This is a genomic window from Streptomyces justiciae (genome assembly GCF_015163075.1).
Taxonomy (GTDB): Bacteria; Actinomycetota; Actinomycetes; order Streptomycetales; family Streptomycetaceae; genus Streptomyces; species Streptomyces justiciae.
The window spans coordinates 1-57,671 of sequence record NZ_JADDXU010000035.1; the positions used below are offsets into that span (position 1 = coordinate 1).

Annotated in this window: 47 protein-coding genes and 3 pseudogenes (1 of these 50 running past the window's edge); 33 read left to right on the top strand and 17 right to left on the bottom strand. The window is 70.6% G+C overall.

Annotation, left to right across the window (positions count from 1 at the left end; all coding sequences use genetic code 11):
- Positions 1-175 precede the first annotated feature (175 nt).
- Positions 176-883 (top strand): alpha/beta fold hydrolase, encoded by a 708-nt coding sequence (locus IQ210_RS46210; protein WP_194085264.1) that lies wholly within the window; start codon positions 176-178, stop codon positions 881-883.
- Positions 884-1,008: 125 nt separating this feature from the next.
- Here the strand turns inward: IQ210_RS46210 and IQ210_RS46215 are convergent, their stop codons facing one another.
- Entirely contained in the window at positions 1,009-1,296 is a 288-nt protein-coding gene (locus tag IQ210_RS46215; RefSeq protein WP_194085265.1) for a hypothetical protein, read from the bottom strand.
- A 476-nt stretch (positions 1,297-1,772) separates the two neighbouring features.
- Between IQ210_RS46215 and IQ210_RS46220 the strand changes: the two are divergent.
- Positions 1,773-2,054, top strand: a pseudogene (locus IQ210_RS46220) (MFS transporter); the annotation flags it as partial.
- Between the two features lie 7 nt (positions 2,055-2,061).
- The gene (locus IQ210_RS46225; protein ID WP_322658614.1) at positions 2,062-2,379 is read left to right on the top strand and encodes a 3-hydroxyacyl-CoA dehydrogenase family protein; all 318 of its coding nucleotides are present in this window, start codon (positions 2,062-2,064) and stop codon (positions 2,377-2,379) included.
- Positions 2,380-2,465: 86 nt separating this feature from the next.
- Here IQ210_RS46225 and IQ210_RS46230 read toward each other — a convergent pair whose 3' ends face one another.
- A complete protein-coding gene (locus IQ210_RS46230) occupies positions 2,466-4,052 on the bottom strand; it encodes an FAD-dependent monooxygenase (protein ID WP_194085267.1) in 1,587 nt (528 codons plus the stop codon).
- Between the two features lie 187 nt (positions 4,053-4,239).
- On the opposite strand from IQ210_RS46230, the gene IQ210_RS46235 reads away from it, so the two are divergent.
- From IQ210_RS46235 to IQ210_RS46245, 3 genes are all read left to right on the top strand, one after another.
- Positions 4,240-4,998, top strand: coding sequence for an alpha/beta fold hydrolase (locus IQ210_RS46235; RefSeq protein ID WP_256786121.1), 759 nt, complete (start codon positions 4,240-4,242; stop codon positions 4,996-4,998).
- 323 nt (positions 4,999-5,321) lie between these two features.
- Complete coding sequence (locus IQ210_RS46240; protein WP_194085269.1) at positions 5,322-5,993, top strand: response regulator; 672 nt, start codon at positions 5,322-5,324, stop codon at positions 5,991-5,993.
- The gene (locus IQ210_RS46245) at positions 5,990-7,108 is read left to right on the top strand and encodes a sensor histidine kinase (protein ID WP_194085270.1); all 1,119 of its coding nucleotides are present in this window, start codon (positions 5,990-5,992) and stop codon (positions 7,106-7,108) included. The genes IQ210_RS46240 and IQ210_RS46245 overlap by 4 nt, the downstream gene beginning before the upstream one ends.
- 2 nt (positions 7,109-7,110) lie before the next feature.
- Here IQ210_RS46245 and IQ210_RS46250 read toward each other — a convergent pair whose 3' ends face one another.
- Positions 7,111-8,826, bottom strand: a complete 1,716-nt coding sequence (locus IQ210_RS46250; RefSeq protein ID WP_228049643.1) for an ABC transporter ATP-binding protein — start codon at positions 8,824-8,826, stop codon at positions 7,111-7,113.
- 80 nt (positions 8,827-8,906) lie between these two features.
- Positions 8,907-9,077 carry a hypothetical protein gene (locus IQ210_RS46255; RefSeq protein ID WP_194085272.1) on the bottom strand — a complete coding sequence of 57 codons (171 nt, stop codon included), beginning with the start codon at positions 9,075-9,077 and terminating at the stop codon, positions 8,907-8,909.
- A 214-nt stretch (positions 9,078-9,291) separates the two neighbouring features.
- Here IQ210_RS46255 and IQ210_RS46260 point away from each other — a divergent pair, with 214 nt between their 5' ends.
- The 9 genes and pseudogenes from IQ210_RS46260 to IQ210_RS46295 all read left to right on the top strand — a co-directional run bounded on the left by IQ210_RS46260 (position 9,292) and on the right by IQ210_RS46295 (position 23,531).
- Positions 9,292-10,515, top strand: a complete 1,224-nt coding sequence (locus IQ210_RS46260) for a DUF418 domain-containing protein (RefSeq protein ID WP_194085273.1) — start codon at positions 9,292-9,294, stop codon at positions 10,513-10,515.
- 144 nt (positions 10,516-10,659) lie between these two features.
- Positions 10,660-10,884, top strand: a pseudogene (locus IQ210_RS48660) (hypothetical protein); the annotation flags it as partial.
- A gap of 299 nt (positions 10,885-11,183) precedes the next feature.
- Positions 11,184-12,182: a hypothetical protein gene (locus tag IQ210_RS46265; protein WP_194085274.1), complete on the top strand. Its 999-nt coding sequence runs from the start codon at positions 11,184-11,186 to the stop codon at positions 12,180-12,182.
- An 88-nt stretch (positions 12,183-12,270) separates the two neighbouring features.
- Entirely contained in the window at positions 12,271-12,681 is a 411-nt protein-coding gene (locus IQ210_RS46270) for a hypothetical protein (protein WP_194085275.1), read from the top strand.
- A 239-nt stretch (positions 12,682-12,920) separates the two neighbouring features.
- Positions 12,921-15,704, top strand: a complete 2,784-nt coding sequence (locus IQ210_RS46275; RefSeq protein ID WP_194085276.1) for an AAA family ATPase — start codon at positions 12,921-12,923, stop codon at positions 15,702-15,704.
- 255 nt (positions 15,705-15,959) lie between these two features.
- Positions 15,960-18,896, top strand: a complete 2,937-nt coding sequence (locus IQ210_RS46280; protein WP_194085277.1) for a helix-turn-helix transcriptional regulator — start codon at positions 15,960-15,962, stop codon at positions 18,894-18,896.
- A gap of 109 nt (positions 18,897-19,005) precedes the next feature.
- Positions 19,006-19,173 carry a hypothetical protein gene (locus IQ210_RS46285; protein WP_194085278.1) on the top strand — a complete coding sequence of 56 codons (168 nt, stop codon included), beginning with the start codon at positions 19,006-19,008 and terminating at the stop codon, positions 19,171-19,173.
- A 51-nt stretch (positions 19,174-19,224) separates the two neighbouring features.
- Positions 19,225-22,887, top strand: coding sequence for a S8 family peptidase (locus IQ210_RS46290; RefSeq protein ID WP_194085279.1), 3,663 nt, complete (start codon positions 19,225-19,227; stop codon positions 22,885-22,887).
- Positions 22,887-23,531, top strand: a complete 645-nt coding sequence (locus IQ210_RS46295; RefSeq protein ID WP_194085280.1) for a hypothetical protein — start codon at positions 22,887-22,889, stop codon at positions 23,529-23,531. The genes IQ210_RS46290 and IQ210_RS46295 overlap by 1 nt, the downstream gene beginning before the upstream one ends.
- A 299-nt stretch (positions 23,532-23,830) precedes the next feature.
- On the opposite strand, the gene IQ210_RS46300 is transcribed toward IQ210_RS46295, so the two are convergent.
- Both IQ210_RS46300 and IQ210_RS46305 read right to left on the bottom strand, forming a co-directional pair.
- Complete coding sequence (locus IQ210_RS46300) at positions 23,831-24,202, bottom strand: DUF2255 family protein (protein ID WP_194085281.1); 372 nt, start codon at positions 24,200-24,202, stop codon at positions 23,831-23,833.
- A complete protein-coding gene (locus tag IQ210_RS46305) occupies positions 24,199-25,062 on the bottom strand; it encodes a helix-turn-helix transcriptional regulator (protein WP_194085282.1) in 864 nt (287 codons plus the stop codon). The genes IQ210_RS46300 and IQ210_RS46305 overlap by 4 nt, the downstream gene beginning before the upstream one ends.
- Before the next feature lie 176 nt (positions 25,063-25,238).
- Between IQ210_RS46305 and IQ210_RS46310 the strand changes: the two genes are divergently transcribed.
- A complete protein-coding gene (locus tag IQ210_RS46310) occupies positions 25,239-26,159 on the top strand; it encodes an alpha/beta hydrolase (RefSeq protein ID WP_194085283.1) in 921 nt (306 codons plus the stop codon).
- 68 nt (positions 26,160-26,227) lie between these two features.
- On the opposite strand, the gene budA is transcribed toward IQ210_RS46310, so the two are convergent.
- Both budA and alsS read right to left on the bottom strand, forming a co-directional pair.
- Entirely contained in the window at positions 26,228-27,010 is a 783-nt protein-coding gene (budA, locus tag IQ210_RS46315; protein ID WP_194085284.1) for an acetolactate decarboxylase, read from the bottom strand.
- A 22-nt stretch (positions 27,011-27,032) separates the two neighbouring features.
- Positions 27,033-28,751: an acetolactate synthase AlsS gene (gene alsS / locus IQ210_RS46320; protein WP_322658597.1), complete on the bottom strand. Its 1,719-nt coding sequence runs from the start codon at positions 28,749-28,751 to the stop codon at positions 27,033-27,035.
- A 336-nt stretch (positions 28,752-29,087) separates the two neighbouring features.
- Here alsS and IQ210_RS46325 point away from each other — a divergent pair, with 336 nt between their 5' ends.
- Positions 29,088-29,387 carry a hypothetical protein gene (locus tag IQ210_RS46325; RefSeq protein WP_194085285.1) on the top strand — a complete coding sequence of 100 codons (300 nt, stop codon included), beginning with the start codon at positions 29,088-29,090 and terminating at the stop codon, positions 29,385-29,387.
- Here IQ210_RS46325 and IQ210_RS46330 read toward each other — a convergent pair.
- On the bottom strand, positions 29,373-29,987 hold the full coding sequence (locus IQ210_RS46330) for a TetR family transcriptional regulator (RefSeq protein ID WP_194085286.1): 615 nt from the start codon (positions 29,985-29,987) through the stop codon (positions 29,373-29,375). The two genes, IQ210_RS46325 and IQ210_RS46330, sit on opposite strands and share 15 nt — an antisense overlap.
- A gap of 130 nt (positions 29,988-30,117) precedes the next feature.
- Here IQ210_RS46330 and IQ210_RS46335 point away from each other — a divergent pair, with 130 nt between their 5' ends.
- The 6 genes and pseudogenes from IQ210_RS46335 to IQ210_RS48610 all read left to right on the top strand — a co-directional run.
- Complete coding sequence (locus IQ210_RS46335; protein ID WP_194085287.1) at positions 30,118-30,822, top strand: GNAT family N-acetyltransferase; 705 nt, start codon at positions 30,118-30,120, stop codon at positions 30,820-30,822.
- Between the two features lie 112 nt (positions 30,823-30,934).
- The gene (locus tag IQ210_RS46340) at positions 30,935-31,858 is read left to right on the top strand and encodes a pyridoxamine 5'-phosphate oxidase family protein (RefSeq protein ID WP_194085288.1); all 924 of its coding nucleotides are present in this window, start codon (positions 30,935-30,937) and stop codon (positions 31,856-31,858) included.
- Positions 31,859-32,265: 407 nt separating this feature from the next.
- Positions 32,266-32,841: an RNA polymerase sigma factor gene (locus tag IQ210_RS46345; protein WP_194085289.1), complete on the top strand. Its 576-nt coding sequence runs from the start codon at positions 32,266-32,268 to the stop codon at positions 32,839-32,841.
- Positions 32,838-34,046: a CU044_5270 family protein gene (locus tag IQ210_RS46350; RefSeq protein WP_194085290.1), complete on the top strand. Its 1,209-nt coding sequence runs from the start codon at positions 32,838-32,840 to the stop codon at positions 34,044-34,046. The genes IQ210_RS46345 and IQ210_RS46350 overlap by 4 nt, the downstream gene beginning before the upstream one ends.
- Positions 34,047-34,251: 205 nt before the next feature.
- A complete protein-coding gene (locus IQ210_RS46355) occupies positions 34,252-35,058 on the top strand; it encodes a L,D-transpeptidase family protein (protein WP_194085291.1) in 807 nt (268 codons plus the stop codon).
- A gap of 391 nt (positions 35,059-35,449) precedes the next feature.
- Positions 35,450-35,662 (top strand): annotated as a pseudogene (locus IQ210_RS48610) (hypothetical protein); the annotation flags it as partial.
- 5 nt (positions 35,663-35,667) lie between these two features.
- Here the strand turns inward: IQ210_RS48610 and IQ210_RS46365 are convergent.
- The 6 genes from IQ210_RS46365 to IQ210_RS46390 all read right to left on the bottom strand — a co-directional run bounded on the left by IQ210_RS46365 (position 35,668) and on the right by IQ210_RS46390 (position 41,381).
- Positions 35,668-35,892: a hypothetical protein gene (locus IQ210_RS46365; protein ID WP_194085293.1), complete on the bottom strand. Its 225-nt coding sequence runs from the start codon at positions 35,890-35,892 to the stop codon at positions 35,668-35,670.
- A 70-nt stretch (positions 35,893-35,962) separates the two neighbouring features.
- Complete coding sequence (locus tag IQ210_RS46370; RefSeq protein ID WP_194085294.1) at positions 35,963-36,970, bottom strand: ABC transporter ATP-binding protein; 1,008 nt, start codon at positions 36,968-36,970, stop codon at positions 35,963-35,965.
- Positions 36,963-37,937, bottom strand: a complete 975-nt coding sequence (locus IQ210_RS46375) for an ABC transporter ATP-binding protein (RefSeq protein WP_194085295.1) — start codon at positions 37,935-37,937, stop codon at positions 36,963-36,965. The genes IQ210_RS46370 and IQ210_RS46375 overlap by 8 nt, the downstream gene beginning before the upstream one ends.
- A 6-nt stretch (positions 37,938-37,943) precedes the next feature.
- On the bottom strand, positions 37,944-38,825 hold the full coding sequence (locus tag IQ210_RS46380; RefSeq protein WP_228049644.1) for an ABC transporter permease: 882 nt from the start codon (positions 38,823-38,825) through the stop codon (positions 37,944-37,946).
- Positions 38,818-39,741 carry an ABC transporter permease gene (locus tag IQ210_RS46385; protein WP_194085296.1) on the bottom strand — a complete coding sequence of 308 codons (924 nt, stop codon included), beginning with the start codon at positions 39,739-39,741 and terminating at the stop codon, positions 38,818-38,820. Before IQ210_RS46385 ends, IQ210_RS46380 begins: the two co-directional genes overlap by 8 nt.
- Positions 39,742-39,746: 5 nt before the next feature.
- A complete protein-coding gene (locus IQ210_RS46390) occupies positions 39,747-41,381 on the bottom strand; it encodes a peptide ABC transporter substrate-binding protein (protein ID WP_194085297.1) in 1,635 nt (544 codons plus the stop codon).
- A gap of 133 nt (positions 41,382-41,514) precedes the next feature.
- On the opposite strand from IQ210_RS46390, the gene IQ210_RS46395 reads away from it, so the two are divergent.
- The 3 genes from IQ210_RS46395 to IQ210_RS46405 all read left to right on the top strand — a co-directional run bounded on the left by IQ210_RS46395 (position 41,515) and on the right by IQ210_RS46405 (position 45,989).
- Positions 41,515-42,432 carry a phosphatase PAP2 family protein gene (locus IQ210_RS46395; RefSeq protein ID WP_322658605.1) on the top strand — a complete coding sequence of 306 codons (918 nt, stop codon included), beginning with the start codon at positions 41,515-41,517 and terminating at the stop codon, positions 42,430-42,432.
- Between the two features lie 234 nt (positions 42,433-42,666).
- On the top strand, positions 42,667-43,110 hold the full coding sequence (locus IQ210_RS46400) for a hypothetical protein (protein WP_194085299.1): 444 nt from the start codon (positions 42,667-42,669) through the stop codon (positions 43,108-43,110).
- 89 nt (positions 43,111-43,199) lie between these two features.
- Positions 43,200-45,989, top strand: a complete 2,790-nt coding sequence (locus IQ210_RS46405) for a helix-turn-helix transcriptional regulator (protein WP_322658607.1) — start codon at positions 43,200-43,202, stop codon at positions 45,987-45,989.
- A 10-nt stretch (positions 45,990-45,999) separates the two neighbouring features.
- Here the strand turns inward: IQ210_RS46405 and IQ210_RS46410 are convergent, their stop codons facing one another.
- Complete coding sequence (locus IQ210_RS46410) at positions 46,000-49,302, bottom strand: AAA family ATPase (protein ID WP_194085300.1); 3,303 nt, start codon at positions 49,300-49,302, stop codon at positions 46,000-46,002.
- Between the two features lie 114 nt (positions 49,303-49,416).
- Between IQ210_RS46410 and IQ210_RS46415 the strand changes: the two genes are divergently transcribed.
- Entirely contained in the window at positions 49,417-50,064 is a 648-nt protein-coding gene (locus IQ210_RS46415; RefSeq protein ID WP_194085301.1) for an HAD family hydrolase, read from the top strand.
- 10 nt (positions 50,065-50,074) lie between these two features.
- On the opposite strand, the gene IQ210_RS46420 is transcribed toward IQ210_RS46415, so the two are convergent.
- On the bottom strand, positions 50,075-50,965 hold the full coding sequence (locus IQ210_RS46420; RefSeq protein ID WP_194085302.1) for a LysR substrate-binding domain-containing protein: 891 nt from the start codon (positions 50,963-50,965) through the stop codon (positions 50,075-50,077).
- A gap of 127 nt (positions 50,966-51,092) precedes the next feature.
- Here IQ210_RS46420 and IQ210_RS46425 point away from each other — a divergent pair, with 127 nt between their 5' ends.
- The 6 genes from IQ210_RS46425 to IQ210_RS46450 form a co-directional block, all read left to right on the top strand.
- A complete protein-coding gene (locus tag IQ210_RS46425) occupies positions 51,093-52,259 on the top strand; it encodes an L-talarate/galactarate dehydratase (protein ID WP_194085316.1) in 1,167 nt (388 codons plus the stop codon).
- Between the two features lie 100 nt (positions 52,260-52,359).
- Entirely contained in the window at positions 52,360-53,307 is a 948-nt protein-coding gene (locus tag IQ210_RS46430) for a 5-dehydro-4-deoxyglucarate dehydratase (protein WP_194085303.1), read from the top strand.
- A gap of 249 nt (positions 53,308-53,556) precedes the next feature.
- The gene (locus IQ210_RS46435) at positions 53,557-54,897 is read left to right on the top strand and encodes a gluconate:H+ symporter (protein WP_194085304.1); all 1,341 of its coding nucleotides are present in this window, start codon (positions 53,557-53,559) and stop codon (positions 54,895-54,897) included.
- Between the two features lie 37 nt (positions 54,898-54,934).
- Positions 54,935-56,272, top strand: coding sequence for an enolase C-terminal domain-like protein (locus IQ210_RS46440; protein WP_194085305.1), 1,338 nt, complete (start codon positions 54,935-54,937; stop codon positions 56,270-56,272).
- A 309-nt stretch (positions 56,273-56,581) separates the two neighbouring features.
- Entirely contained in the window at positions 56,582-56,959 is a 378-nt protein-coding gene (locus IQ210_RS46445; protein WP_194085306.1) for a hypothetical protein, read from the top strand.
- Positions 56,960-57,071: 112 nt separating this feature from the next.
- Positions 57,072-57,671, top strand: partial view of a TVP38/TMEM64 family protein gene (locus IQ210_RS46450; RefSeq protein WP_194085307.1) — the 5' portion only. 60 nt of this gene lie beyond the right edge of the window; only the first 600 of its 660 coding nucleotides appear in the window; the start codon lies at positions 57,072-57,074; its stop codon lies off the right edge, out of view.

The following is a 57,671-nucleotide window of genomic DNA, read 5'->3' on the forward strand; positions in this document are numbered from 1 at the left end:
TCACACGCTCGTGCGAATACCGCGAAGCGACAGTCAGCCACGATCCTTTTCGGCGCGTCTGCTGAATTGCTCCGGGGTCGCGGGACGTTCCGGCTGTGCCTGCGTCTGAACCGAATCCTCAAGAGTGCCCGTGTATAGGGTGGGGAACGGATCGATCTGTCCTAGGGAATCAAGTATGAACTCTACATACGTTTTCATTCCGGGTGCCTGGCATGGTGGGTGGGCCTGGCGTCCGGTTGCCGAGCGGCTGCGTGCTGCTGGGCACCAAGCGGTTTGTCTCACTCTCCCGGGTCTGGGAGATGGTGACGACCCAGCGGGCCACACCCTTCAGGACGCAGTGGATCATGTCGTGTCCGAGGTCGAGAGGCGAGGGCTGACAGACGTGACGCTCGTGGGGCACAGCTGGGCTGGGTATCCGATGGCCGGGGCCGCCTACCGTCTGTCGGACAAGGTCTCCAAGGTTGTCTACTACGGTGCGCAGGTGCCGGTGCGGGGCAGGTCGATGGTGGAGGACAACCCTCCGGAGGCCGCGGCGATGCTGCGAGGCATGATCGATGCCTCGCCGACACGTTCAATCCCGCCGACGCTGCAGTTCGTGCAGGGCATCTTCATGCAGGATGTCGAGGTCAGCACACAGCGACTGGTCGCGGATCTGCTGACACCGCAGCCCGGCAACTACTTCCTGGACGCCCTGGACGTTCCCAGCGTTTCAGAGCTCGGGATACCTGCGCTGTACATCCTCAGTGAGGACGATCACGCGCTTCCGCGGCCAGGCGCTGAGTTCGCGGCGCGACTTGGGTTGCAGCCCGTCATGGTTCCTGGAACGCACGAAGGTATGCTGACGCACCCCGATGAGGTTGCCAAGGCCATCCTGAACGGCTGAGTGCTGGCCCCAGGTGTTTCCGTCCGGCGCCCGGTGCGTGTGATCCCTGACCGCCGACGGCGGCGCTCAGCATCTTGATTCCGGCAGGGGCAGGGCCGATATGATGCTCCTGCCCCTGAGAACCATTACTCGCGTGCTTGGGCTTCGCGGCCGGCCGCTCGTCCCATCCCCGACTGCGGTTCCAACTGCTCGCTCGGTGCCGGGCGGTCCGGGCCACCGTCGGTCGGGCCGTCACGCTGTACGGCCGTCTCGACAGCGCCTTCGACGATGGCGCCGTGGGCCAGCCGCCCGGCCCGGTGGACCAGTTGGCGGTGGCCGCGATGGGCGCCGCCGCCGGGGGCGAATGCGGTCGTCGACAACTTCAGTGTCGGCAGTCTGCCGCCCGCCCCCGCGCCGCCCGCGTCCGGTGCCACGATGGCCGTGCTCGACCACCTCACCGCCACGGCCGCCGCGATCTAGGCCCGGAACGCATCATCGACCATCTCGGCACCCGAAGCGCGCTGCGTCGTGCCGCAGAACAGGCCCACTGTGAAGCAGTTGAGCTGCCCCGGGAAGCACAAGACACCGAGCCCGGAGAGCTGATCCCCAACACGGGCGACATCCTGCGCAGCGCCATTACGTCGAGGGCCACGGCCCCGCTCCGGGGCACCTGCCGCCGCCAAAGGTGGATGCAGGCTGGTGTGGGGCACTACCGCGCCCGCACAGCCCAACCGGTAGTGCCTCCCTTGAGTGGCTGGCAACGTATCCCCCTCGGACCATCGCCTTCGCCCTACGTGTTGGGATCCAGTGCAACTCGATTTCAATATAGGCACCCTATGATGAAATACGTGTCGGTCTCGCTCCGGCACACCTACTTGCCCTCACCCACGACGTTGGGACTGTGACACACATGTCTTCCCCTGCCACGGCGGCCGCCGCCCCCGGTTCGGCACCGGCTGCCGGCCCCGTGCCGCACCGCTGGTTGATCCTCACCTTCATCAGCGTGGCACAGCTGATGGTGGTCCTCGATGCCACCATCGTGAACATCGCGCTTCCCACCGCCCAGGCGGACCTGCACTTCTCCAACGCCGACCGCCAGTGGGTGATCACCGCCTATGCGCTGGCTTTCGGCTCGCTGCTTCTACTGGGTGGCCGACTTGCGGACCTGTGCGGCCGGAGGAACGCCTTCCTTGGTCCCGATCGAGATGAAGAAGGAGAAACCGGGCTATGTCCTCAACTCGCTCCTTGTACCGCTGCTCAAAGCCGCCGGTGAATTGCTGGCGGACGACATCGCGGACCCGGCCGCGGTCGACGATGTGTGGCGTATCGGGACGGGAGCCGCATACGGGCCCTTCGAAATGCTCGACATCATCGGCCTTATGACCGCTCACCACATCGCCTCGCACGGTGACGCGAAGCAACGCGAGTTCGCCAGGCTCATCAAGGAACGCTACCTGGACAAAGGCCAGACTGGCGTCGAAAGCGGGCAAGGTTTCTACACGTATCCCCCGACGTAGCCACGGGCATGAGTGCCCCGTGCCGACGGTGATCGGTCTGCTGAAGGCCCCGCGGTGCTTCACAGCGGGGCCTTCTCGACCGAAGATCAGCGGCCGCTGCGCTGGTCGGGGAGGAATCGACGGAGGTAGTCCAGGACGTCGGTCTCGCTCGGGTCTGTGGCGCGGAGGCCGACGTACCCGTCCGGGCGGATGACGAGCAGGGTGTCGCCGGCTATGCCGTAGTCCTGATGAGCGCTGCCTTCTCGGTCGGTGAAGTGGGGGGTCGTGGGTTCGGCGGTGGGGAGCAGGGTGGCGGACTTGAGGTGTTCCGGGAAGCGTCGGACGAGTGCGTCCGCGGTGTGCGAGCTGTGGGATCCGAAGGCCAACACCGTGGTGTGCGGGCCACGGAAGAGATCGAAGAGCCGGACCGCCGTCCCGTCTGGGTTGAACACCTGCGAGTCGGGGGCGCGGTCACCCGCCTGCACGTGTGCGTGCTCGCTGCGGGGGGATCCGTTGAGTGCGCTGACGGGGTAGCGCACCTTGAGCTGCAGCGTGTCGTTGCCGTGAGCCCCGTCGGGTACGACGCCGCGGACGCGCTGGGCGATGAGCTCGGAGGAAAGGTTCAGGACGTCGGCTGCGATCGGCAGTCGCTCCTGTTCGTAGGTGTCGAGGAGCGCCTCGGGGGCGCCTTCCAGCACGTGTGCGATCTTCCAGCCCAGGTTGTAGGCGTCCTGGATGCCGGTGTTCATGCCCAGACCGCCTGCAGGCGCGTGGACATGGGCAGCATCGCCCGCCAGGAACACGCGCCCGGCGCGGTAGCTGTCCACCATCCTGACGTTGAAGCGCCAGACCGACTGCCACGCGACTCGGCGGACGCGGATGTCGCTCCGGCCGCTGCGTTCCTCGACCAGCTTCTGGATCTGCTCGATCGGCAGTTCTCCCACGGTGTCGGCGTCCACGCCGACCTGCATCTGGAAGGCGTCGGTCGCCGCCAGCGGGCACAGGGCCAGCAGTCTTCCGTCAGCGCTGGGCCACCAGTGCCAGAAGTCGCGGTCGAGGCCGCTCACCTCGACATCGGCGGTCAGCATCCGGACGGTCTCGTCGGTCTGCCCCAGGAAACCTGTCTCCAGCAGGTTCCGTACCGTGCTGTACGCACCGTCACAGCCCACGACATAGGAGAACGAACCGCTCTCGGAACCGCTTGCGGTGTGCAGCAGGGCCTGTACGCCGCCGTCGTGCTGTGTGAGGCCGACCAGTTCCGATCCGTATTCCACCGTCACACCCAGATCAGCGAGCCGTTCACGCAAGATCTCTTCCACCCGCCATTGCGGGAGCAGCACGGTGCGGGGGTACGGGGTCGAAGGCGTGGGTTCCGGCGCGCCGGGGACCACGTCACTGGTCCCCAGTACCACCCGGCCCCGGTACTTGCGGATGGCCAGTCGAGAACGGCTCGTCGCCAGAACGCGCCCGGCAACTCCCAGGTCGTCAAAGACCTCGACGCTGCGAGGCTGCAGCCCCTTCCCGCGGGAGCCCGGGCGGGGACCGGCCGCCTTGTCCACCAGACGTACGTCGACACCTCGGCGCGCCAGCTCGATCCCGGCCACCAGCCCTACCGGGCCGGCCCCCACGACGAGTACCGGCTCCTGCGGGCCTGTTGCGCCCGAGCTTCCCTGACCACTGTCGACTTCACGCATCACACTGCACCGTTCCGTTGAGAGGCAAATGCGCGCACATATGCATGACCTTGTGACATACATGTGTACACGTGGTTCGCTCTCAGTCGCGTGTGGAGGCATGCTGTTGTCAGGCACGCCCAACAATTCTTGACGACATCTGACGCATCAGCGATACAGGGTAGATATGACACAAATAGATACACGCGTGTTCGGTGATCTGGCCGGTGATCTTTACGGGGCCCCCGACGACGTACGACCGCCTCTGCTCCTTCTGCACGGTCTGACGTTCGACCGGCGGCACTGGGGCCCTTTCCTCGCCGAGTTGCCCGCGGGACGCCGGGTGCTGGCCGTCGACCTGCCCGGCCACGGCGGCTCGCCCGCGAGCACCTCCTACGCCCCGGACACCGTGGCCGCGGCGGTGCACCGGGCCGTCACCGCCGCGCGCCTTGACTCACCCGTAGTGGTCGGGCACTCGGTCGGCGGCCTGCTGGCCACCGTCTACGCCGCCGGACACCCGGTGCGCGGCGTCGTCAACGTCGACCAGCCGCTGCTGCCCGGACCGTTCGGCGAACTGCTGCGCCAGAACGAAGAACTGCTCCGCGGCCCTGACTATCTGCGCCTGTGGGAGCGTCTGACCGCCGGCATGGGGATCGACAGCCTGCCACCCGCGGCTCGGGACCTGGTGCGCACCGTCACCACGCCCCGGCAGGACCTGTTCCTCGGCTACTGGCACGATCTGCTGTCCAAGTCGGCGGACGAGATCCGCGCGCGTCGCGAACGGGACCTGACCGCCCTGCGCGAACAGGGCGTCTCCTACCGGCATGTGAGCGCGAGCGAGCTGCCCGAGCCGTATCGGGCATGGCTCCACTCCTGCCTGCCGGACGCCGTCTTCAGCGTCGTCCCGGCCGCCAGTCACTTTCCGCATCTCTCGCACCCCCGAGAGCTGGCGGACCTCGTGGCATAGCTGCCGCGATGCCCCGCGCGGGCGGCAACGGCCGGGGCCCCCGGGCCCCCGGACTCTGGCCCGCCGTCCGCGGCCCGGCGCACCTCGGTCCTCGGTCGCCGAGTGAGGACAGGAATGCATCGCGGCAGGACGAGGCACCAACCGGACGGGGCAGTGTCGTACACCGACTCCGCGTCAGGCGCCGTGATGCCCTCCCGACTGGTGGGTGTCACCCCGCCGTGTGGCGGGAGCTGCCGCTCGTCGGGCGGGCGCGGGAGCTGCCTGGCCTTAGGGTCGAGGCGGCATGGGCTGGACGGCGGGAACGAAGACGAGGCGGAGCGCGCGTGATCCGGGTAGTGGTGGTGGACGACGAGGCGTTGGTCCGCTCGGGCTTCCAACTCATTCTGGGCGCGTCCGAGGACATCGAGGTCGTCGCGACCGCGAGCGGTGGCGAGGCCGTGGAGACCGTCCTGCGGGTACGGCCGGACGTGGTGCTGCTCGACATCCGGATGCCGGACGTCGACGGGCTCACCGTCCTGCGCGAGCTGCGGACCAGGCCGGACGCCCCGGTGGTGGCGATGCTGACGACGTTCGACGCCGACGAGTACATCCTGACCGCGCTGCAGTGCGGTGCGGCCGGTTTCCTGCTCAAGGACACCGAGCCGGACCAGCTCGCCCACCTGGTGCGCACCCTCGCCGCGGGCGGGGTGGTGCTCTCCCCCAAGGCCTCGCGGGCGCTGCTGCACAGTCATCCTGGCGCCGAGGCCGCCGTCGACGAGGACGCCGCCCGGGTTCGGCTGCTCACCGCGCGGGAGCGTGACGTGCTCGTCCTGGTGGCCGAGGGGCTGTCGAACGCCGACATCGGGGCGCGCATCCATCTCAGCGCCGGCACGGTAAAGGATCATGTCAGTGCGATCCTCACGAAGCTGCGGGTGACGAGCCGGGTGCAGGCCGCGTTGTTGGCGCAGCGGGCCGGGCTGCTGGACGCACGCCCACAGCCGGAGGCGGGGCGGTGAAACGCGTCCGCGCGTTGTGGGCACGTGTGCCCGCGCCGGTCGTCGACGGCCTTCTGGTGGTGGCGGCGGCCGTGGACGTGTGGGCGAACCTGTGGGACGACACCCCCCTCGGTATCACGCTGGCCACGCTCGGCTGCGCCGCGCTGGCCTTCCGGCGCCGGTTTCCGCTGGGTGTGTTCGCGCTCACCCTGCCCATCGCGCTGACGCAGCCGGTCGCCGTTGCTCCGCTCGTGGCGCTGTTCACGCTGGCCGAGCGGTCCCGTAACCGGCCTCTTCTTGCGGTGTGCGTCGCCCTGACCGCCGTCGCGAACAGCACTCCGTGGCCGTTGGCCAGCCTCACCGAGGTCGGGCGGACCATGACGCTGGTCACCTTCGTGTACAGCCTGGCGACGGCCGCCGCGCCGGTCCTCATCGCCCAACTTCTGCAGACGCGCCGGGACTTGGCGCGGCGCCTCGTCGAGATCGAGGAAGCCAGGGAACACGAGCGGGCATTGCACGCGCAGGCCGTGCTCGCCCGTGAACGCGCCCAACTGGCCCGTGAGATGCACGACGTGGTCTCCCATCAGGTGAGCCTGATCGCCGTACGGGCGGGGGCTCTCCAGATCGCCGCCAAAGACGCGGACGCCAAGGAGGCCGCCCGCACGATCCGTTCGCTGAGCGTCACCACGCTCGACGAACTGCGCACCATGGTCACGCTGCTGCGCGCCTCCGGCGGCCACGCCACCGAGCTGACACCCCAGCCCACCCTGGCCGACCTGCGCAAACTGGTGGAGTCCAGCGGCACACACGCGGAGCTCACCGGTGAGCTGCCGCCGACCGTGGGCACACCCGCACAACGGGCCCTCTACCGCACGGTCCAGGAGGCGCTGACCAACGTCCGCAAGCACGCCCCCGGCGCCACCGCGTGTGTCCAGCTGTGGCAGGACGGCGACAGCATCGGAGTGACCGTCACCAACACCCCGCCCACACGACCCTCCCTTCCCCTGCCCGGTTCGCAGCAGGGGCTGGTCGGGTTGCGGGAACGGGCCGAGATCCTGCACGGCACCCTGGAGGCCGGCCCGACCGCGGAGGGCGGCTACCGGGTGCGGCTGCGGATTCCGCTCGGCGCGGACTGACCTCAGCGTGTGGGGGCCAGCAGCTGGGTGGCCGCCAACTGCGCGTACAGCCGGTCCGTGTCCACCAGTTCCTCATGGGTGCCCACCGCGCGGACCCGGCCGGCGTCCATCACGACGATCCGGTCGGCGCCGGTCACCGTCGACAGGCGGTGGGCCACCACCAGCACGGTGGTCTCACCGGCCACCTCCGCGACGACTTCGCGCAGCGCCAGCTCGTTGACCGCGTCGAGGTGTGAGGTCGCCTCGTCCAGGAGCAGCAGCCGGGGTCTGCGCAGCAGGGCGCGGGCGATGGCTACGCGCTGCCGCTCGCCGCCCGACAGCTTCGAGCCTCGGTGGCCGACCGGCGTGTCCAGGCCGTGGGGCAGGCGCTCGACGAGGGTGTCGAGTCTGGTCCGGGACAGGACATCGCGGATGGCGTCGTCGGTCGCTCCGGGGGCCGCGAAGAGCAGGTTCTCCCGCAGGGTGCCGGCCAGGACCGGGGCGTCCTGCTCGACGTATCCGATGGCGGATCGCAGTTCGGGCAGCGGCCAGTCCCGTACGTCCTTGCCGTCGACCAGGACCCGGCCGCCGGTGGCCTCGTAGAACCGCTCGATGAGGGCGAACACCGTCGACTTGCCCGCACCGGAAGGTCCGACGAAGGCGGTCATCCCGGTGGGCGGTACTTCGAAGCTCACCTGGTGGTGGATGTGGGGCAGGCCGGGGCGGTAGCGGAAGGAGACGTCCTCGAAGCGGACCGACGCCGGTGCCGACAACGCTGTGCGCCGCCCGGGGTGGGCGGACGGTTCCGTCGCCAGGCGTTCCACGGCTGCGATCCGGGAGATCGCGGCCGCGCCCTCCTGATACGAGGTCACGGCGTCGACCAGCTTGGCCACCGGCTCGATCAGGTAGAAGAGGTACAGCAGGAAGGCGATGAGGGTGGACACGGGGATGTCCCCGGAGCCCACGCGTGCCCCGCCGACCGCGAGGACGGCGAGAAAGGCCAGTTGTACGGCGAGTTCGTCGGCCGAGCCCGCCGCGGCCTCCCACTGCGCGCTCTTCACGCCGTGCCGCCATGCCCGCCGCGCCGCGGCCTCCACCCGGGCGGTCTCCCGCTCCTCGGCGCCGGACGCCTTCACCGTGCGAAACGCCCCGAGAGCCCGCTCCAGCGCGACGGAGATCTCCCCGACCGCCTCCTGCGCCCGCTCGGTGGCGCGGGCGACCCTCGGCATCACCAGGGCGACGGCCCCGCCGACCAGCACGACCACGCCGAGCGTCACGCCCAGCAGGACGATGTCCAGGTACGCCATCATCACGACCGCTGCCACGAAGGCCACCGCGCCGGTGGCGGCGGAGACGACCGCCTGGGTGCTGACGGCCCGCAGCAGCGTGGTGTCCGAGGTGACCCGGGACATCAGGTCGCCTGGCGGGACCCGCTCCCACTCCGCGAGCCGCAACCGCAGCAACCGCCCCACCAGGGTGCGCCGCGCGGCCAGCACCACCGACTCCGCCGTCCGCTCCAGCACATACGTGCCGAACGCCTCGATGGCCGTGCCCAGCACCACCAGCACGGTGAGCGCGATCAGGATCCCGGCGATGGTCCCACCGGAGGCGAGCCGGTCGACCAGGGCCTTCGTGGCCAGCGGTTGCAGCAGGCCTCCGGCGGCCCCGACCAGGGCGCACAGCAGGCCGAGGGCGACGGGCCAGTGGTGCGGGCGGACGTAGGCGTGCAGTGCCTTCATTGTTTCTCGGGCGGGCAGAGGCGTTTCATCCGTCGTCGGGGCGGATGCGGTGTTCACGGCGTTCCCTTCAGGGATTCGGGTCAGTCGACGAGCCCTGCTGTGGTCGTGGCGAAGGTGTGCACCAGCGCCTGGCCGACCTCGGGACGGACGACGAACAGGACGAAGACGCCCACCGCCAGCGTCAAACCGAGGAGTTCGAGAAACTCGCCTCTGGAGTCCTCGCGCTTGGTGTGTCGCGCACGGTGTGTCATGCCTCCAGCCTGGAAGCCCGTCCGCCTCGCTCCCATCCGGCAACCGTCGGGGCTACCCCCGCCGGGTGGCGGAAGTCGATCGGTCTCAGGTCGCACGGGAACCGGCCGGGGACGCGGCTCCGCCGGTCGGCAGGGTGGTACCCGCCGGTCGGCGGGGGCGGTACCGAGGACTGCCGGATATCCCGCCGGGTGACGCCCGCGCGAGGTTCTTCGTATGACACAGGCACGGCCGCCGCAGGAGAAGCCGGCTCCCCAGGAGAACTCGCCGCCCCGCACCTCCCCCGGCCCGTCATTGGGACGCCTCGTCGGTGTGGACCTGGCCCGCGCGCTGGCGGTGTTCGGCATGTATGTCGTGCACATCGGCCCCCCGCTGTCGGCCACGCACGGCGTCGCCAGCTGGGTGCGGTACATGGCGGAGGGGCATTCGTCCGTCCTGTTCGCCACGCTCGCCGGGTTCTCGCTGATGCTGATCGCCGGGCGCCGGGAGCCCAAGACCGGTCTGGCCGGCCGGCAGGCGCGGGCGCGGATCGCGATCCGCGCCGCGGTGCTGCTGGCGCTGGGCACCGTGATGGCGATGGAGTACGGCGGGGTGATCATCCTTGGCTTCTACGGGGTCTACTTCCTGCTGGCCCTGCCGCTGGTGCGGCTGCGCGCCCGGACGCTCGCGATCATCGCGGCGGCGCTCGCGCTCGTCACACCGCAACTGGCGTACGTCCTGACCACGGGGCTGAGCGAGTCGGTCCAGCAGAGCATCAACACGTACGACCCCCTCCACCGGCTCAGTGAGGTGGGAGTGCTCGATCTGCTGCTCACCGGCTTCTACCCGGCGCTCACGTGGCTGCCGTTCGTGATCTCGGGCATGGCGCTGGGCCGCCTCGATCTGTCCTCCGGAGCTGTCCAGCGGCGTCTGGCCGCGGTCGGGGCCGCCCTCACCGTCGCCGCGTACGGCATGTCCTTGCTGCTGGCCGGGAAGGGCGCGTTGCGGAGCATGGCGGAGGACGGGTCGTCGTCGTCCGGGGGCTCGGGCTCGGGTTCGATGCCTCTCGACGGGTCGTTCCCCGAGATGCCGGCGTCGACGCTGCTGACGGCCGGGCCGCACAGTGGCACCACGTTCGACATCATCGGCAGCGTCGGCGTCGCGATCCTCGTGATCGTGGGCGCGACGGTGGCGATGGAACGCCTGCCGCGGCTGCGCCGCCTGGCCAAGCCGGTCATCGCCGTGGGCACCATGTCCCTGACCGCCTACGTCGGCCACTTCCTCGCCCAGTCGGTGCTGTCCACGCCCGCCGGGACAGGCACCCAGCAGTCCTGGGTGCCGCTGCTCATGTACGTCCTCGGGGCGATCGTGTTCGCCACCGTCTGGTCCCGCTTCTTCCGGCGCGGGCCGCTGGAGTACCTGCTCAACGCCGCGACCAAGCCGGTGAAGCACATCCGGTGAGATGCAGCCGGGGTGGGACGGCGCCGCGCTTCACTCCGGCCTGCTCATCAGAAGGGCAGCGCCGCGCCGGTGGCCCTGTCCAGATGCCGGCTTCCGGTCGGCGGCCGCATACCCCGGTGTGGGCGGAGGGGCCATGATCGGGGCATGGCTCTGGCTTCGGCTCCTGCGCCCAACCCGTCGGCACGCGAGGTACTGCGTGCCCGGTACGCGAGCCAGCTGCCGGCGCGCCTGGACGAGCTGACGGGGCGCACGCACGGCACCGTCGACCTGCCGCTGCACGTGGTGTGGTCCGGGCTCTCCTCTTTCGATCTGAACCGCCCCAAACTGCGGATGAGCCTGTACCGCACGGTGCTCACCGAAGGCCTGCACGAGTGCACATCGACCAACCCGACGACGAGTAGTCCATCCTCAGCCCGGCTCCCGGTCTCCCGGCATCTCAGCACGGGTTCCGGGCGTCGACGGGGGTGGATCAGCCGACGCGGTCCGGGGCTGCTTTCGGTGCGGGTCGTGAGATGGACAGGACAACCTTGTGGGCGAGTCGTGAGTCTTCTCAGCGATCACGTTGTGATCGGAGCCACGAGGAGAACATCATCAACGCCATTCGTAAGACCCTGACCGCCACCGCCGTCGTCGGTGCCGTCCTCGCGGGTTCCGCCGCCTGTGGAACGGTGGAGCAGCTGTCCGCCGGCAGGAAGCTCGAGCAGGCCTTCGAGGAGCTCGGCAAGGAGAAGACGCTCTCCTTCGAGGTCGACCTGGACACCGATGCCGCGTCCCTGAAGGCGCTGGACGCGTCGTCCGACCCTGAGCCCGGTGAGGAGATCCCGGACGAGGTCGCCGAGTTGCTCAGCGGCGCGAAGATCACGGTGACCGTGCAGTCGAAGAAGCCGCTCGAGAAGTCCGGTGAGAAGGATCTTGTCGGTACGGCGATGAAGCTCAGTACCCCGGACGGCGACCTTTTCGAGTACCGGGTGATCGGCGACTACACCTACCTCCGTGCCGACATGGACGCCATGGGCAAGACCATGGGCAGCCCCCTACCGGACCCTGACGACCTGCCCCCGGAGGCCGGGGCGATGAAGGACGTTCTCCAGGGCAAGTGGGTGAAGTTCAACACCGAGGAGATGAACAAGGCCGCCGCCGAGGAGCAGGACACGGAGGGTGGTGCCGCGCCGTCCCTCGACGCCCAGACGCAGAAGAAGCTTGTGAAGGCCCTGCGCAAGGTCGTCGCCCGGGAGGTGGAGTTCAAGACCACCGGGGGCGAGGACGGCACTGAGCACGTCACCGCCACGGCCCCCTTCCGCACGCTGGTCACCGAGTTGCTCGGCGAGATCCGTCCCGTGGTGAAGGACCTGCCGCCGGGCATGGAGCTGCCGACCGCCAAGGACATGAAGGACGCCCCCGACGCCAAGGTGACCGCGGACTTCACCCTCAAGAACGGCGAGCTGTCCCAGGTGCACATCGACCTCGCCAAGCTCGCCGAGAACGCCAAGGTGAAGAAGCTCGGCCTCACCCTGCGGATGCGCGAGGGCACCCTGCCCGGTGCTCCGGCCGGTGCCACGACGCTCGACCTTCCCGAGCTCATGAACGGCTTCCTCGGCGGGCCCGCGATGAGCGACGCCGAGATCGACACGACCGGTCTCGACACCATCCCGCAGGACGCGTACTGATCACATCGAGCGCGGGTGACCGCCTCGACAGCCGAGGACGTCGCCCGGTACGCGGTGACCGCGAAGGAAAGCACCTACAGGCTGAACCTTGGATTCCTCCCGTGACCACGCGCTCACACCGGTCAGCACCCGTGTCAGGCCGGTGTGGACCTTCCGCTCCGCCGAGACGCCGCAGGGCGCGTGGTCCGCGCTGCCGCTGTCCGTCGTCCGCTTCACGCCCCGTCTGACGCCGGCCAGCACCGCCACGGCGGGCCAGAGGTTCGCCGTGCCCTTCCACATCGAGGGCGCAGCCGCGGGACAGCGGATCAGGAAGCTCGCCTTCGCCGTCTCGTACGACAACGGGAGCACCTGGCAGTCCGCCGAGGCCGTCGGCGGTACGCATCTGTCCCTGCGGCGCCCGGCCGGGGCGGGGTCGGTCTCCTTGCGGGCCGAGCTGACCGACGCCCAGGGCAACACGCTGGTCCAGGCGATCGAACGCGCCTCCCTCACCACCTCGTGAGCCGTAGCGTTTCAAAGGTGACTAGCCGTGGGAACACCTGTCCGCATCTCACATGCCTCAGGTCCGGGGCGTCGGTGCCGAGCAGGTGTGCGCCTCGTATCCTGAATTCGTGATGTCGGGATCTGGACATGTGTGCGCGGGGGCGGTCGCGTACGGTGCGGGGGGCGGGCGTTGACGCGGGGTACAACGGTTTGCAGCACTTGTCCTTCGGTACCGCGGCTCTTGGAGACAGCAACTCGATGAACGACCTGGCCCTGTCCCCGGGTCCCGCTTCCAGGCAGCTGATCGGGCGGGACGAGGATCTGGAGTTCGTACGATCCCACTTCGGCGGCCCCGGCCACGGCGCGGCCCTGTTGCTGTCGGGCGAGGCGGGCATCGGGAAGACCGCGATCCTCGACGCCGTGGCGGCGCAGGCCACGCTGAGCGGCGCGCGCGTGCTGCGGGTGAGCGGTGTGCAGTTCGAGACGGACATCAGCTACGCCGGCCTCAACCAGCTGCTCGTCCCCCTGTTCGAATCATTCGACCTGCTGGACCCGGGCCACCGGGACGCCCTCAAAGTCGCGGTCGGTATCGGCGGCGGGCCGCCTCCCAACCGGCTGCTGACCGCCACCGCGGCCTTGCTGCTGCTGCGCAGGACCGCCCAAGCGGCCCCGCTCCTGATCGTCGTCGACGACCTGCCGTGGCTGGACCGGCCCACCACCTTCGTCCTCGGCTTCATCGCGCGGCGGCTCGTCGGCAGCCGTATCAGCTTCCTGGCCGCCTCACGCGTCACCACCGAGGGCTTCTTCGAGGCGAGCGGCCTCACCGAGCACCGCCTCCGGCCCCTTGACGACGCGGCGTCCGCCGAGCTCCTCGCCCGGGCGCACCCGGGCCTGTCCCATGAGATACGGCGGCGTATCGCCGCGGAGGCGCACGGCAACCCGCTCGCGTTGATGGAGTTGCCCACCGCCCTCGACCGTGAGCAGCGCACGGCGCCGGGGGCGGTGCCCTCGGTCCTGCCGCTCAGTGAACGACTTCAGGCGCTGTTCGCCGCGCGCGTGGCCGACCTGCCCGACCGCGACCGTGAGCTGTTGTTGATCGCGGCGCTCGAAGGCACCGGTGACCTCACGGTCATCGAGGCGGCCGCCGGCGGCCGCGACGCCGTCGACGTTCTGGAGTCGGCGGAACGCGACCGGCTGGTGACCGTCTCGGCGGCCTCCCGGAGGATGTCCTTCCGCCACCCCTTGATCGGTTCCGCGGTGGTGGCGCAGGCCACGGCCGCCGGCCGCCGCAAGGCACACCGAGCGCTCGCCGACGTCCTCGTCGGCCAGCCCGAGCGCCGCGCCGGCCATCTCGGTGAGGCGACGACCGGCCGGGACGAGGACGTCGCCGCACTGCTGGAGCAGGCTGCCCGTCTACGCCTCGGACGAGGTGACGCGCTGGGTGCGGTGGCGGCCCTCACCCGTGCCGCGGGGCTCAGCCCGTCGCCGGCCGACGAGAGCCGCCGGCTGGCGGAGGCCGCCTACATCGGCACCGACGCCGGGGGCGACCTGGCGGACGCCTCGCGGCTGCTCGTCGGTGCGCGCCGCGCCGACCCCGCCGTCCGGGAGGGGTCCCTGCACGCGGCGGCCGCCTCCGCGCTCCTGCTGATCAACAAGGACGGGGACGTCAACACCGCCCACCGGCTGCTGGTCGGCGCGATCGAAGCGGGCGGACACGGCTACGACGCCTCGGACGAGGCTCTCGTCGAAGCCCTGTTCACCCTGATCACGCTGTGCTGGTACAGCGGTGATCCGGAAAAGTGGGCGCCGTTGTTCCGGGCCCTGAACCGGATGACGCCCGCACCCCCCGACCTGCTGTGGGCGTGCGCCCAGACCTTCGCCGACCCCGCCCGCACCGGCTACCGCGGCTTGCGGGTCCTCGACGAGCAGCTCGCCGACCTCGGCGACGCGACGCACGTGGTGCGGGTCAGCACTTGCGCCGTCTACCCGGACCGGCTGGCGGACGTGAGAGAGGCGTCCCTGCGTCTGGTCGAGCAGGCCCGCGCGGGTGCCGCGCCCGTCCGCCGACACCTCTCGGCACTGATCCACCTGGGCCTGGACGACTACTACAAGGGCCGCTGGGACGAGGCCGTGCGCCTGACCGGCGAAGGGCTCGAGCTGTGCAAGCAGTACGGCTACCCGTTCTTCGCCTGCAAGTTCCAGTTCGTGCAGGCGCTGGTGGCCGGCGCACGCGGTGACGTGGAAGCCTGCGAGGCGCTGTGCGAGGAGATCACCGCCTGGGCCGTTCCCCGTGGCGCCCATGGCGCCCGCGCACTGGCCTTCCACGCGCGGAGCCTGGCCTCGCTCGGCAGTGGGGACTTCGAGACCGCCTACCGCCAGGCCACCGCCGTCAGCCCGCTCACCCCCCTCGCCCCGTACCTGCCCCATGCCATGGCCGGCGCCCTGGACCTGGTGGAGGCCGCGGTCAAGTCAGGACGGTCGACCGAGGCCGCCACCCACGCGGCGGCCCTGCGGGAGTCCGAGATGGCGCGGCTCTCCCCGCGCCTGCACGTGCTCGTGCTGGCCTGCGAGGCACTGACGACGCCGGACGAGCACGCCCTGCCCCTGTTCCAGCGGGCCTTGTCCCTGCTCGACCCCGACGAATGGCCCTTTGACGTCGCACGGGTACGTCTCCTCCACGGCGAACGCCTCCGGCGTCGGCGGGCGACCAAGGAAGCGCGGGAGCAACTGGTCCTCGCGCGCGCTGTGTTCGAGAAGCTGGGGGCGGCACCCTGGGTGGTGCGCGCCAAGGCCGAACTGCGCGCGAGCGGTGTCACGGCGTCGGCCGGCGCGGCAGGCAAGGGAGTGCTGACGGCCCAGGAGCTCGAGATCGCGACGCTGGCCGCGACCGGGCTGACCAACAAGCAGATCGCGGAGCGTCTCTTCCTGTCACATCGCACGATCGGCGCGCACCTGTATCAGATCTACCCCAAGCTTCACATCAGCTCCCGGGCCGCCTTGCGGGACGCCCTCGTCGCCCTCGACCTGGAAGAGGTCGACTGAGGCCGCCTGCCTCCGCAGTTGGGCGACAGCTAAACACGTATGCGGTGACGGCTCGCACAGGGGCCGCTGCCCCGAAGCCGGCCGTGCACCGCGCCGGATCCGGAAGTGTCGCGCAACGTTGTCCGGCGTCACACCGATGTCGTCACATGTGGTTTACAGTCTTGCAGCCGTCCCCAGGTATCGCGCCCGTGCACGTCGCGGCGCCGCCCCGAGAGGCCGGCGGGTGTGAGGGCAGTGGGCAAGGGGGATGTGGCGGTGGTGGAAGGAACCCTGCACAACGGCTGTCGGCTTCCGGCGCTGTCCGCGCCGCGCTTCGTCGGCCGGGACGGCGAGCTGGACGCACTCGGGTCAGCGCTCGACGGGGAGCCTGCCGTCGTCCTGATCGAGGGCGAGGCGGGCATCGGCAAGACCCGGTTGCTGCGTGAGTTCCTCGCGTCCGAGGCGCGGCGGGGGCGGCACGCCCTCGTGGGTGCCTGCCTGGAGCTGCGGGTGCCATACACGCTCGGCGCGGTGGTCGACGCGGTGCGCGAGGGCAGTGACGACATCGCGCGGTTGGAGCTGAGCGGGCTCGCGGGGGCGCTCAGGCCGCTGTTTCCCGAGTGGGCCGACGCACTGCCCGCGGCGCCGGAGCCGTTGGAGGACGCCACCGCCGCCCGGCACCGGCTGTTCCGGGCGTTCGTCGAGGTCCTTGACCGGCTCGACGTCGCGATCCTCGCCCTGGAGGACGTCCACTGGGCCGACGAGGCCACGCTCGAGTTCCTGCTGTTCCTGGTCTCGCGCCGGCCGCAACCCGTCGATGTGGTTTTGACCTACCGGCGCGACGAAGTGCCCCCGTCGTCCCTGTTGCTGCGGCTGCCTTCGCGGCTGTCCCCCGATTCCCGTCCGGTCCGGCTGACGCCGCGCCCGCTGGATGTCGAGCAGACGGCCTCGTTCGTCTCCTCGATGCTGGCCGGTGGGCACGTGTCGACCGAGTTCGCGGCCTTTGTGCACGCGCGCACCGAGGGGGTGCCCCTGGCCGTGGAGGAGTCGGTGCGGCTGATGCACGACCGGGCGGATCTGATACGCCGGGACGGCGGTTGGGCACGCCGTCGGCTGGACCGCATCGAGGTACCGCCGACCATCCGTGACGCCATGCTGGAGCGCGTCCAGCGGCTCGGCCCGGACACCCGTACCGTGCTGCACGCGGCGGCGGTGCTCTCCGGCCCGGCCGATCCCGCGACGCTGCTCGCGGTCACCGGTCTGTCTCCCGAGCGGTTCGCGGCGCAGTCGGTCGACGCGCTCGGCAGTGGCCTGCTGCGTGAGGAGAGCAGGTCCGGGCAGTGGTCGTTCCGGCACCCGCTGGCGAGCTATGCCGTGTACGACGCCATTCCGGCCGTGGACCGGCGTGCCCTGCATCTGCGGGCGGGCCGGGCGCTGGAGCGGTGGCCGGTGCCGCCCGTGGCGCAGTTGGCGCGGCACTTCCGGCTGGCGGGCGAGGTCGAGGCCGCCTGCCGGTACACCGAGGAAGCGGCCGATCTGAGCACCCAGTCCGGGGACGTGGCCACCGCGGCGCTGCTGATCCACAGTCTGGTCGTCACCGTCGCTCTGCCCGCCGAGGTGTTGGTGCGTCTGGTGACGAAGATTCAGTTCCAGGCGTTGTCCGGCTCCGATCCGTATTCGGCGGTCGTCGAGGCGCTGCGTTCCGCTCTTGCCGGGCAGGGCCTCACGCCGGCGGCGGGGGCGTCGGTCCGTTTCCAGATCGGCCGGGTTCTGATGGGGGCGGGTGAGATCGAGGCGGGCCGCGAGGAGATCCTCGCCGCGATACCCCATCTGCCGCCGGGGTCGGCGGAGATGGCGCGTGCCCGCATCCTGCTGTCTCTGCCTCTGGGGAACGCCCGGCCGGTCGCGGAGCATCTGCGGTGGCTTCAGCAGGCGCCGCCGCTCGCGGGGTCGATGGCTTCCCTGGACCGGCTGCATCTGGCCGCGGATCGCGCTTTCGCGCTGCTGACGCTGGGTGAGGAGGCCGGGTGGGAGGCGGCGCGCGAGATCCCGGACGACGTCGTCGATCCGCGTGCGGCGTCCATCGTCACCGTGGGACATTCGAACGTCGGCGAAGAGGCGACGCGTTGGGGGCGGTACGCGGAGGCCAGGGCGCGGCTCGCCAAGGCCCAGGCGCTCGCCGAGCGCCATCAGCTGCTGCACTACCTGGACAGCATCGCCTCCTCACGGGCCCACCTGGACTGGTTCACCGGCGCCTGGTCGGGGCTGGCCGAGCGGACGGCGCGGCTCATCGACGACGACGGCGGGGTCCGGCTGAAGGATCGGTGTGAGGCGGCGCTGGTGGCGGGCCTGTTGCAGGCCGCAAAGGGAGATCGGGAGGCGGCCGGAAAGAGGCTGCGGTTCGCCGCCCGCGACGACCAGCAGCGTATCGAGGCCACCGCCGCGCTGGCTCAACTGTGCCTGGACGACGGTGACATCGAGGAGGCGGTCCGACTGACCGATCGGCTCGCCCAGGTCGCCGTCGGCGGCGGATTGTGGTCACGTGCCGTGGAGTTCGCTCCCGTGCGCACCGCCGCCCTGGTCGCGGCCGGGCGGCTCGGCCCCGCCGCGGACGTGGTGGACGCCCTGCAAGGGGCCGTGGGCGAGCGGGACGCACCGGCTCCCCAGGCGTCCTTGGTCCTGTGCCGAGCGATGCTGGCGGAGGCCGACGGCCGGCCGGCGGACGCCGCCGCGCTGTATCAGCGTGCGGCCGCCGCGTGGGAGGCGCTGCCACGTCCCTACGACGCCTTGCTCGCCCGGGAGCGCTCCGCGCTGTGCCTGCTCGCCACCGGACAGGACGAGGAGGCGCTGCCGATGCTGTCGCAGGTCGCTCAGACGCTGTCGGAGCTCGGCGCCCGCAAGGACGTTGCCCGGATCGGCCGCTTCCTGGCCGGGCGGGGAGGGAACGCTCTCGCGGTGGCACGCGGCCGAGGGCGCCCCGGGTACGGTAATCAGCTTTCGCCGCGCGAGCTGGAGGTGGCGCAGCTGCTGGTTGAGGGGCTGACCAACCGTCAGATCGCGGACGCGCTGACGGTGTCGGCGCAGACCGTTGCCAGCCAAGTGCGATCGGCGATGCGCAAGTTGGACGTGACCTCGCGTACGGCACTTGCCGTCAGGGTCGTCGAGTCGGGTCTCGTCGGGGACCTGGACCGGCGGGCGCTGAAGGGCGAGTGAATTCCGCCCGCCTCAGGAACGACGAAAAAAGGTCGAGGACCGAACGGGACGATTAAATCCCGCATCTGATCGATCGTGCCGCCCGCGGGTGTGATCGCACACTCTTGCCATGCCATCCGCTCCATCACCGGCGCCGGACCCGCAGGACGACCGGTCCGCGTCGGACGTCCGTTCCCAGGACTTACCCGCGCCGGCCGGCGAGTCGCCCGACCCTCAGGACATCGCCGACATCCGCGAGGTCAGCGCCGACGAGGACGCCGAGTACGAACCGCTCTGACGTACAGGCCTGTTCACGTTCCACGTCAATGCTCTCAAGGGAGACTCATCGATGAGGTCAAACGCAAGAAGGGGCATCAGCAGACGCTGGGGCGCGGTGACCGTCGGCCTGACCGTCCTCGGCATGCTCGTGCCGACGACGACGGCCGTCGCCACCGAGCCGCCGCGGCAGACACCGTCGTCCGATGCCGCGATAGCCGACGGCCCGAGCGCGGCCGACGACGAGCTGACGCGGTTCGTCGCCGCGGCAGGCGGGTCCGTGCCGGTCACCCTGGTCACCGGCGACACCCTGCGTGTCGGCGTCGACGACCACGGCACGCCGGTCGTCCGCGCGACCGACAGCGCGCCCCGGGCCGACGGCCTGCCGGTCGTGTTCCACACCCTCACCCGCCAGGGCAACGTGTACGTCGTGCCCGACGACGCCCTCGTCCTGGTCAGCCAGGGGCTGCTCGACTGGTCGCTTTTCGACCTGCGGGAGTTGGTGAGGCTCGCCGCGGCGGGCAGGTCCGGCAGCGTGCCGGTGCTCGTCACCTACACGGGCAGCACCGAGGCCGCCAAGAAACGCAAGGTCGACGGGGCGTCCGGCGGGCGGGCGCTGCCGAGCATCAACGGCCGCTCACTTAAGATCGCCGAGGGCGGTCGGTGGTGGCAGGGGGTGCGGGGCAAGAAGGCGGCCACACCGGCGCCCGCCCGTTCCGCCGGTTCCCTCGCCGGGGTGAAGAGGGTGTGGCTCAACGGCCTGTCCCACGTCGACCTCGAGCGGTCGGTGCCCCAGATCGGTGCGCCGGTCGCCTGGGAGCGCGGCTACGACGGCACCGGTGTGACCGTGGCGGTGCTGGACACCGGTATCGACGCCACCCACCCGGATGTGTCCGCGGCCGTCGTCGGCAAGGCCGACTTCACGGGTACGTCCGCGGAGGCGAGGGACGGGCACGGGCACGGCACACATGTGGCCTCCACGGTCCTGGGCAGCGGCGCCGCGTCGAAGGGACTGCGCAAGGGGGTCGCACCCGGCGCCAAGTTGCTGGTGGGCAAGGTCTGCACCGACAACGGCGAGTGTCCCGACGACGCGATCATCGCGGGCATGGACTGGGCCGCCCACTCGGGCGCCAAGGTCGTCAACCTGAGCCTGGGCGGTGAGCCCACCGACGGCACCGACCCGACGAGCCAGGCGCTCAATGAACTCAGCCGCACCACGGGCACCCTGTTCGTGGTGGCCGCCGGCAACCACAGCTTCGGCACCCAGAAGGTCACCTCCCCCGGGTCCGCCGACGAGGCGCTGACCGTGGCCGCTGTCGACAGCAACGACGAGATGGCCCTGTTCTCCAACACCGGGCCGCGTTTCGGGGACGGCGCCGCCAAACCCGACATCTCGGGGCCGGGGGTCGACATCGTCGCGGCTCGCGCCGCGGGCACGACCATGGGTACGCCGGTGGACCAGTACTACACCTCGTCCAGCGGCACCTCGATGGCCACACCTCATGTGGTGGGAGCCGCGGCCATCGTCGCCCAGCAGCACCCGGACATGAACGCCCAGCAGATCAAGGCACTGCTGATGGACACCGCCACCGACCTGGGGCACGACTTGTACGCCCAGGGCACGGGCCTGGTGAACCTGGAGACCGCCACCAATCCGAAGGTGCTGCCGAAGGGCACCCTCAACTTCGGACGCCAGCCCTATCCGCAGTCGGCGCAGACCAAGAAGATCGTGTACACCAACCGCACCGACCAGGCGGTCACGTTGCACCTGTCGCTGACGGCGACCTCCGGCGACGGCAAGCCGGCCAAGGCAGGGCTGTTCGCCCTCGGCACGGACCAGGTGGTCATCCCCGCGGGCGGTACCGCGGACGTACCGGTGACGGTCGACGGCAGCGTGCTCGAGGCCGACGACCCGCACGGGAGCTACACCGCGCTCATGACCGCCCATGACGACTCGGGCGGGATCCGACTGAACTCCCGGATCCACGCCTTCATCGAGGCCCAGCGATTCCCGCTCACTTTGAAGATCATCGCTCCGGAGGGCGCGACCGACGTCCGCTACGGCACGGTCGACTTCACGCCGGTCGACGACCAGGTGTACCTCCACTCGGGCCCGACCTACCTGCCCGGCTCGGACACCACGACCGCACAGCTCTTCCGCGGCACCTACGCCGCGGACGTGGCGGTGAGCTGGCGCGACCAGGCCGGCGACCTTCAGCAGGCGGCCCCGATCGCGGCGCAGGTGAGTCTCACCAGGGCCACCACGGTCACGCTGGACCTGCGCAAGGCCAAGCCGCTGACCGTGCGGTACCCGGAGGCCACCGAGACGTACAGCATGACGGACGCCGTCAGCCGGGTGTCGCAGACCGGGGCGTGGTCGACCGGCACGTCGATCGCCTTCGACTACCGGGCCACCGAGCCGAACTGGTGGGTGCTGCCCACCGGCAAGGTGACCAAGGGCACCCTCACACACGACCTCTACCAGTCCGGTACGACGCCCGTGATCACCCTGCGCGCCACCGGCGGCGGCGCACCGGCCCGCCTCTTTGCCCGCTACGTGACCCCGGACACCGCGTTGTCCCAGACGCAGATGTGGCTCCGGGACACCGGTGACGGCGCCACACAGCAGGCCTCGATCAAGGTTCCCCGGCTCCCGGTGAAGGGGGAACTGCCGGTCGTCTACGCCGGTTCCGGGTCCGCCGCGGAACTCGCGGGCGTCGACGTACGGGGCAAGCTCGTCCTGCTGACGCCGACCGACATCTGCCAGGGCACCTGCGACTACACCAAGCTCCAGGGCGAGCGGGTGAGCGCGGCCGCTTCCGCGGGCGCGGTCGGTGTGCTCGTCGCGGCACCCGGCCTCACCTCGCTGGGCCGCTCCTCCGAGGCCGACCTGTGCCCCGACGGGCCGAAGAGCTGCCCGGCGATCCAGCCGTACGCGGCGCTGCCCGTCGTGAGCCTGCCGTATGCCCAGGCCCAGGCGCTGGTCGAGCGGATCAAGGCGCACGGCTCGAAGGTCCGCATCGGACTCGGCGGCACCAGCGTGCCGCGGGTGTACGCCGCCGCGTTCCATGAGGTCGGACAGTCCGGCGCGACCACCTTCCGGCTCGGGACGCAGGACCTCGACCGAGTCGACCTCGCCTTCCACTCGGCCCGCCCCGGAGACGTGCACCAACTGAGCTGGAACCAGATCGCGGCGGGCGTCCCGGCCTCCTCGCAGGTGAACCTGACTCACCCCGCCACACAGCGGACGATGACCGTCTTCGTCAACCGGGCAAGGAACGCCATCAACCGGTTCACGGCCTCCTGGGCGGAGACCGGAGCGGGTCACCTCATCACCCACAACCGCACCGAGATCAACGACCTGGTCCTGACCGGCCGGGACGAGATCCACTGGAACGCGGGGCCGTCCGTGCCCGGCGCCATAGCGACGGTACGCACCGAGTCCGGCTTCTCCGTCCGGCAAGGGCCGTGCGCGGGCTGCCGACAGGGCGACAGCTTCTATCCCACCGTCTACCTGACGAGTGCCGCCGGCGGTCGCCAGGCCCTGATCGGCATCCTCAACGACGAGACCATCACGCACGAGTTCATCGAACTGCCCTCCTGCAGCACCACTCCGTCGCCCACCATCCCGAACCTCGACTCCGTCTGCGACTTCCGGCTCAAGGACGCCTCCGGCAAGGAAATGGAGCGTCAGACGGTGCATCTGCCCGATCAGAACCTGGACCTGATCTTCTGATGGCACTCGGCACCGACAAGGAGACCACCACCATGAAGTGCATCCGCGTGCCATCGCCGCGCCGCCGCAGAAGTGCCCTCGTGCTGCTCGCGGCAGCGGCCACCCTGCTGCTCTCCGGCTGCAAGGGCGGGGACCTCGTGTCGTACGAACTTCCCGAGAAGTCGGCCCCGTACACGTTCGAGACGGAGACCAACGGCGTCAAGACGGTGTGGCGGTACAGCTCCGCCAAGGCGACCAAGGACGACACCTCGACCCTGAGCCCGTGCATCGGCGAACTGGTCGGCAGCGACCAGGCGGCCTGCCGCCCCGAACCGCTGATCTTCCTGCGCTACGACTTCGGCCTGGCCCTGGACAACACGGTCAGGGCCGGGGAGGCCCACGAGGTCACCGTCGTCGGCTACTACCAGGAACGGCTGTCCGACCTCCCCGAGGTCACCTCCCTGAAAGCGGAGACCACGTTCGACGGGGGCAGCACCTGGCGTCCGGCCCCCAGCAAGGCGACCGGTGAGAACACCTTCACCACGACCATCAGGAATCCGCGGCGGGACCAGGCCCCCGCGGGCGTCGGACTGAGGATCCGCGCAACGGACAGCCAGGGCAACACGGTCACGCAGACAATCCCCGTGGCGTACACGCTGCGCTGATCCGGCCTGCGCCTGTTCGGCGGGGTGGGGTGAGTCTCCGGCTCACCCCACCCGGCACATACGGAGGGTTCTGCCACCCGCTGCGGAACCGCGGTCAGTGAGGCGAAAGCGACACCGTCCAGGACGGACGTCTCGATGCGGCCCTCGAAGACCGCGCCGGGCTCGGGACGCACCGCGACTCCGACAAACGTGTCACAGACGACGTCGGCCCAGTAGCTGAGGGCGTCGGAGGCCGCGACCTCGGTGCTGGACCACTGCATGTGTGCGGGCTCGCTCATACGTCCATGATGCGGGGTGTGTCAGGGGGCCGGAACAGGCGCCGGGTCGATGCGGATCGTCGCGGCCCGGGCCTGCGGGCTCGCCACCAGGGCGTCGGCGACCGCGCCGTACTTGTCGCGGAAGGCGGCGTCGAGCCCGGTGGGCGGCTCGAGGCCGCCGGTCGTGAGCAGCACGTCGCGGCTGACGTCGCCCACCTGGACCGTTCCGTAGCCGTGTTCGCGTGCCGCCCGGTACCAGCGGGAGCGGACGCCGCGGTAGGCGCGGACGTACAGTTCGCCGTCGACGACGGCCATGCCGATCTCCACGCCGGGGCCGTCGGTGTCGCCTGCGGTCAGGACGAGGGAGTAGGTCTCGGAGAACAGGGACTGCTCTTCGGGTGTCCAGGAGGTCATCGGTTCACCTCGGTGTCGGCTGCCTCCGCCGTCCAGAAGCGGAGGATGCGCAGGGCGTCGTGGGAGGGGCTGCCGGGCTCGGCGGTCAGGACCACCAGGCGCTGGCCGGAGCCGTCGGACGCGGCCCAGGTGTCGCAGTCGAGGGTGAGGTCGCCGACCAGCGGGTGGCGGTAGCGCTTGATGCCGTAGGTGGCGCTGTTGACGCGGTGCTCGGCCCACCAGGTGCGGAAATCCGCGTCCTGGACGGACAGTTCACCGACCAGCCGGGCGAGCTCCGGGTCACCGGGGTCGGCCGCGGCCTCCAGGCGCAGGGCGGCCACGGCGTCGCGGGCGGTGTGCTCCCAGCCCCGGTCCATCGCCCGCATCGCCGGGTCGGTGAACAGCAGGCGCAGGTAGTTGCGCCGGCCGGCCGGTACGGCTGCGAAGTCGGTGTAGAGGGACGCTGCGGCCTCGTTCCAGGCCAGGATGTCGAGGCGTTTGCCGAGGACCAGGGCCGGGGTGTGGGTGAGTTGGTCCAGCAGGCGGCGCAGGGCGGGGCGCAGGCGTTGGGGTGCCCGGCGGCGGCGTGGTCGGTCGTCGGTGCGGCCGGCGAGCTCATAGAGGTAGCTCTGCTGGTCGTCGTCGAGGCGCAGGGCGCGGGCGAGGGCGGCGAGCACGGGGGTGGAGGCGCGGACCCGGCCCTGTTCGAGGCGGGTGTAGTAGTCCACGCTGATCGCGGCGAGGGCGGCGACCTCCTCACGGCGCAGTCCGGTGACCCGGCGGGCGGAGTCCGTCGCCGGCAGGTCGCACTCCTGCGGGTCGAGCTGCGCCCGCCGGGCCCGTAGAAAGGCGCCGAGATGGGGGGCGGGTGTCGGTTTCATGTGTCTCAGTGTGCTGCGGCCGCGGCCGGTGTGGCACAGGTGTGAGGGGGCAGGTTCTTTCCCAGGCAGAAACCTGCCTCTCCCGCGGACGGGACGGACAACGCATGGTGGACATGTGCCCGGCGGAGACCGGGCGCTCGACCCCCGTTCGTCACCGATTCTCAGGAGTGTTTTCCATGGCCAGGACTCGTGTCAGTTTCGACAGTGCCGGTATCGAGATCGCCGCGCACCTCTACCTGCCCGACACCGCGGCGGTCTCTGCGGGTCCGGCGCTGGTGGTCGGTCACCCCGGTACCGGGGTGAAGGAGCAGACGTCCGGCACCTATGCGCAGCTGCTGGCCGAGCGGGGCTTCGTCACCCTCGCCTTCGACGCCGCCTACCAGGGCGAGTCCGGCGGCCTGCCGCGCGGGCTCGAGGACCCCGCCCAGCGCGTGGAGGACTTCAAGGCCGCCGTGTCCTACCTGACCACCCGGCCCGAGGTCGACCCCGAGCGGATCGGCCTGCTGGGCATCTGCGCCTCCGGCGGCTACGCGCTGGCCGCCACCGGCGGCGACCACCGCGTCAGGGCCGTGGCCGCGGTGTCCACCGCCGAACCCGCCCGCCAGTTCCGCTTCGGCGCCGACGGCTCCCAGGACCCGGCCGTCTTCCAGACCCTGCTGGACGCCGCTGCCACCGCCCGCACCCGCGCCGCCCGCGGCGAGGACCCCGGCGTGCTGACCATGTTCCCCGACACCGCCGAGGAAGCCGGCGCCCTGGGCGGCGAGCACGGCATCGAGGGCTGGGAGTACTACTGCGGCGCCCGCGGCTACCACGAGCGCTCCGCGAAGTTCCTCACCTGGGACAGCATCGACAAGATGGCCTCCAGCGACGTCTTCCGCTCCGTGCCCCTGATCGGCCCCCGCCCGATCCTGCAGATCATCGGCGAACGCGCCGTGACCGCCTGGATGGCCACCGAAGCCCACCAGGTGGCCACCGGACCGAAGGAACTGCACCGCATCCCCGGCGCCAGCCACGTCGACCTCTACGACAAGCGCCAGTACATCGACCCCGCCATCGACAAGCTCACCGACTACTTCACCACCCACCTCACCAAGTGACCCACAGTCCGTCACACAGCCCGCAACGGCCCCGCGGCGATGGCCCGTCCGCCGGGGCCGAGGGGCCGTCAGCCGTTCTCGATGCGGCGGATCTGTTCGTCCAGCGGCGCCGACGGGGTGCGGGCGTGCAGGAACTCGTCGGTCGTGGGCAGCCGTAGGCGCAGTTCGGACAGGGGCGCGACGGTGACCTGGCCCTCGATGAGGGTGAAGTCCAGGGCGTGGCCGCCGTGGTCGCCGGGTTCGTCGAGGAAGTGCAGGTGGTGTCCGGCGACGGAGACGCCCTGCTCGTAGTCGGGGGTGAAGAAGCCGGCGAGGGTGCCGCGCGTGTCGCGGAAGACGTTCTCCGCCTGCCCTGCCGTCGCCTCCGACAAGGGCGGGTAAGGACGGGGCTGCCGGGCAACCGTGCGGCAGCGAAGGCGGGCGAAGCTGCCCTCGATCCGTATCGCGTGGACGAGGTTGACACTCGTGAGCAGCCGGCCGACGGCTTCGTACGTGGCCGCCCGGTCCAGGGGACCGGACAGGCTGACGGGCCGTCCGTGCGGGAACCGGGTCACCGCGGCGAAGGGGACGCGGTCGTCGTCGGCGGCCCGCTGGACCGTGCCGTCGGCCCGCAGGCGGTGGCACACGCCGTCCAGGACGAGCATCTCGCCGTCGAGGGCGTCGAAGGTTCCCAGGCCGAAGTCGCCGTGGCGCAGGAGTTCGGCGACGGTCACGTCGCCGTCGTAGACCCCCGCGAGCAGGGCGGCCATCGTCGAGGTCTGGTAGAGGACCGGTGGGGCGGGGCGGGTGGGCGCGAGGTGGCGCAGCGCGGTGAGGAGGCGGTGCAGGGGGGTGGGGTCGGTTCGGGACATGTGTGGTGCTCTCCTCGCATCCTCAGGCGAACGCGCCGCGGATCAGGTGTTCGCCCAGCTCGGTGTTGCCGGAGTAGTCCACCGGGACGTCGATGATCGTGGGCCGGTCGGCGGCCAGGCCCGCGCGCAGCGCGTCGTCGAACTCCGCCATGGTCGTCACGCGTACGCCCCGGGCGCCGAACGCCTCGGCGAAGGCGACGGTGTCGTAGTCGCCGAGGGTCACGCCGCTCTTGCGCCCGTACTTCAGCACTTGCTGGAAGCCGACCATGTCGTAGGTGTTGTCACGGAAGATGACGTGGACGAAGGCCAGCCCGAGCCGGGTGGCGGTCTCCAGTTCCTGCGCGGAGAACAGGAATCCGCCGTCCCCGGAGACGGACACGACCTGCGTGCCGGGGCGGACGAGGGTGGCCGCCATCGCCCAGGGCAGGGCTACGCCGAGGGTCTGCTGGCCGTTGGAGAAGAGCAGGCGCCGGGGTTCGTAGACGCGGAAGTGCCGGGCCATGTGGATGTACACCGAGCCGATGTCGCAGGCGATGGTGGCCTCGTCGTCCAGGTGGTCGCGCAGCCTCAGGCAGACAGCGGCCGGGTCCAGGCCCCGTTCGGTGCCGGGCCGGGTGCGCGCTTCCTCGTCGATGGCGGTCAGGCGGGCGCGGTGGGCGGCGACGGCGGCCTCCGCCTCGGCGGTCGGCGGCATCGGCCCCAGCTCCCGGGCCAGTTCGGCCAGGGTGGCGGCGATGTCGCCGCGCAGTTCGAGGGCGGGCTGGTAGTGGTTGTCGATCTCCGCGGGTACGGCGTCCACGTGGACGATGGTGCGGCCGGCCTCGGGGTTCCACAGGACGGGGTCGTACTCCACCGGGTCGTAGCCGACGGTGAGGATGACGTCCGCGGTGGCCGCGAGGGCGTCGGCGGGCTGGTTGCGGAAGAGGCCGACCCGGCCCAGGTAGTGGCTCTCCAGGTCGCGGGAGACCACACCGGCCGCCTGGAAGGTCTCGATCACCGGCAGGGCGGTGCCGCTGATCAGGGTGCGGATCGACGTGCAGGCCGCCGGTTCGGCGCCGCGCGCGCCGACCAGCAGCACCGGGTTGCGGGCGCTGCGCAGGAGTTCGGCGGCCCGGCGGACCTGTTCGCCGGGCGCGGGGCCGACAGGCGGCACGGGCAGCGACTCGCGGATGACGGCCCGGGTGGGTTCGGCGGCGACGTCGGCGGGCAGGACGACGGCCGCGGCGCCGCGCGGCTCGGTCAGCGCCACGCGAAAGGCGTTGGCGAGCGCCTCGGGAACGTTGTCGGGATGGCTCACCTCGCCGGCCGCCTTGGTGACGGCGGCCAGCAGCGCGGTGGCGTCCATCGACTGGTGGGTGCGCTTGAGGCGGTCCGCGCGGGAGACCGCGCCGCACAGGGCGACCACCGGGTCCTGTTCGGTGGTGGCGGTCAGCAGGCCGGTGGCCAGATTGCTGGTGCCGGGCCCGGAGGTGACGAGGACGACGCCCGGCACGCCGGTGAGCCGTCCCACGGCCGCGGCCATGAACACCGCGTTCTGTTCGTGCCGGCACACGACGACCTGTGGTCCCGCGTCGGCCAGCGCGTCGTAGACGGCGTCGATCTTCGCGCCGGGGATGCCGAAGACGTACGGCACGCCGTTCGCCTGGAGGCCCTCCACCACCCGCTGGGCGGACCTGACGGGTTCGACGGGGGGCTCGACGGCACCGCGGGCGGGCAGTACGGGGCGGACGGGTTCGCTCACGTTTTCACCTCGCTGTATGACGGCACGCGGAACAGGGCCCCGTCGCGTCACGGCGGACGGGCCGAACAGTCCCCCGGTCTGCCTTCAGGATCACACTCGTGCCGGGCACTGTCGCGACGAGACATGTGTGCGGTGCAAGGCACGCGGCGAGTGCGTGTCCGACCGTGGGGCCGCCTCTACACACCTCAATGACGAATGTGGGGTTTGCTCCATCGCGCAGGTCGTCGTGATCGAGAAACATACGATCTGACGCCCGACGGTGGTGATGTCCGGCTTCGGCGCGTCGTGTGCACTTCCATTCCTGCTGACGAGCTGTGCGGCCTGGGGGCCGGCGCCATGCCGGCCACCGTCGCGGGCCGCCTCACCCACGGCGTCGGGATCGGACTGGGAGAGGGCGAGACCAAGGCCCACCGCGAGGAGGCCGTCGGGGCACTGCTCGGCTACGGGCAGCGACCTACCGGCCACCGCGATGAAGGTGACCGACCCCAGGACCTGGAGTCCTTCGTCCTGGGTGTCGGACATCGTTCCGCACCTGGCGTACGGGATGGCGGGGGCCGGCGTGTACCGGGCACTGGCGGCGCGCTGATCGTGACGGTGCCGGCCGGCGCGGGTGCGCGGCTGCTAGGGCCTGTCTGACACGCCGTCGCCGTGGATACGTGTTCCGTCCAGCAGATCGAGCTGGAGGTGCACAGCGGTTGTGGTGCGGGCGACGTCGCCCGTGGCCAGCAGATCGAGCAGCGCGCCGCGCAGGACGGCCAGCACCAGGGTGCACTCCGCTTCAGCCGCCGCTGTCCCACGTCCCGTGGCGGGTCTGCCCGCGGCGAGCAGCTCGAGCCAGTCGCTGACCGTCTCGCGGGCGAAACCGCCCCATGGCCCGTCCGGCTCCATCACCGACCGGGCGTAGCTCTCCACCCACAGCGCCGCCAGGCCCCGGCGGGCATCGTCGGAAAGCCACCGCCACAGGCGGCGGGCGATCGATGTGACGGCCTCGTCCGCCGCGTACTCGCCGGCCAGCATCTCGATCTGGTCGAGTTCATCCGCTCTGGCGCGGGCGAGCAGAGCACGGATGAGTCCGTCCTTGCTGCCGAACAGGTACAGCAGCACACGTGGGCTGCTGCCGATGGCCTCGGCCAGCGGACGCAGGGACAGGTCGCTGATTCCGCTGCGCAGGGCATATACGTATGCCGCCTCGAGGAGTTCCCTCTGGCGAGGTGAGTTGCGCGGGGATGTGGTCACCGGGCTACCATAGGTGAAACAGTCGTTTCAGTCACACCTGGACGGTAGCCGACCCCAGCCGACGATGCCCGGGCTCGACGGTGTGGGCTCTGGTCCCGGCGATCCCGGCCGCTTGGAAAGACAATCACGAATGACCACAGAAGCGATATCTCACCTCCTGGACGTGCCGGTGCGGGCCTCACTCACGGGGGAACACGCGCGCTTCGCGGTCCGGCGCGGCCGTGTGCTGCGGTACGAACCCGGCCTGGCCACATTTGCCGCGCTGCCGGACGCCCCTGACGCACAGGACTGGCACGACGCCGCTCTTCTCGCGGGACCGGGGCAGGTGCTCTACCTCGTGGGCCAGGACCTCCAGCTCCCTCCCGGGTGGACGGAGGTGTCACACGCCCAGGGTGTGCAACTCGTCGCGGACCACCCGGTGGTCCGGTACGACGAGCAGGTGCGCGTGCTGGGGTTCGACGACGCGCCGGAGATCCTCGCTCTGGTCGAGGCGACGAAACCGGGCCCCTTCCTGCCCCGCAGTCTGCGGTACGCGCAATACTTCGGGTTCCGCGCGCACGGGCAGCTCGTGGCCGTGGCCGGCCTGCGTATGCGCCCCGCGGGGTTCGCCGAGGTGAGCACGGTCTGCACGCTCCCCGAACACCGGGGCAGAGGCCTGGCCCAGCGTCTGGTGAAACATCTGTGCCGGCTCGTGGTCCGGCAGGGCGCCACCCCGTTCCTGCATGCCAAGGCCGATCAGGAAGCCGTGCTGCGGTTGTACGGCGCGCTGGGCTTCGAGCACCGCACCCGTCTTTCCTTCCGTGAAATAGCGGCGCCGCGGGAGACTTCCGCGTAGCCGTGTCGGCCGTCCCCGCGAGCACATGCGATGAACCTGGCGGCGTGTTCCTGCCGTCCCAGTGACAGGGCGGCACGCCCCTCGCCCCAGACACAGTTAGGTTCCCTGCCCGATGTTGCTTGATGCGGCAGTCGCCGAGACGGTCGACGCCTACCGGACCTGTGAGTTCGTCACGCTCGCCCGGGACGGGACACCGATCGCTTGGCCGACGGCGGCCCTCCGCCGCGACGACGGCACCTTCCTCATCACCACCTCGCTCGCCTTCGCCCAGAAGGCGCTGAACGTTCGTCGTGACGGTCGCGTCGCCCTGCTCTTCTCCGATCCCACCGGCAGTGGACTGGACGCCGCCGAGCAGGTGTTCGTCTCCGGTACGGCGGTCTGCCCGGAGGAGATCGTCACTTCGCCGGCCGGCGACGAGGCGTACTGGTCGATGCTCTTCGACCGCCAGCCTGACAGCCGACGTTACGTGGACCTGCCCGCGCGGTGGCTCATGGACTGGTACTACCTGCGGCTGCTGATCACCGTCACCCCCACCGGCATCACCACCCGACCGTCCCTGTCCGTGCGGTCCGGCGACCCGAACGTCGCCGCGGATGCGGGTTCTTCCGTGCCCGGCGCCGACATCCTCGCGCGCTTTTCCACCGCCGTCCTCGGTGCCCGGGACGCTTCTGGCGCTCCCCTGCTCATGCGGACACCGGTCCAGGCGACGCCCGAGGGGTTCCTGGTGGAGACCGCCGCCGACTGCGAAGTGGTGGCCGGTCCCGCCTCGCTGCTCGTGCACCGCCACGACGACCGGCTCGCCGGCCTCTACAACGCAGTGGTGCGGGGCGAGTTGCGCCGGTCCGGCGACGGCTGGCTCCTGGTGCCGCACCGCGTTGTCGAGCCGTCGGGGGACGGCGGTGCCCGCACCCTGCGCAACGCCCGTCGCGCGGCGAACACGTATCTCCGCAGGCGCAACCTGGACCGGCCACGCGTGGACTGGCCCGCGCTGAAGACGCTGGCCACCGCGTCCGCGTCCCGGGCCGGCGGCGCCTGAGCGGGCACGGACGCCCCGTGGCCGGGATGGTTTGAGAGGGACATCGTCCGAGACCGACTCCGTGGCGCCGCCACCCCGTCAGGCGTCAATCCGTGAGGCTCGACCGCCAGTCACAGGTCTTGTTCGCACACTGCAGGGTGAGAATGCCCGGATGGGCTCTGGGGCCGCGGTGGATGCCTGAGGATCCGCACCGCGGGCATTCACGGTCAGGGAAGGCAGGCGGGACAGCCCCGGAGTCTGCCTCGCCGTCTGGGTGATAGGGCTTCACATCGAGCACAACGGAAGCACGGTGGCCCGGGGTTCATAAGGTGACGTGACGGCGATCACACAGAAATCTCCTCCCCGCCTGTAAGAAGCGGGCCGCTGCTCGCATTTCCAGGTATGAAAGCCGAGATGAGGGGGTGCTCGTGACGTCTGCCGAGCGCTTCCACCATGTCTACGAGGAGTGCTACCCACGCGTCCTCGCCTACGCCATCAGCCTGGTGGGACGTCAGGTGGGTGAGGACATCACCAGCGAGACGTTCACCATCGCCTGGCGGCGGATCCATGACGACGTCCCCCACCCGAGCCTGCCGTGGCTGCTGGGGGTGGCCCGCAACCTGGCGCGTGAGATGCGCCGCCGTGACGCCCTCAGGTATCTCGTGGCCGCCGAGGAAGCACAGCGCATCGTCGGCGGCGCCCGGGACGAGGCCGGTGACGTGGCAGCGGTGATCGCCGACCGGCACATCGCGTTGCAGGCCCTGGCGAGTCTGCCGGAGAGCGACCGGGAGTTGCTGACCCTGATCGCCTGGCACGGCCTGAGCACGAAGGAAGCCGCCCAAGTCCTCAAATGCACCGGCGCTGCCCTGGCCGTGCGTCTCTACCGTGCGCGTCGCCGCCTGGAGAAGGCCTTGGAAACAGCGCAGGAGCCCGACCCGTCCGAGGCAGCGCCGGCACGCGCCGCGGGCACCCCCCGACCGCACCGCGAAGGAGCACCCGCGTGAAGAACTCCCAGAAGCGACCTGACGTCCTGCGGGTACTCGCGGACGCGCGCCCCGATGAACTGGACCCGGCGCGGTTGACCGACCTCGCACGGCAGCGGCAGGACCTCGGACGCATCGTCTCCGAACCCGCGAACACCCGTGCGGCACGCCGGTCGCCGCGGGTCCGTCCGCTGGGGGCGGTCGCCCTCGTCGCGGTGGCGGCGTCCGTGGTGGTGTCCGTGGGCACCTTCGACCGGCAGGGACCGGCAGAGCGGTCCGCGGCGTCGCCACAGGCCTCCGTCGGGGCTCAGTCGCCTAGCGCGGCCCCGGACCTGCGGCTCGACGGACGTATCCAACTGCTCAGCGCGGCCAGGAAGGCGGAGGCCTCGCCCGCCGCGGGGACGTACTGGCAGACCACCACGCTGGGGCAGTACGTGGATGTCGCCGAGGTGAGCGGAAGGCTGTTCGCCGTACGCAGCTCGTCGACCGAGGCCTGGTCAGTGGGGGTGCGGCCCGGGACGAAGAGTCTGATGGTCTCCGATCTGGACTCCCGGACCGAGCCCCGGACTGCGGCGGACAAGGCGACGTGGCAGGCCGTCGGTTCGCCCCGTACGGTGCGGATCGAGGTCGGACAGCCGGCCAACACCCATGCCCTCGCCCTCAAGATGGGGGCCGGGCGGCCGACGGTCATGCGGACGGACGTCGGTGGCAAGATCTACGCCGTCGGACCGGACAACGTCTCCTACAAGGACCTGCAGGCACTGCCGACCACCAGTGACGGGCTGCGCCGCCACCTGGAAGGGCTCTACGCGCGGGGCAACGGCACCGAGGGGGCGGCGTCCGACCGCAGTGCCTGGGTGCTGCGGCAGGCGGGCAACCTCGTCACGATGCCCGTCAAGCCGGGCGTCCGGGCGGCGGCGTACCGGCTGATGGCCGATCTGCCCGGTGTCCGTGTCGTCGGTCATGTCACCGACCCCCTGGGGCGCGAAGGTGTGGGAGTCGAGTTCCCCGGCGCCTACCGGACGCCGCTCGGGACCACGAGGCAGCGGCTCGTCATCGACCCCTCCACCGGTGACATGCTCAGCGACGAACTCCTGCTCACCGAGCCCTCGGCCAGGGCCCAGGGCGCCGGTCTCAAGGCGGGCACCGTGGTCAACTACCAGGCGACCAGCCGTATGGGCTGGAGCGAGCGCCAGATCACCGTGCCGAAGAACGCCCAGAACTGATCCGGGACGCCGGAGCGCCCGCAGACCGGCGCACAGCGGCGAGCGAACCCAGGCCGGACCGCGACTCCTTGCGAGGGGCCGCGGTCCCGGCGGCGCGGCCAGGGCCTCCCTCCCTCACCGCCGTACACCTCGCGGAACCGCCCGGGCCTCGGGGCACCACGCCCTGCCCCGGAGCTCCTCGAACCTCCTGAGAAAGCCGACATTCATGCGCCTGAGCAGGCCCCGCCTTTCTGCGACCGCGGCACTCGTCGTCGCCGCACTGGGGATCCCCACGTACCACCACTTGGCCGAGGGCGACGCCCATGCGGCCCGCGTTCCGGCCGCGAGCACCGACCAGGCCGCCGAAACGTCGACCGCGGACCCACTGCCCGTACCGTCCGCATCGCCCGCCGGGTCGGCGACGGTTCAGCCACGTCCCCAACTGCCCGCGCATCTGCCGGGGTTGGGGCCGAAGACGCTGGCTCGTATCCCGGCCAACGCCCGGCAGGTCTTCGTGGTGACGGGAGAGGCGAAGGATTCCTCGTCCTCGCAGGCAGTGCTCTGGCAACGAGTCGACGGCGGCTGGCGCCGCGGAGAGGTATGGGCCGCCCACAACGGCTACCGGGGCTGGACGGACAAGCACTACGTGGGCGATCTGCACAGCCCCATAGGGGTGTTCGGCCTCACCGACGCCGGCGGACGACTGGCCGATCCCGGCACCGAGTTGCCCTACCACCGGTCCGGCGCCTTCTCGGTCAGCGGCACCGGCTTCGAAGGCGAATCGCTGGCCGGGTCCTTCGACTATGTCATCGCCCTCAACTACAACAGGCAGCCGGGCACTTCACCGATGGACGGCACCAAGCCGATGGGGCCGAGCCGCGGAGGAGGCATCTGGATCCATGTCGACCACGGCGGACCCACACATGCCTGCATCAGCCTCTCCAAGGCCCACATGAAGCAGCTGCTGCGTATGCTCAACCCCGCGGACCGTCCCGTCGCCGTCCTGGGCGACGCAGCATCCCTCACCCGCTGACGCTCCGCAGCGCACAGTCCTCGCCACGGCACACGTATGCGGTCATCGACGACGGAGCGGGTGAACTCGGGTTCGCCCCGTACACGTCATCGCCGTGTGAGATACACAATGACCGCCGACCAGCGGCCCTCAGTCGACGGGCGACAGCCGTCCCGCAGACACAGACCGGGCCGGCGCCCGCTCCTCGTGGCCGGTGCCGTGTGCGCCGTGACCCTCGGCATCATCCCCCCCGCCCGCGCTCGCCGCTCCGCAAGCGTCCCGGCAGACGGCGGCGGCCACGGCCGTCGCGACGACCGCGTGGCAGAACGGCGCTTTCCAGGTGGACCGTTCCGCGCTGGTCCACCGCTCCGACGTGGTGATCGGCCGGCCCGGTACGGATCCCACCGAGTCCATGCCGCTGGGCAACGGCACGCTAGGCGCGGCGGTGTGGGCGGCGGACGGCTTCACCGTGCACCTCAACCGGGGCGACACCTTCCCCGACCGCAGGTCCCCGGGGCGGGTGACGATCTCGGGGCTGAAGACCATCACCGGGGCGGACGACTTCTCCGCCCGCCTGGACCTGTACGACGGTGTCCTGACCGAGTCCGGCGGCGGCATGACGGCGGCCATCTACACGCGCGCCGACCGGGACGAGCTCGTCGTCGACGTCACGGGCGCCGATCCGGGCAGTTCGCAGACGGTGCGCGGTGACCTGTGGGACGGTCGCTCGCCGTCCGCGGCCGCCTCCGGCGCGGTGGCTCCCCTCACCGAGACCTGGAAGGACGACGGGACGGGCGGCACCGGCGACACCCACGGCAGCCTGCTCGGGTTGACCGCCGGCGGACGCGACGTCACCTCCTCCGTGACGGACGGCGGCACCGTGCAGGTCGCCGGCGGCCAGCGACCGCGGCGCCCTGCCGGGCCCTCACTCCTCGGCGAAGAAGCACGCCGAGTCGTGGGCCGCCGCCCCGCCGGTGTCACGGAATCCGGCAGGAACGGCGAGCACCGGCACATCCGTCGCGCAGCGTTCTTGTGCTTTCCAGCAGCGGGTGCGGAAGCGGCAGCCGGAGGGGATGTTGGTCGGGGAGGGGACGTCGCCGGCCAGGATGATGCGTTCGCGGTGTTCGCGGGCCTCCGGGTCGGGGACCGGGGCGGCGGAGAGCAGGGCCTGGGTGTAGGGGTGGGTGGGGTGGTCGTAGATCTCCGCGTCCCGGCCGATCTCCACGATCCGGCCGAGGTACATCACGCCGACGCGGTCGGAGATGTGGCGGACGATCGACAGGTCGTGGGCGATGAAGACGTAGGAGAGGTCGAACTCGTTCTGGAGGCGGTCCATGAGGTTGATGACCTGGGCCTGGACGGAGACGTCGAGCGCGGAGACCGGTTCGTCGGCGACGATCACCTCCGGGCGCAGGGCCAATCCCCTTGCGATGCCGATGCGTTGGCGCTGGCCGCCGGAGAACTGGTGGGGGTAGCGGTTGATGTACTCGGGGTTGAGGCCGACCACGTCCAGGAGGTCCTGGACCTTCCTGCGCCGGTCGCCCTTGGGGGCCACCTCGGGGTGGATGTCGTACGGCTCCCCGATGATGTCGCCGACCGTCATGCGGGGGTTGAGCGAGGTGTACGGGTCCTGGAAGACCATCTGGATGTTGCGACGGACCGACTTGAGAGCTCTGCCGGACAGCTTGGTGATGTCCTCACCCTTGTACTTGATCGACCCGGCGGTCGGCTGCTCGAGATTGACCAGCATCTTGGCAACAGTTGACTTGCCGCAGCCGGACTCCCCCACGATCCCGAGGGTCTCCCCTTTGTTGAGCGTGAAGTCCACACCGTCAACGGCCTTGACCGCACCGACCTGCTTCTTGAACAGGATGCCCTGGGTGAGCGGGTAGTGCTTGACCAGTCCGGTCACTTCAATGATCGGTTCAGCCATCGAGGCACTCCTCCCAGAAGTGACAGGCGCTCTGCCGGTAGTTGTCCAGCTGGTCCAGTGGAGGGACATGGGCGCGGCAGATGTCCTGGGCCATCGGGCAGCGCGGGTGGAACGCACACCCGGATGGGATGTTCATCAGGTTCGGCGGCAACCCCTTGATCGCGTACAGCTCCTGGCCCTTCTGGTCCAGGCGGGGGATGGAGTCCAGGAGGCCGCGTGTGTACGGATGGGCCGGGGCCTTGTAGATGTCGTGGACGGGGGCTTGCTCGACGATGCGCCCCGCGTACATCACGGCGATGCGGTCGGCGACGTCGGCGACCACGCCGAGGTCGTGGGTGATGAGGATGAGCCCCATGTTGTACTCGCGCTGCAACTCCGCGAGCAGATCCATCACCTGGGCCTGGACGGTGACGTCGAGGGCCGTGGTGGGCTCGTCGGCGATGATCAGCGTCGGCTCCAGGGCCAGCGCCATCGCGATCATGATGCGCTGGCGCATACCGCCGGAGAACTGATGCGGGTACTGCTTGACCCGCTCCTTCGCCGCCGGGATACGCACCCGGTCCATCAGCTCCACGGCCTTGGCCCGCGCGTCCTTCTTCGCCATGCCCCGGTGGACCACGAACATCTCACCGAGCTGATCCCCCACGCTCAGCACGGGGTTGAGGGACGACAGTGCGTCCTGGAAGATCATCGCCACCTCGGCGCCACGGACCTTCCGCCGCTCGCTCTCCTTCAGTTTCAGCAGGTCCCGGCCCTGGAACAGGACCTCACCCGCGGTGACCCGGCCGGGCGGGGACGGGAGGATGCCCATGATCGCCTGCGCGGTGACGGACTTTCCGGACCCGGACTCGCCGAGCACCGCCAGCGTCTCCCCCGCGTCGACGCCGTACGAGACCCCGTTGACCGCCTTGGCGACCCCGTCCCGCGTCTTGAACTCCACGTGCAGGTCGCGCACTTCGAGCAGCACGACGGCTCACCTCAGCTTCGGATCGAGGGCGTCGCGGACCGCGTCGCCGAGCATGATGAACGCCAGGACCGTGACCGCGAGGGCGCCGGCCGGCCACAGCAGCATGTGCGGGGCGTTGCGGATGTACGGGGAGGCCGCGGAGATGTCGATGCCCCAGCTCACCGTGGGCGGCTTCAGGCCGACGCCTAGGTAGGAGAGCGTCGCCTCGAGAGAGATGTACGTGCCGAGCGCGATGGTCGCGACCACGATCACCGGGGCCACCGCGTTCGGCGCGATGTGGCGCAGCAGCAGACGGGAGTTGGAGGCGCCCAGGGCACGCGCGGCCTGCACGTAGTCGTTCTGTTTCGCCGTGATGACCGAGCCCCTCGCGATCCGGGACACCTGCGGCCAGCCCAGCAGCACCATGAAGCCGATGACCGGCCACACCGTGCCGCCGGTGACCACGGAGAGCAGGGCCAGGCCGCCCAGGACGACGGGGATGGCGAAGAAGATGTCGGTGATCCGGGACAGGATCGTGTCCCACAGGCCGCCGAAGAAGCCGGCGAGGCCGCCGAGGACCGAGCCCAGGACCGTGACGCCGAGCGTGGCGCAGACGCCGACCGTGACGGACGTACGGGCTCCGTAGACGGTACGGGTGTAGACGTCGCAGCCCTGGCCGTCGTAGCCGAACGGGTGGCCTGGTTGCGAGCCCTGCTGCGCTTTTGCCAGGTCGCACTTGAGCGGGTTGCCCGAGGCGATCAGCGACGGCCAGAGGGAGATGACGATCAGGAAGATGATCACCAGGGCGGAGAGGACGAAGACCGGGTTGCGCAGCAGGTGGCGGATCGCGTCGGACCTGAGACTGCGTGCCACGGCCTGTGGGGCGGCGGGTGCCGTCGGCTCAGGCATAGCGGATCCTCGGGTCGAGTACGGCGTACAGGAGGTCGACGAGCAGATTGGCGACCAGGAAGACCAGCACCAGGACGGTGACGAAACCGACCACCGTCTGGGTGTTCTGGCGCAGGATGCCCTGGTAGAGCTGGTAGCCGACGCCGTGGATGTTGAAGATCCGCTCCGTGACGATCGCGCCGCCCATCAGGGCACCGATGTCCGTGCCGATGAACGTGACCACCGGGATCAGCGAGTTGCGCAGCAGGTGGCGGGTGATGATCCTGCGGCGGGGCAGGCCTTTCGCCACCGCCGTACGGACGTAGTCGCTGCGGCGGTTCTCCGCGATCGAGGTACGGGTCAGCCGGGTGACGTAGGCCAGCGACACCGACGCCAGCACCAGGCCCGGCACGATCAGCTCGCTGAAGGGCGCCTGCGTGGACACCGACGGGGAGATCCAGTTCCACTTGACGCCGAGGAGCAGTTGGAGCACCAGGCCCGTGACGAAGGTCGGGATCGAGATGACGACGAGGGTCAGCAGCAGGATCGCCGTGTCCAGGACGCGTCCTCGGCTCAGACCGGTGAGGACGCCGAGGCCGAGACCGAGGACGATCTCGAACACGATGGCCACGACGGTCAGCCGGATGGTGACCGGGAAGGCGGTGCTCATCAGGTCGATGACCTTCTGGCCGTTGAAGGCGGTGCCGAAGTCACCGGTGAAGAGGTGACCCATGTAGGTCAGGTATTGCTCCAGCACCGGCTTGTCGAGCCCGAACTCCCGCCGGAGCTGGGCGGCGGTGGCCGGGTCGCACGCCTTGTCGCCGCACAGGCCCGCCACCGGGTCGCCGAGCACGTTCACCATGAGGAAGATCAGGAGCGTGGCTCCGATGAACACCGGGATCATCTGGAGCAGACGTCGTATCAGATACCGCCCCACATCGATCAGCCGACCTTGATCTCGTTGTAGACCGGGACGCTGAACGGGTCGAGGGCGACGTGCGAGAGCCTGCTGGACCAGCCGGCGCTGCCGTTCTGGTACCACAGCGGGATGGCGCCCATGTCGTCCCGGAGGACCCCCTCGGCCTGCTGGAACAGCTCCACGGCCTTCTTCGGGTCGGTCTGCGCGTTGGCCTGGTCGACGAGCCGGTCGAACTTCTTGTTCGACCACTTGCCGTCGTTGGAGGAGGCGTCGGTGTAGTACAGCGGCTGGAGGAAGTCCTGGATGAGCGGGTAGTCCATCTGCCAGCCGGCCCGGAACGGTCCGGTCATCTTGTCCTGGCCGATGAGGTTGCGGAAGTCGGCGAAGGTGCCGACCGGGGAGCCCACGCAGGCCTTGTCGTTGCCGACGACGTTGTTGATGGAGTTGCAGACCGCGTCCACCCACTCCTTGTGCGAGCCGGTGTCGGCGTTGTACGTGATCTTGAGCTGCCCGCCGGGGATGCCACCGCCCTCCTGGATGAGCTTCTTGGCCTCGGTGGGGTTGTACGCACAGGCGGCGCCGCACAGTCCGGCCTTGTACCCGCCGCTCGCGCCGAGCACCGGGGAGGTCCAGTCGGTGGCGGGGGTGCGGGTGTTCTGGAAGATCGTCTTGGTGATCTGCGCCCGGTTGATCGCCATGGACAGGCCCTTGCGGACCTTCGCGGCGCCGGGCGTGTTCCAGGCCTTGTCGTAGAACGGGAAGGCGATGGTCTGGATGATGCCGGCCGGGGTGTTGAGGTAGCGGTCGCCCAAGTCCTTGTGGACGTTGGTCAGTTGCTGGGCGGGGACGTCGTCGACGAGGTCGAGGTTGCCGGCCAGCAGGTCGGTGTAGGCGGTGTTGTTGTCGGTGTAGACCTTCAGGTCCACGCCGGCGTTCTGGGCCTTGTCGGCACCCGGGTAGGCGTCCCACTTGCGCAGCTGCATCTGCGAACCCTTGGTGTACGACTCGATCGTGTAAGGCCCGTCGCCCACCGGCTTCTTCAGCCATGCGGCGTGGTCGGTGAAGAAGGCCTTGGGCAGCGGTGCGAACGCGACGTAGCCGAGGGTGTCGGGGAACGTGGAGAACTTCTGGCTGAGCCGGATGGTGAAGGTCTGGTCGTTGACGACCTTCAGGCCGGACAGGATGTCCGCGGTCTGCTTGCCGCTGTCCGGGTGGACCTTGTCGTAGCCCTCGATGTAGCCGAAGAAGTAGGCGTTCTTCTGGTTGTTCTTGAGGCTCGCCCCGTAGTTCCAGGCGTCCACGAAGGAGTGCGCGGTGATGGGCTCGCCGTTGCTGAACTTCCAGCCCTTCTTCAGCGTGACGGTGAAGGTGCGGGAGTCCTCGGTGGTGATGTTCTGGGCGACCGCGTTCTCGGCCTTGCCGGTCCTCGGGTCGTACTCCTTGAGCCCACGGAAGATCATGCCGAGGACCTTGCCGCCCTCCACCTCGTTGGTGTTGGCCGGCTCCAGGGGGTTCTGCGGGTCGCCCCAGACCGCACTGAGCACGTCGGCGCCGCCGCCGTTCCCGCCGTCGGAGCCACCGACACCGCTGCAACCGGTAAGAGTGAGGGCCACGGCGGTGGTGAGGGCGGGCCAGGTGGCATACGTATGTGCTCGCATGGGTCTCTCCTTGAGGGGCTCGCCCGCGACGTCGACTGGTTTCAGGTAGGTCAAGGTAGTTTCGGCACCTCTTGCCCGACATCACATGTCCGTGCGATATGTCCCGTCTCCGGACACACCTACATTCGTATGTGTGACGTTGCATGCTGCCGAGAGCAAGCGAAACGAGCCAGACCTGCGGGATCGGCGAGACCAGCGCTTCTCCCGGCGCGTAGCGGTCCGGCTCGCCGCCGCCGCGGCCGCGTCCGCCACGGCGGAGCTGCTGGTGTACGCGGCGTTCGTCCGTACGGCCGCGGGCCAGCGCTGGGAGAACTCCGTGTGGGCCGGACGCGCCCACGACGAGTCGCTGGCCGCGGTGCACCGGGCCGACCGGGTGCTGGACCAGATCACGGTGATGTCCCTGGGCGGCGCCGTGGCCCTGCTGGTGCTGATCGGGGCGGTGCGCCGGCGTTACGCCGAGACGGCGGTCGCGGTGGGCGTCGTGGGCGGGTCACTCGCCCTGAGCGAAGTGCTCAAGCGCCTGGTGCTGCGGCGCCCGGACCTGGTGGGCGCGTCGCCCCGGCTGCTGGACAACAGCTTCCCCAGCGGGCACACGGCTATCGCGATGAGCGTGGTCTTCGGGCTGGCCCTGGTCGTGCCGTACCGGATGCGGGCCGCCGCCGTGGGGGTGTGCGCCGTGTGGGCGTCCTACGTCGGCGCCTACACCGTGGCCGCCGGGTGGCACCGCCCCAGCGATGTCATCGGCGCCGACCTGGTCGTCCTCACCGTCGCCTGCGGCCTCACCTCGGTGCTGGCCCGCCTCGGCGGAGTGCGTGCCGCGTCGGGGCGCCGACACCGGGCCGGAGCCCTGCTGGTGACCGGCCCCCTGATGTTCGTCGCGTTCACCGGGCTGGGCACCGGCGGGATCCTGCTCGTGGGCGCCGCCTCCGGGGCCGTTCCGGCGTGGTCCGCGCCGGGTGTCGCCTATACGGCGGGGCACGCCCTGGCGGCGGGAGCGGGGGCCGCCACCTCGCTGGCGTGGCTCGCCCTGCTGCGGCGCTGCGCCGTGTGAGAACCGGGATCCCGACAACGCCGTTCCCGGCAGACACCTTGTGCGCAGCCCACGTGCGCAAAGCGGAGCTCTGGCGCTTTCCCGGGGGTGTCTGTCTGCCTCACGGACAGAAACATGTGCGTACCGCATCGCCTCCGGACGGTCGTATTCCGGCGCGAACCGGGCAGGGACATGTGTAGACGGGTGTTCTGCGGCTAGTTTGACCTCATTGACGGCAACAGCCCGAGGACCAACATGCAGGTGCACCTGAACTCCCCGCTCGAACCCGGTAGTGCGCCCCAGCTCGCCGCCGCGATCGTGGCGGCCGCGGCCGACATCAGTGAGGCGGCGCTGGACTACGGCCCGGACAGCATCGATGTCGTGGAGGACATCGTCGACGGCTTCCGGGCCGAGGGTGTGAGCGGTGAGGAGATGGCCGAATCGCTCGTCGCCTTCGGCTGCTACCTCGGCGAGATCGTGACGCGCCACATCGGCGGCACCTGGCGGCCCGCACCGGCCACCCACCCCACGGCCGCCCCCTTCATCGTGGTGTTGCCCGACGCCCGGGAGTGCCATCCCATCGACTGGGTCTTCAGCCGTCTGGAGTCGGGGGCCGCCGTCAGCATCCGTGACCTGTACGCGGTGGCCGCGGCCGGCGGCGCGGACAGCGGGCTCGCGGAAGACGGGGCGCACGGCTGAACGCGTGCCGCGGACTGTCCGGCCTGCGACGATAGAGGCCACCAGGGGGCAAGGGCAGGCTTGCGGACGGCGGGGGAAGCGGAGGAGACGTGATCAGGGCGCACGTCGGCACGGCGGAGGGAACCGGCTCGGCCGGCACCGGCCTGCTCGGTCGGGAGCGGGAGCGGGAGCTGGTGGCCTCGCTGCTGGCGGGTCTGCCCGGAGGCGGCGGGCTGCTCCACCTGAGCGGCGCGCCCGGTACGGGAAAGTCCACCGTCCTGCGGCTGGCCGCGGCCGAAGCCGTGGGGCAGGGCATACGTGTGCTGTCGACTGCGTGGGCACCCGGCGAGGAAGAACTGCCGTATGCCGCCCTGCACGGCCTTCTGCGTCCCGTTCTGGCCCATGCCGGCGACCTGCCGGACCGTGAGCGTGCCGTCCTGCGCGCCGCTTTCACCGGCGGCGGTACCGTGCCCGACCCCCCGGAGACGGCCGCGGCGGGGCTGCGGCTGCTGGCCGCGCTGTCGGAGCCGGTGCTGCTGTGCGTGGACGACCTCGACCGGCTCGACGCCGCGAGCCGCGACGCCCTGCTCATCCTGGCGGGGTTCTGCGGCTCGGCTCCGGCCGGCTCCGGGTCGGTGGGCATGATCGTCGCCGAGCGTGCCGGCGGCGGTTCATGGTCGTCGTATCCCAATGGCGCCGCCGTGGCGCTCGGGCCGCTGCCCGACGTGCACGCCCGCGCGCTCGTGGCCCGTGCCGGGCGGGTCGGCGGGTACGGCGAGGAGCAGCTCGTCCTCGCCGTGGCGGGCGGCAATCCGCTCGCTCTCACCGAGCTCTCCCTGGGCGGAAGCCCGGTCGGGGACACGGCCGGTTTCGGCATGCTGCCCGCGACGCCGCGCCTGGCCGAGGCGTACGCGTACGACTGGGCGACGCTGGCGGCGTCCGCCCGCTGCGTGCTGCTCACCGCCGCGCTGAGCACCTCGCCGTGCACGCCAGACATCCTGGCCGCGAGCGCCTCCCTGCTCGGCGACGACGGCGCGGCCCGTGCCGGTCTCGCGGAGCTCGTCGCTCGCGGACTGGTCGTGGAGGCGGTCGACGAGGGCGCCGAGGGTTCTCGGGTTCTGTTCCGCGAGCCGCTGCTGCGTGCCGCCGCTGTGCGGCTGGCGTCGGCTGCACGGCGTATGGCGGTGCACGCCGCGCTCGGGCGGAGCCTCGGCAGTCCTGTCCACGCCGCCTGGCACGCGGCGCAGTGCGTGGCGGGTCCCGACGAGGACCTCGCGGAGCGGCTGGAGCGGTTGGCAGCCGGTTCGCGTTCGGTCACCGGGGTGCTGGTGGCGCTCGCCGCGCTGGAGGGTGCGGCGCGGCTGTCGGCGGACCCGGAACGGCGGGCGGTACGGCTGCTGCGGGCCGCCGAACTGGCCTGTGACCACGGGCTGGTGGACCAGGCCCTGCGGCAGGTGGGCCAGATCGACCCGACCGAGTCGGGGACGCTCGGGCGCGCCCTGCTGCTGCGGGTGCACGATCTGCTGCCGGGCAGCAGCGCGGCCGGACGGGAGCGGGTCGTCGAGCTGTGCGAGGCGGCGCGCGCGGTCGCCGGGCAGGATGCCGCGCTCCCGCAGAAGCTGCTGCTCGCGGCGGCCCGCAGATGCCGGTGGCAGCAGGTCGGATCGAGGGAACGCGACCTGGTCCTGCGCACCGCGAAGGAACTGCGGGCCGGGCCCCGGGACGGCTGGTATCTCGTCGTGCTGTCGCTGATCGACCCCCTGAGCGTGCCGCGGCCACCGGTCCCACAGCCCGTGCCGCGGCCCTCCGACGTCGAGGGGCGCAGCCTGTTCAGCCAGGTGACCACCCTCACCGTCGACTTCGAGCGGGCGGAGCCGCTCCTCGAGGAGGTGGAGGCCGCCTTCCGTGCCACGGGCCGGTACGGGCAGCTGCCGCTGATGCTCGTACCGCGGACGATGTGTCAGATCTGGCTCGGCACGCAGTGGCACAAGGCTCTGGCGCTGGCCGAGGAGAGCCGGGTGATCGCCGAGCGGACGGCGCAGTCGGACTGGGCGGCGCGGGCCACGGGGATGCTGGCCATCGTCGCGGCGTTGCGCGGAGAGCACGACCGGGCGACGGAATGCGCCGCGGAGGTCGAGGAGTCCTCCCTGCGCGTCGGCCAGGACCGGCAGTTGAGCCTGGCCGTGCTGGCCCGCGCGCTCACCGCGGCCGGCACGGGCCGTTACGCCGAGGCCTACGCCCGGCTGCGCTCGCTGTTCGCGGACCCGAGGACGCCGTACGCCTTCGAGCAGTTCTGGGGCCTCGCCTTCCTGGCGGAGGCGGCGCTGCCCGCCGGGGAGCAGGCCGACGCCAGGACCGTCGCCGCCCAGGTCGCGTCGCTGACGCGGGCGGGGTGTTCCCCGCTGCTGGAGCGGATCGTGGCCTACGCGGACGCGGTGCTCGCCCCGGACGAGGAGGCGGAGGAGCGCCACCGTCACGTGCTGCGGCCCGGGATCGAGGTGTCGCCGCTGCTGCACGGGATGGCCCAGTTCGGCTACGGGGCCTGGTTGCGGCGTCGGCGGCGCGTCACCGAGTCGAGGGCGCCGCTGGCGGCTGCCGAGTCGGTGTTCCGGGCCCTTGGGGCCCCGTCGCGCGCCGAGCAGGCCGCCTCGGAGTTGCGGGCGACGGGCTGGGCGGCGGACGGGCCGTCCGGCGAGGACGATGTGGACGGCATCGCTCACCTGCTGTCACCGCAGCAGCTCACCATCGCCCGGCTCGCCGCCCGCGGCCTGTCCAACCGGGCCATCGGGGAGCAGTTGCGCCTGTCACCCCGTACGGTCTCCTCGCACCTGTACCAGATCTTCCCGAAGCTGGGCGTCTCCTCGCGGGCGCAGCTCGCCGCGAAGTTCGGGGCCGACTGACGCGGGAGGCTCAGGGGGTGTGCGGGTCCTTCAAGTCCCTCAGTGTCTCGGCCAGTTGTGCACGGGACGTCACTCCCAGCCGGGGGAAGATGCGGTAGAGGTACGCGCCGATGGTCCGTGGTGCGAGGCCGAGTTGTTCGCCGATCTCGCGGTTGGACAGTCCGCGGGCGGCGAGTTCGGCGATGCGCAGTTCCCGGGCGGTGAGCAGCTCGCGCGCCGTGGTGGGTCGGGACGCGCCCGGAGCGGCGCCGTCCGCGCGTTCCCCGGAGGCCCTCAGCTCCGCGGCGATCCGTGGGGCGCGGGCCTCGGCCCCCAGCATGGTGAAGGCGGCCGCCGCCTGGCGCAGGGTGGCCTGGGCGTCGGCGAACTGCCAGCGCAGTCGCAGCCATCTCCCCTCGGCCAGCCGCAGCGGCGCCTCCAGGAAGGGCCAGCGGGACAGGTCCTCGGCGAAGGCCCGTTTGAACATCGCCTGAGCGTCGTGCTCGTCCGCGAGGACGGCCCGCGCCACCGTGAACCGCAGAGCGACCGCCGGGGGGCACTGCGCGCCCAGCTCCGTCTCCAGCCCGTCAAGCATCGCGAGCGCCTCCGGGGAGGCCTGTTCGGCCTTGGCGGCCTCGGCGAAGGCCACCACGGCGAACAGGGCGATCGAGCGCGTGTGCGGGTCTGTGAGCAGTGACGTCAACGCGGGAAGGGCCGACGCGGAGTCGCCGCCCTCCACCAGGGCCCAGGCGGTGTAGACGGCGAGCACCGACTCGATCGTCGGCATCGAGCGCCTGGCCGCCGCCAGATCACGCGCACTGCGCGGGCCCGGCGGAGTGCCGGTGCGCGTAGCCCGTACGACATCCCGCAGAAGCCGGGCGGCCGCCGCATGGTGGTCCTGGCGGTACGCGCTGTCGGCCAGCTTCACGCATCGCCGGAAGGCGTACTCGGCCTGGGCCCAGCTGCCCATGCCCAGGTGTGCCAGTCCCTGCCGGAGCAGCGCCCAAGGCAGTTGTTCCGGCTGGGCGTGGAAGCGGCGGCGCTCCGCCTGCCGGAACAGGTCCATGGCCCGGACCGGGTCACCGGCGTACATCGCGCTCTGCCCGAGGCGTTCGATGTCGCGCACCGGCAGGTCAGTCAGGTGCCGGTCGGCGGGGATGTTCGCGAGGACGGTGCCGGCCCGGTCCAGTGGGCGGACCATCGCCATGGCGTGCAGCCACCGGGAGTCGTCCGCGCGGTCCGGCATACGGTCGAGGAAGGCCACCAGCGCCTCGCATCGCTCGTCGTCACCGACGAGGACGGGCGCGATGATGCGGGCCAGCTCCAGGGCGTTCTCCTGCTCGACGGCACCGATGGGGGTGGGCCAGTGGGTTGGGTCGGTGGGGATGGGGGTGGCGGAGCCGAGGGTGGTGGGGACGGGGGTGGCGGAGCCGAGGGTGGTGGGGACGGGGGTGGCGGAGCCGAGGGTGGTGGGGACAGGGGCGGCGCGATCGGGCGGTGCGGAGCTGGGGGCGGAGGAGGTCGAGGCGGAGGAGGCCGAGGCGGTGGAGCCTGAGGCGGTGGAGGCCGAGGCGGTGGAGGCCGAGGAGGCCGGGGCGGAGGAGGCCGGGGCGGTGGGGGGCAGGGTGCCGGTGGTGAGCGGTGAGGTCGGGGGTTGTGCGTCAGTGGGGCCGATCCTTGTCAGGGCCTCGGCGCACAAGGTGCCCAGGGGGCCCAGCGGGTGGCGGAGGGCGCGGTGGGCCATCGTGCGGGCCATGCGTTCCAGGCCGAGGAGCTGGGCGAGTTGTGCGGCCCGCAGGGCGCAGCGGCCCTGGTCGGCGGGGTCCTCGTAGAGGTCGGACGCGCGCCGCAGCAGTCGTACGGCCATCCTCGGCTCGCACAGTTCCAGCGCGTCGCCGTCCACGGCCTCCAGGCGGGCCGCCAGCTCCGGGTCGGGTCCCTCCACCGCCTGGGAACGGTGCCACAGCATCCGTACCGAGCCGGGTGGCAGGACGGCCGCCAGGGCCGCGTGCGCGGCGCGGCACCGGTGTGGGTCGGTGCCGTGGACGATCGCCCCTGCCATCGCGGGGTGGCCGAAGTACGGCCGCGTGCCGTCGAAGGTCACGAGGCCCGCGCGTTCCGCGGGGTCCAGTGCCGCGAAGTCCAGTGCGGTGCCGCCGATCCTGGAGGCGGCGGACAGGAGGAGTGTCAGGTCGCCCTCCGGGTACAGTGCCGCGACCAGCAGCAGGTCCCGGGTCCCGGCCGGCAGCCCCGCGGCGCCCGGTGCCATGGCGGAGGCCAGCCGGTCGGAGGAGGCGGGCATGCCGGGCACCGTGTCCTCGGACGGGACGGGCAGTTCCAGCAGTGCCAGGGGGTTGCCGGCGGCGGTCGCCAGGAGTTCGCGCACGGTCTCCGCGCCGAGACCGGGACGTCGCGAGGCCAGGAGCAGAGCGGATTCGGCCGGGGAGAGCGGGCCGAGGGGCAGTGTGGGAAGGCCGGTCAGGGGGCTCGGCAGGGTGCGGTGCGGGCGGGAGGTCATCAGCAGGGCCAGCGGAGAGCCTTGTGCCCGCCGGGCGACGAACGTCAGCACTTGTCTGCTGGGTTCGTCCAGCGCGTCCCAGTCGTCGACGGCGACCAGCAGGGGCTGTCCGGCGCGGCTGACGGCTGCCAGCACGTCGAGGACGGCGAAGGCCGGCCAGGAGTGTCCGTCGCCCGGGGCGGGAGCACCGTCGACCAGCACGCTGAACAGCGCGTCGAGGTCGGTCGGTACCGCCGGGCCGGTCAGGACCCCCGGGTCGGTCGGGACCGCCGGGCCGGTCAGGACCCCCGGGTTAGTCGGGACAGCCGGGCCGGTCAGGACCCCCGGGTTAGTCGGGACCGCCGGGCCGGTCAGGACCCCCGGGTTAGTCGGGACCGCCGGGCCGGTCAGGACCCCCGGGTTAGTCGGGACCGCCGAGTCGGTCAGGACCCCCGGGTTAGTCGGGACAGCCGGGTAGGTCGGGTCCGCTCGGTTCGCCAGCACCGGCCAGATGGTCTGGAGCAGGCCGGACAGGTCGGGCGGGTTGCTGCCGCGGATGCCGGCACACCGTAGGACACGCATGCCGTCGGCCCTTGCCGCCTGGACTGCGGCTTCCAGCAGCGCCGACTTGCCCGTGCCGGCCTGCCCGGACACCACGAGGGCCGCGCCCCGGTCCGTCGCCTCGATGAGGAAGTCGCGTAGCGCCCGCAGTTCAGCGGTCCGGCCGACGAAGCCCGGATCGCCAGGTGCTGCCTGGTACAGGAGGGAGGGGAGCGAGGGTGCGGGTGGTCCGTTCTCGATCGCGGTCAGGGAGGAGAACCTGCCTTGTACGTTCATCGGTTCCCCCTGCTTTGCTACGCACGGTCCCATCCGTCGCCAGGAGCGCTCTTGTGCATGCTGCCATTTCGGTGGAGGGGAACGCGAATGACCAGGGCGGTTAGGGTCGGCGGCATGCGTCTTGCTCTCTTCGACCTGGACGGGACCCTGGTCGACCGTCGTGCCGCGTTCGCGGATGCCATAGCCGAGCTCGTCCACGACCATGCCTACGGGCCGGAGATCGAGGGCTGGTTGCGTGTCGAGCTGGCCGACACCGCGGATCGCGGTGACTTCGAGCGGCTGCGTGACAGGTTCCAGGTCCGGGAGTCGGCCGAGCATCTGTGGCGGGTGTACGTCGATCGCATGGCGTCCGCCGTGCACTGCCGGCCCGTCGTGCTGGACAGCCTGGCGCGGCTGAAGGACGCCGGCTGGAGCATCGGGGTCGCAACCAACGGGGCCAGTGACATCCAGCGCGCCAAGGTCCGGGCCACCGGGCTCGCCGATCTGATCGACGGGATCGCCGCGTCCGGTGACATCGACGTGCGCAAGCCCGACGCGCGGCTCTTCGAGCTGGCCGCCGCTCGGTGCGGTACGCAGTTGACGCCCGGGGACTGGATGACCGGGGACAACCCTGAGTCCGACATCGCCGGTGGTGCGGCGGCGGGGCTGCGCACGATCTGGGTGCGGGGCCGTGTCTGGCCTGAGGGGCTCGCGGTTCCGCATCACACGGCTGACGACGTCGTCGACGCCGTCGACTATCTGCTGGCCAACTCCACGCTGTAGGGCGGCCCTGTCACGGGATGCGCTCGCGCAGGCGGTGCAGCAGTGCGTGCAGGGCCGGGTCGTCGTTGGTGCGGCGCCAGACCAGGTCGAGTTCCACGGCGGCCGGGGTGGGCAGTTCGAGGGGTTTGAAAACGACCTCGGGGTGGCGCAGTTGTGCGGCGGTCTCGGGGACCAGGGCCACTCCGAGGCCTACGTTGACCAGGGCGAGGATGCTGTGGACCTGGCTGAGGTACTGGGAGTAGACGGGCGTGACGTGGGCGGAGCGGAAGACGCTGATCAGTAGTTCGTGGAAGTAGCGGGCCTCCACGGGTGAGTACATCAGCAGCTCCTGGCCCTCGAACTCCTTGATGTGGAGCGCGCCTTGGCGCTTGGCCAGTTCATGGGTCGAGGGCAGAGCCGCGACCAGTTGTTCCTTCACGGCGGGCGTGGACACCAGGTCGGGGCCGATCGCGGAGGGGCGGACCAGGGCGAGGTCGAGGCTGTTGTTGGCGAGGGCCGCGAGCTGGTCCCGGGTGACCATCTCCCGCAGGACGATCTCGGCGCGGGGCATCGTCTCGCGGGCCGTGCTGAGCAGGGTGCCAAGCACGGAGTGGGCGCTGGCGGCGGTGAAGCCGACGGTGATGCTGCCCGCCTCCCCCGTCGACACCTGTCGTACGGCGAGCGCGGCGTGCTCGGAGTGACGCAGGATGGTGCGGGCCTCGGCGAGGAAGGCCCGGCCTGCGGGCGTGAGTTGGACCGATTTGTTGGTGCGGTTGAGGAGTTGGGCGCCGAGGTCGTGCTCCAGCTGTCGTATCTGCCGGCTCAACGGGGGCTGGGTCATGCGCAGGCGTTGTGCCGCGCGGGTGAAGTGCAGTTCTTCGGCGACGGCCACGAAGCTGGTGAGTTGCGTGAGCGTGAACAACGATGCTCTCCCGGTATCAACGTATGCAAATTTTGAGTTAGACGTGCATTCTCCGGAGGCCTAGCTTCAGGGGGCGAGCAACGCAACCAACCCCTGCAAGGCACCGGAGCTGCAAGTGGTGAGCACGATGAACTCGACGCCGTACGGCACACACCAGGGCGAGGCCACGCTGGACCGGATCTCGTGGCTCAAGCTGTCCTCGGTCGTTCTTCCGCTGGCCACGCCGGTGAGTGACGCCAAGGTGTTGACGGGGCGGCAGACACCTATGACGGAGGTCGCCTTCCTCTTCGTGGAGGTGGGGACCGAGCAGGGGTACGAGGGTGTCGGTTTCAGTTATTCCAAGCGTGCGGGCGGTCCCGGTCAGTTCGCACATGCCAAGGAGATAGCGCCCGTTCTGATCGGTGAGGACCCCAGTGACATCGCGCGGATCTGGACGAAGCTGGTGTGGGCGGGGGCCTCGGTGGGGCGCAGTGGTCTCGCCACGCAGGCCGTCGCCGCGTTCGACATCGCGCTGTGGGATCTGAAGGCGAAGCGGGCCGGGCTGCCGCTCGCGAAGCTGCTGGGCGCCCATCGCGACTCGGTGCGCTGCTACAACACCTCCGGTGGGTTCCTGCACGCTCCGATCGAGCAGGTCCTCGAGAACGCCACCGCCTCGCTGGCGGGCGGCATCGGCGGTATCAAGATCAAGGTCGGCCAGCCGGACGGCAAGGCGGACCTGCGCCGGGTGACCGCCGTACGGGAGCATCTCGGGGACGACGTGCCGCTGATGGTGGACGCGAACCAGCAGTGGGACCGGCCCACCGCGCAGCGGATGGGGCGGGCGCTGGAGGAGTTCGGGCTGGTCTGGATCGAGGAGCCGCTCGACGCGTACGACGCCCAGGGGCATGCCGCTCTCGCCGCGTCGCTGGACACGCCGGTCGCGTCGGGCGAGATGCTCGCGAGCGTCGCCGAGCACCACGAGCTGCTGCGGCACCACGCGGTGGACGTCATCCAGCCGGACGCGCCGCGGATCGGGGGCATCACGCAGTTCCTGCGGCTGGCCGCGCTCGCCGAGATCCAGCATGTGCACCTCGCACCCCATTTCGCCATGGAGATCCATCTGCATCTGGCCGCCGCCTATCCGCACGAGCCGTGGGTGGAGCACTTCGACTGGCTGGAGCCGCTGTTCAACGAGCGGCTGCGGATCAGTGACGGGCGGATGCACCTGTCGTCGCGGCCGGGCCTCGGTATCACCCTCAGCGAGCAGGCCCGGGCGTGGACGCAGGCGGTGCACGAGGTGGGTGCGCGGCCCTGAGCCGTCGTACGGAGTGAGTTCCGGCCATTGACCCAGCACGGTCATCACCCTAACCTCCATCCTCATATGTAGATAGAGTCCATATACATGGAGTGAGTTCATGACATTGAACAGGGCGGCTCAGGACGCTGCTCGACGGCTGCGGGACGGCATGGCACGTGGTGTGCTGTCCTTCCCGCTGACCAGCTTCACCGACGACGGCAGCCTCGATCTGGACGCCTACCGCACCTATCTGGCAGGGCAGTTGGCCACCGAGCCCGGCGCGGTGTTCCCCGCCTGCGGCACGGGTGAGTTCAGCGCGCTGGACGAGGACGAGTACCGCCAGGTCGTCGCCGCGGCCGTGGAGGTGGCCGACGGGCGGATACCCGTCGTCGCCGGGATCGGGTACGGCTGGGCCCAGGCTCTGCGCTTCGCCCGCATCGCGGAGGAGGCGGGCGCGGACGCCGCGCTCGTACTCCCCCACTATCTGGTGAAGGCCCCGCAGGAGGGGCTGGTCGAGCAGGTGCGGCGGATCGCCGCGGGCACCGGTATCCCGCTCGTCGTCTACCAGCGCGACCATGTCGCCTTCAGCGCCGAGAGCCTGCGCCGCCTCGCCGAACTGCCCACGGTCATCGGCCTCAAGGACGGCCACAGCGACCTGGACCGGCTCCAGCGCCTCACCCTCGCCGCCCCCGACCACCTGCTCTTCTTCAACGGGGCCGCCACCGCGGAGATCCAGGCCCGTGCCTATGCCACGGTCGGCGTGCCCGCGTACTCCTCGGCCGTGCATGCCTTCGCGCCCGAGATCGCGGACGCGTTCTTCGCCGCGCTCCGTGACGGCGACGACAGCACCGTCGACCGGCTGCTGCGGGACTTCTATGTGCCGCTGGTCGAGCTGCGGGACCGGGTGCCGGGTTACGCGGTTTCGCTCGTCAAGGCCGCGGCGCGGCTGCGCGGCAGGCCGGTCGGTCCGGTCCGCGCGCCGCTCACCGATCCCGGCCCGCAGGACCTCGCCGAGCTGGAGAAGCTCCTGGAGACGGGGCTGGGGCTGGTCGGGGCAACTCGCTGAAACGTCTGAGGCAGGGCGCCATGCGGCTGTCCTGCCTCCGTCCGACACACCGGCCCTGAAGGGCCCCGGCCCGCCTTTCTGGCCCCCCAGCCACCCGCTACAAGCGACGTGCCGCCTGCGGCTTCCGACCCCCCGCCCGGCCATCTCGCCGCCCACCCTCACCCCACATCACCTCACCACGACAGACAGCCGCCGCCCCCGCGCGGGTCGCGGTCGTCAACTGCGCACAGTTCAAAGGGGAACTGACTCATGCCTCTTGTCGTCGTCGGAATCAGCGTGCTGGTCCTGCTGTTCCTCATGACCAAGCTCAAGCTCAACGGCCTTATCGCCCTCCTCCTCGTGGCCGTCGGCGTCGCGCTGGTCCAGGGGATTCCGGCCGCGGAGATCGGAGACACCCTCGGCGAGGGCGTCGGCAGCCAGATCGGCGACACCCTGCTCGTCGTCGGACTCGGTGCCATGCTCGGTCGCGTCATGGGCGACTCGGGCGCCGCGCAACGCATAGCCGGCCGGCTCGTCGACGCCTTCGGACCGCGGCACGTCCAGATCGCCATGGTCATCACCGCCATGCTCATCGGCGTGACGATGTTCTACGAGGTCGCGTTCGTCATCATTGTGCCGGTCGCGTTCACCATCGTCCGCGTCACCCGCAAGAACCTGCTGTGGGTGGGCCTTCCGATGTCGATCGCCCTGTCGACGATGCACAGCTTCCTGCCGCCGCACCCCGGCCCCACCGCCGTCGCCGCCACCTTCCACGCCTCCGTCGGCCACACCCTGCTCTACGGCCTGTTCTTCGCCGTCCCCATCGGCGCGGGCATCGCGCTGGTGTGGCCGCGGCTGCCGTTCGTCCGGCGGATGGACCCCTCGATCCCCCAAGGGCTCGTCACTGAGCGGGTGTTCGAGGAGGACGAGCTGCCGGGCATGGGCTGGTCCCTGTTCGTCGCCCTGGTCCCGATCGTGCTGATCGCGGGGGCCGCCGTGGCCGACATGGCGGTCGACGACGACAAGAACCCTGTCCTGCACGCCGTCGAGTTCATCGGCTCCGCCCCGGTCGCCCTGCTGCTCACCCTGTGCCTGGCCATCTGGGCGTTCGGCCCGCGCATCGGCCGCAGCCTCGACGAGGTCAGCGCCTCCTGTGTCTCGGCCGCCAAGTCCATGGCGATGATCCTGCTGGTCATCGGGGCCGGCGGCGCCTACAAGCAGGTCCTCGTCGACGGCGGGATATCCGACTACATCAAGGACTTCACCGAGGGCTGGGACATCTCACCCATCATCCTGGCCTGGCTCATCGCCGCGATCCTGCGCATCGCGCTCGGCTCGGCGACGGTCGCCGTCGTCACCGCCGCCGGTGTGGTGGCCCCGCTCGTCGCGGGCAGCGGTGTCCACCCCGAGCTGATGGTGCTGGCTGTGTCCTGCGGTTCCATCGCCTTCAGCCACGTCAACGACCCCGGCTTCTGGATGTTCAAGGAGTACTTCAACCTGTCGGTGCTGGACGCGATCAAGGCGCGTACGACGTACACGACCGTGCTGGCGATCCTCGGCCTGGGCGGCGTACTCGCCGTCGAACGGGTCCTGGACGCACTGAGTATCTGAACTGACCTCGACCCTCCCTTGGCCTTAAGGACTTCCGATGACCAGCCGCAACCAGCCCACCGTCACCGCGTTCGCCGTCTATCCCGTCGCGGGCCGCGACTCGATGGAACTGAACCTCTCCGGCGCCCACGGCCCCTACTTCACCCGCAACGTGGTGGTGCTGACCGACTCCGAGGGCCGCACGGGGCTCGGCGAGGTGCCCGGTGGCGAGAAGATCACGCAGACGCTGCGGGACGCCGAGTCGCTGGTCGTCGGCGCGCGCGTCGGTGACTACAAGCGGGTCCTGCGGGAGATCGCGGACCGGTTCGGCGACCGAGACTCCGGCGGCCGCGGCCTGCAGACCTTCGACCTGCGCACCACCGTCCACGCGGTCACCGCCGTCGAGTCCGCGCTCCTCGACCTCCTCGGCCAGCACCTCGACGTCCCAGTCGCGGCCCTGCTTGGAGACGGACAACAGCGCGAGTCCGTACGGGTCCTCGGCTACCTCTTCTACGTCGGCGACCCCGACCGCACGGATCTGGAGTACGTCCGCGAGCCCGACGCGGAGGTGGAGTGGCATCGCATCCGGCACGAGGAGGCGCTCACCCCCGAGGCGATCGTGCGGCAGGCGGAGGCGGCCTACGACCACTACGGCTTCCGGGACTTCAAGCTGAAGGGCGGGGTGCTGGCGGGCGTGGAGGAGGTCAAGGCGATCCGGGCGCTGAAGGACCGCTTTCCCGAGGCGCGGATCACCCTGGACCCCAACGGGGCGTGGTCCCTGCGTGAGGCGATCGAGCTGTGTGTGCCGCTCGTCGGCACGCTCGCCTATGCCGAGGATCCGTGCGGGGCGGAGGACGGCTACTCGGGCCGGGAGATCCTCGCGGAGTTCCGCCGGGCGACGGGACTGCCCACGGCGACCAACATGATCGCCACCGACTGGCGGCAGTTGACCCACGCTCTAGCGCTGCAGTCGGTCTCCATCCCGCTCGCCGACCCGCACTTCTGGACCATGCAGGGCTCGGTGCGGGTGGCGCAGTTGTGCAACGCGATGGGGCTGACCTGGGGTTGTCACTCCAACAACCACTTCGACATCAGCCTGGCCATGGTCGCGCACTGCGGGGCGGCGGCGCCCGGGGAGTACAACGCCCTGGACACGCACTGGATCTGGCAGGAGGGCCTGGAACGCCTCACGGTGGCCCCGCCGCGCATCGTCGACGGTGAGATCGCGATCCCCCGGGCGCCCGGTCTCGGCGTCGAGCTCGACCGGGAGCGGCTGCTCGCGGCGCATGAGCTGTACCTGGAGAAGGCACTGGGCGCCCGGGACGACGCGGTCGGCATGCGCTACCTGATCCCCGACTGGACCTTCGACGCCAAGCGGCCGTGCCTGGTGCGCTGACCATGTGTTTCAGGGCCCCGGATGGTCAGGAACGTGTTGGGTACCTGTCCGCGTCCGGTGCGCTCGGTCCGGGTTCCGCGGCGGCGGTGAGGTGTGGGCCGCCGCGGTTCCTACGATGACCGCATGTGTGCGTGCAGGGGCGGTCATGGCCGCCGTGTGAGGCACCCTTTTGGCAGATATGCATGAAAGGGACCTCGCCTCTCTCGACGGGGTGACATCTCACATTCGGCAGGCGGCTGTTTGCACGTCACTTCATACGTGTTAACTCACGCCGGAGTTTTCCCCGACATGGAGAGGAAGCTGAGGACGATGCTGAGGAAGAAGAACGCGAAGAGGGCGGCATTTGTCGCAGCCTCGGCCGCTTTCGCAGGCGCGCTTCTCACGCAGACCGCTTTCGCCGCACAGGTCGACGCCTACTGGCACGGGACGCATGCCGCCGTGGACAACAACCCCGGCAGCGGTAGTGCGGGATGGGTCTGGGTGTACGGCTCCACGGAGTACAAGGCGACCGGCGGGGTCATCAAGTACAAGCTCTGGGACGGCAGCAGCGGCCAGCTCGACGCGAACCGCGGCAAGACCAATTCCGCGGGCACCGGCTCCGACATCCGGCAATTCCAGGCCTGCACCAACTTCTACATCGACGGATACGACTACCAGACCTGCGGGGACTGGGTCACTTTCGGGTAGAGAAGCGAGGTGCTGCTTTTCGGCGACTACCGCGGAACTGAGTCCCTTCAGTCCCTGTCCCGCCTTCGTTCTGGGTTGCCCTCGGACACACCTTGATCGATAAGCTGCCGCCATGCGATGGTTCTGGCTCGTGATCGGGCTTTTCGCCGCGATTCTCATCCCTTTCTTCCTCTTCGGAGACTATTTCGACGGCCTCGCCTCGCAGGCGGCGGAACACCGGCTCTCCACCCCCGTGGCCGTGACGGTGATAGCGGGCCTGCTCGCCCTGGACGTGTTTCTCCCCGTGCCCTCCAGTGTCGTCTCGGCCGCCGCGGGTGTGCTGCTGGGGTTCCTGTGGGGTACGGCCGTCGTCTGGGTCGGGATGACGGTGTCGTGTGCGCTGGGGTATCTCGTCGGTGCGCGCTCGACGTCCCTGACCCGGCGGCTGGTGGGCGATGCGGGCCTGGCCCGTGCCGCCGACGGCGCCCGGCGGCACGGGCTGGTCGCCCTCGCCCTGTGCCGTCCCGTTCCGGTGCTGGCGGAGGCGAGTGTGGTGCTGGCCGGCACCACACATGTGCGACCGGGCCGGTTCCTCCTGGTGTGCGCGTGGTCCAACCTCGGGGTGGCCGTCGTCTACGCGGGGGTCGGCGCCTGGTCGGTGTCCGTGAACTCCTTCGCGCTGGCGTTCCTCGCCGCGATGGCCTTTCCGGGGCTCGCGCTGCTGGTCACCCGC

Excerpts from the sequence above, each read along its gene's own strand:
- IQ210_RS46210 (WP_194085264.1), top strand. The coding sequence starts at position 176 with ATGAACTCTACATACGTTTTCATTCCGGGTGCCTGGCATGGTGGGTGG.
- IQ210_RS46230 (WP_194085267.1), bottom strand. The coding sequence starts at position 4,052 with ATGCGTGAAGTCGACAGTGGTCAGGGAAGCTCGGGCGCAACAGGCCCG.
- IQ210_RS46250 (WP_228049643.1), bottom strand. The coding sequence starts at position 8,826 with ATGAAGGCACTGCACGCCTACGTCCGCCCGCACCACTGGCCCGTCGCC.
- IQ210_RS46255 (WP_194085272.1), bottom strand. The coding sequence starts at position 9,077 with ATGACACACCGTGCGCGACACACCAAGCGCGAGGACTCCAGAGGCGAG.
- IQ210_RS46260 (WP_194085273.1), top strand. The coding sequence starts at position 9,292 with ATGACACAGGCACGGCCGCCGCAGGAGAAGCCGGCTCCCCAGGAGAAC.
- IQ210_RS46275 (WP_194085276.1), top strand. The coding sequence starts at position 12,921 with ATGAACGACCTGGCCCTGTCCCCGGGTCCCGCTTCCAGGCAGCTGATC.
- IQ210_RS46285 (WP_194085278.1), top strand. The coding sequence starts at position 19,006 with ATGCCATCCGCTCCATCACCGGCGCCGGACCCGCAGGACGACCGGTCC.
- IQ210_RS46290 (WP_194085279.1), top strand. The coding sequence starts at position 19,225 with ATGAGGTCAAACGCAAGAAGGGGCATCAGCAGACGCTGGGGCGCGGTG.
- IQ210_RS46295 (WP_194085280.1), top strand. The coding sequence starts at position 22,887 with ATGGCACTCGGCACCGACAAGGAGACCACCACCATGAAGTGCATCCGC.
- IQ210_RS46300 (WP_194085281.1), bottom strand. The coding sequence starts at position 24,202 with ATGACCTCCTGGACACCCGAAGAGCAGTCCCTGTTCTCCGAGACCTAC.
- IQ210_RS46305 (WP_194085282.1), bottom strand. The coding sequence starts at position 25,062 with ATGAAACCGACACCCGCCCCCCATCTCGGCGCCTTTCTACGGGCCCGG.
- IQ210_RS46310 (WP_194085283.1), top strand. The coding sequence starts at position 25,239 with ATGGCCAGGACTCGTGTCAGTTTCGACAGTGCCGGTATCGAGATCGCC.
- budA (WP_194085284.1), bottom strand. The coding sequence starts at position 27,010 with ATGTCCCGAACCGACCCCACCCCCCTGCACCGCCTCCTCACCGCGCTG.
- IQ210_RS46325 (WP_194085285.1), top strand. The coding sequence starts at position 29,088 with ATGCCGGCCACCGTCGCGGGCCGCCTCACCCACGGCGTCGGGATCGGA.
- IQ210_RS46335 (WP_194085287.1), top strand. The coding sequence starts at position 30,118 with ATGACCACAGAAGCGATATCTCACCTCCTGGACGTGCCGGTGCGGGCC.
- IQ210_RS46340 (WP_194085288.1), top strand. The coding sequence starts at position 30,935 with ATGTTGCTTGATGCGGCAGTCGCCGAGACGGTCGACGCCTACCGGACC.
- IQ210_RS46355 (WP_194085291.1), top strand. The coding sequence starts at position 34,252 with ATGCGCCTGAGCAGGCCCCGCCTTTCTGCGACCGCGGCACTCGTCGTC.
- IQ210_RS46370 (WP_194085294.1), bottom strand. The coding sequence starts at position 36,970 with ATGGCTGAACCGATCATTGAAGTGACCGGACTGGTCAAGCACTACCCG.
- IQ210_RS46380 (WP_228049644.1), bottom strand. The coding sequence starts at position 38,825 with ATGCCTGAGCCGACGGCACCCGCCGCCCCACAGGCCGTGGCACGCAGT.
- IQ210_RS46390 (WP_194085297.1), bottom strand. The coding sequence starts at position 41,381 with ATGCGAGCACATACGTATGCCACCTGGCCCGCCCTCACCACCGCCGTG.
- IQ210_RS46400 (WP_194085299.1), top strand. The coding sequence starts at position 42,667 with ATGCAGGTGCACCTGAACTCCCCGCTCGAACCCGGTAGTGCGCCCCAG.
- IQ210_RS46410 (WP_194085300.1), bottom strand. The coding sequence starts at position 49,302 with ATGAACGTACAAGGCAGGTTCTCCTCCCTGACCGCGATCGAGAACGGA.
- IQ210_RS46415 (WP_194085301.1), top strand. The coding sequence starts at position 49,417 with ATGCGTCTTGCTCTCTTCGACCTGGACGGGACCCTGGTCGACCGTCGT.
- IQ210_RS46425 (WP_194085316.1), top strand. The coding sequence starts at position 51,093 with ATGAACTCGACGCCGTACGGCACACACCAGGGCGAGGCCACGCTGGAC.
- IQ210_RS46430 (WP_194085303.1), top strand. The coding sequence starts at position 52,360 with ATGACATTGAACAGGGCGGCTCAGGACGCTGCTCGACGGCTGCGGGAC.
- IQ210_RS46435 (WP_194085304.1), top strand. The coding sequence starts at position 53,557 with ATGCCTCTTGTCGTCGTCGGAATCAGCGTGCTGGTCCTGCTGTTCCTC.
- IQ210_RS46440 (WP_194085305.1), top strand. The coding sequence starts at position 54,935 with ATGACCAGCCGCAACCAGCCCACCGTCACCGCGTTCGCCGTCTATCCC.
- IQ210_RS46445 (WP_194085306.1), top strand. The coding sequence starts at position 56,582 with ATGCTGAGGAAGAAGAACGCGAAGAGGGCGGCATTTGTCGCAGCCTCG.